A 57,671-nucleotide genomic window follows, 5' to 3' on the forward strand; every position below is an offset into this window, starting at 1 on the left:
CGGCGGTGGAAAGCCTCCACGGCACGGTGCCGCTGATCGTCGGCGTCGGCGCGCTGAGGACCGACGAGGCGAAGGCGCTCGCCCGCGATGCGCAGGAGGCCGGCGCCGACGGGCTGCTGCTCGCCCCCATGTCCTATACGCCGCTGACCGAGGAGGAGGTGTTCCGCCACACGGTGGAGGTCGCGGAGACAAATTCGTCTTCAGCGAGGAACTGATCGCCCGGCTGGCCGGCATCGCCCCCGTCGCGGCGGTGAAGATGCCGCTTCCCGCCGATGGAAACATCCCGGCCGAACTCGCCCGCCTGCGGGCCCGCGTGCCGGACGGCTTCACCATCGGCTATAGCGGCGACTGGGGCGTGGCCGACGCCCTGCTGGCCGGCGCCGACGCCTTCTACAGCGTGGCGGCGGGGCTGCTGCCCGCGCCGATGCTGAAGCTCGCCCGCGCCGCGCAGGCGGGCGACACGGCGGAGGCCCGCCGCCTCGACGACGGCTTCCAGCCGCTCTGGAAGCTGTTCAAGGAATTCGGCAGCTTCCGCGTCATGCATGTCATGGCGGATCTGCTGGGCTTCGGCCCGCTGGAGCCGCCGCGACCGATCCTGCCGCTCGACGCCGCCGCCCGGCAGCGCGTGGCGCTGGCCTTGCGGGGCCTTTGAGCCGGGGACGGTGTACTACTCCCGCGCGGAGCCGCCGCCCGCCTCCCCGGCCGGCACCAGTTGCTGCCATTGGGCGAGCGTCGGCGTCGGCATGTCGAAGCGGTCGCGGATGGTGGCGCAGGTCGAGCCGCCCAGGCGGGCGATGGCATCGAGCCGCGCCGGATCGATGCGCAGCCGCTCGGCGTCGATGACGTCGGCACGGTAATGCGCATAGAGGATCTCGCCGAGGATGATCTGGCGCGATTTGCCGAGCTCCAGCGTGAGATGGCGGCGGCACTCGAAGGCGGCCGGCGCCTCGCCGATCCAGGGCGAGGCGACCTTCACGCCGGGCCTGGCGGTGAAGCCGGCGGCGGCGAGTTCGTCCTGCTCCGGCGGGAAGTTCACGGCGCAGACATGCATCGCCTCGGCGATGGCGTGCGAGACGATGTTCACCGTGAACACCTCGGTCAGCCGGATATTCCGCGCCGTGTCCTTGAACGACATGTCGGCATGGTTCTCCACGCCGAGCGCCAGGATCGGCGGATCCGCGGACAGGCAATTGAAGAAGCTGAACGGCGCCGCGTTGACCCGCCCCTGCGGGTCGACCGTGGTGACGAGCGCGATGGGGCGCGGCACGATGGTGCCGATCATCAGCTTGTAGCGCTCGCGCTCGCCGAGGGCCTGAAAATCGAAGGCGACGGAATCCGTTCCCGCCGGCGGCTGCATGCTCATGACGAAAGTCCCTTGATCCGCGCCGCATAGGGCGCCAGCACATCGCGGATGTCGCGCTCGACCTTTTCCTGAAGCAGCGCGCGGCTGGCGACGGCGGCGAGGTGGCGATCGATCAGATCGGCGGCACCGGACGCGTTGCCGGCGATCAGCGCCTCGACGATCTCGCCATGCTCGCTCACGCCGCAATCGGAGGAATGCGGGCGGCCATACATGGCGAGGATCAGCGAGCAGCGCGACACCACCTCGGTGACGTAGCGGATCAGCACCTGGTTGCCGGTCAGCCGGGCGAGCAGCAGATGGAACTCGCCGGCGAGGCGGATCGATTCCACCTCGCTTTGGCCCGAGGCCGCCTGCTCGCGGGCGAGATGGTCGCGCAACCTCGCGATCTCGTCCGGCTTCAGCCGGCCGGCGAGGCATTCGGTGACGATGCGCTCCAGTCCCCGGCGGACCACGAACACGTCGCGTCCCTCGTCGAGGCTGGGATTGGCGACATAGGCGCCGCGATTGGGCTTCAGCTCCACCAGTCCCTCGACCGCGAGGCGGCCGAGCGCTTCGCGGGCGATGGTGCGGCTGGTGCCGAAGGCATCGCCGATCGCGTCCTCCGGGAGCTTGGCGCCGGGCTGGAGGCGCTGCTCGATGATGGCCTGGCGGAGCGCCTCCTGCACCGCCTCGGTGCGGGAGACCATCGGGGTCTCCGCACCGGCCGACGTCCCTCGCCTACCGGCGGCCGGGGTGGGCGTAGCGGGTGGCGGCCTATTGTTCATGCCGGCGGTCTTCATGCGAACATCTCGTGTTTCGTATGCGATCTTTCAGCCGGCACGCCCGGTCGCAGCCTTGCGCGCCGTCGCCCAGCTTTCGAGGATCGCCACCGCCTCCGCGTCCATCGCCTGCCGCGAGGGCATGGCACGCTCCTCGACAGGCGCTCCGGCGGCGATGCGCAGCGCCTCGGCGTCGATCGGATGGCGCTCGGCCCGGGTCAGCGCGGCGAAGGCGACGCCGGCCTGCCGCATCGAGGCGGCGTAATAGAGCGTCGAGATACCGGCCACTTCCATGGTGGCGACGCACATCGCGCAGGGCTCGCAGGAGGTGTAGAGGTCGCAGCCCGTCAGGTCGACGCATTCCAGCCGCCGGCAGGCGTCGCGGATCGCCTCCACCTCGCCGTGGGAGGTGGGATCGAAATGGGCGAGCGAGTGGTTCAGCCCCTCGCCGACGATCACGCCGTCCTTCACGATCACGCAGCCGAACGGTTCCGTGCCGGGCTTTTCCAGCGCCTCGCGCGAGATTTCGATGGCGCGGCTCATGAAGTCTTCGCGATACATGCTTCTTCTCCTGCAGCGTCTCACCGGCCGCGGCTGCACGCCGGGGCATCGGTGGAGCGCTCTCGCGTCGGGCGGGCATGGCCCGCAAGTGACCCTGCATTATCGAATGCAATTAGTGCATGCAATAGAAAGTACGGGAGAGGCGCATGCGCCGGCGGGGCCGGGCTCACGACTGCGGGAGATAGGCCTCGACGAGCTCCGTCCAGAAGGCGGCGCCGATCGGCAGCAGGTCGTCGTTGAAATTATAGCCGGGATGGTGAAGCGGGCGGTCCGCCTCGGAGCGCCGCGCGCCGAGGAAGAAGTAGCTGCCCGGACGCGCCTTCAGCATATAGGCGAAGTCCTCGCTTCCCATGCTCGGGCGCGGCATCTCGGTCACGAGAGCGCGGCCGGCGAAGCGCACCGCGAGATCCCGCAGGAAATCGGTCTCCGCCTTGTGGTTGATGGTGGCGTCGTAGCTGCGCTCATAGTCCACGCGCGCGCTCATGCCGTAGCTTTCCGCCTGCCGTTCGGCGACCAGCCAGATGCGGCGCTCCAGCTCGTCGCGCACCGCCGGGTCGAAGGAGCGGATGCCGACGACCAGCTCGGCGCGCTCGGGAATGACGTTGCTGGCGGACCCGGCATGGAAGGCCCCCACCGTCACCACCGTCGGGTCGAGCGGGTGGATGTTGCGGGAGACGATGGTCTGCAGCGCCATGACGATGGAGGCCCCGGCGACGACGGGGTCCGCCGTCGATTGCGGCTCGGCGCCATGGCCGCCGACGCCGTGCACGGTGATGCGGCACTCGTCCACCGCCGCCATGATCGGCCCGTCCCGGAAGGCGAAGGTGCCGAAGGGCAAGCCGGGATCATTGTGGAGCGCGAAGACGGCATCGCAGGGAAAGCGGTCGAACAGCCCCTCCTCCACCATGATGCGGGCGCCGCCGACATTTTCCTCGGCGGGCTGGAAGATGAGATGGACGGTGCCGTCGAAATGGCGCCGCTCGGCGATGGCGCGGGCGGCGCCGAGCAGCATGGCGGTGTGACCGTCATGGCCGCAGGCATGCATCAGCCCCGGGGTGCGGCTGGCATAGGCAAGGCCGGTCTCCTCGTGGATCGGCAGCGCATCGATGTCGGCGCGTATGCCGACGGCGCGGTGGCCGGTGCCGTTGGACAGCGTGGCGACCACGCCGGTCCGGGCGAGGCCGCGCGAGACGCTGTAGCCGAGCGCGGCGAGCTCGCGGGCGATCACCTCCGAGGTCCGCACCTCCTCCAGCCCCAGCTCGGGATGGGCGTGCAGGTCCTGGCGCAGGGCGACCAATTCCGGCACGGCATTGGTGAGCAACGCGCGAACGTTCATCTCAGGCACTCCGGGTTGGAATCTTGTTCTCGAAATAGCGGAACGCCAGCACCAGCAGGGCTGTGAGGCAGAGATAGATCAGCGCCAGCAGCAGCAGCGGCTCATAGGTGAGATAGGTGACCTGGCGGATCTTGGAGACCACGGCATAGACGTCGATCACGGTGATGGTGGCGACCAGCGGCGTCGATTTCAGCTGCAGCACCGTCTCGCCATTGAGCGTGGGCAGCGCCCGGTGCACCGCCCGCGGCAGCCAGATGCGCCGGAACACCTTCCACCGGCTCATGCCATAGGCGCGGGCCGCCTCGAGTTCGCCGGCCGGCACGCCGGCGAAGGCCCCGCGCATCACCTCGCCCTCATAGGCGGCGAAGGAGATGGTCAGCGCGGCGACGCCATAAGGCCAGGCCTCGCGCAGCAGCGGCCAGAGGAAGGACTGGCGTATGGCGGGGAATTGCGGGAACAGCGAGCCGAGCCCGTAATAGAGCAGCCAGAGCTGCAGCAGCAGCGGCGTGCCACGGATGACGGTGCAGAAGCCCTTGGCGAGCAGCTTCAGCGGCCACGGGCCGGCCACCTGCACCAGCCCGATGGGCACGGCGAGAAGGAAGCCGAGAAGGCAGGTGCCGACCAGCATCAGCAGGGTGACGCCGACGCCATGGGCGAGGCGGCCGGCATAGTCCGGCAGCCAGTCCCACCGCATGAACCAGATCGCGCAGAACAGGATGGCGGCGGCGACCGCCATCAGCACGAGGCGGTGCGGCTTGAAGAAGCCCCGGCCGCTCGGCAGCTGCGTGAGCGCCGTGGCCTCGATGGTGCTCTCCTCGCTCATCATCGCGTGGAGACCCAGCCCCGCCGGGCCCGGAGCTCGATGAGGCGGATGACGAGGTTCGAGACGAGCGTCAGCGCGAGATAGAGCGCGCCGGCGGCGCAGAAGAACAGCATATAGGCCTTGGTGCTGCCCGCCGCCTGCCGCGTCACCAGCGTCAGCTCGCTGAAGCCGACCACGGCGAGCAGCGCGGTATCCTTGGTGGCGATCAGCCAGAGATTGGACAGGCCCGGCAAGGCGTGCGGCAGCATGGCCGGAAAGGTGACGCGCCACAGGATGAGCAGCGGCGGCATGCCGAAGGCGCGGGCCGCCTCGATCTGCCCGGGCGGCACGGCGCGGATGGCGCCGCGCATCACCTCGGTGGCGTAGGCGCCCTGCACGACGCCGATGACGAAGATGCCCGCCGCCAGCCCGCTGATGTCGACGGTGCCGTAGCCGGCGGCGGCGGCGAGACGGTTCAGAAGATCGGTGCCGGCATAGTAGAGCAGCAGGATCAGCACCAGCTCGGGAACCGCCCGCACCACCGTGGTGTAGACCTCCAGCAGGTCCTTCGTCACCGGCCCGCCATAGAGCTTGCCGAAGGCGCCGCCGGTGCCCAGCACCAGGCCGAGCGAATAGCCGCCGATGGCGATCTTGATCGAGTTCATCAGGCCGGCCAGCAGCACCGCGCCCCAGCCGGGCGGATCGAACGCCAGCAGGCTCCAGTCGATCAGGGATGCGGGATCGGCCGCCATGGCTGCGCCTCGCCTCGAGGAAGGAAGGCCGGCGCGCGGCGCCGGCCCGGCTCGCACGCGATCAGCCGCCGTAGATGTCGAAGTCGAAATACTTCTTCGAGAAGGCGTCGTAGGTGCCGTCGGCACGGATCGCCTTGATCGCGGCGTTCATCTTGTTCTTCAGCTCGGTGTCGCCTTTGCGCAGGCCCACGCCCACGCCGGCGCCGAGCACCTCGGGATCGTCCTTGACGTTGCCCTTCAGCTCGCAGCACTGCTTGCCCTGGTCCGACTTCAGGAAGGCGTCGAGCGCGATGGCGTCGGCCTGCACGGCATCGAGGCGGCCGGCCGCCAGGTCGTTATTGGCCTCGTCCTGCGTCTGGTATTCCTTGACCGTCGCCCCGGCGCTGCCGAAATACTTGTTGGCATAGTCCTGGTGGATGGTGGCGACCTGCACGCCGATGGTCTTGCCCTTCAGGCCGGCCGGCGTCGCGTCGAATTTTTCGCTCTTCGGCCCGATCACCCCGGTCGGGGTGTTGTAGTACTTGTCGGAGAAGTCGATGGTCTTGAGGCGCTCCGGCGTGATCGACATGGAGCCGACGATCATGTCGATCTTCTTGCTGGTCAGCGCGGGAATGATGCCGTCCCAGGCGACCGGGGTGATGACGCAGTCGAGCTTGGCCTGCGCGCAGGCCGCCTTCATGAAATCGACCTCCCAGCCTTCCCATTTGCCGGCGGCGTCGGGCGAGGCGAAGGGCGGGTAGGGTTCGGCGGCGAAGCCGACCTTGATCGGCTCGGCGGCGGCGGACGCGAGGCCGGCAAGGCCGACGGCCGCGGCGAGCGCCATCGCAGTCAGTGCATTCTTCATGATCGGTCCCCTCTGGCTTTTCAGTTTTTCAGTGGCTGGAACGGATGAATTTCTTCAGTCGCTCGGATTGGGGAGCGCCGAAGATCTGGTCCGGCGGTCCCTGCTCCTCGATCACGCCATGGGCGAGAAACACGATGTGGTTGGCGACGTTGCGCGCGAACTTCATCTCGTGCGTCACGAGGAGCATGGTGCGCTTCTCCCGCGCGAGATCGCCGATCACGCCCAGCACCTCGCCGACCAGTTCCGGGTCCAGCGCGGAGGTGGGCTCGTCGAACAGCATGGCGTGCGGCTGGATGGCGAGCGCCCGGGCGATCGCCGCCCGCTGCTGCTGCCCGCCGGAGAGGAAGGCCGGATAGGCGTCGCGCTTCTCGAACAGCCCGACCCGCCGCAGCAATGCCTCGGCCCGCGCGATCGCCTCGGCCCTGGGAACGCCGAGCACCTGCATCGGCGCCTCGATGACGTTCTGGATGATCGTCATGTGCTGCCACAGGTTGAAGCTCTGGAACACCATGCCGAGCCGGGAGCGCAGGCGCTCGACCTGCCGGCGGTCCGAGGGGACGAGGCCGCCATGGCCGTCTCCCCGCATCGCGATCGGCTCGCCCCGGATCGCCACCGATCCCTCGCTCGGCACTTCCAGCATGTTGATGCAGCGCAGGAAGGTGGACTTGCCGGAGCCGGAGCCGCCGATGATGGCGATGACGTCGCCCTCATAGGCCGTGAGCGAAATTCCCTTGAGAACCTCGAGCGCACCGAAGCGCTTGTGCAGGTTCCTGACGGCGATCGCCTCGGCTCGTTCCGTCATCGGAGCGTCGCCCCCGATGCCCGGCATCCAGAAATCCGGCTCATGCCACGCCTTCCCTGCCTGTCGGAACGTCGCATTCCCGCGGCGAGGCCCGCCCCGTCGCCGCTTTACCTCTCGCCCATCGTTGCACTTTATGCGACAGTTACTCAAGCGTATAACAACGGCGTTCGCGCTTTTTTTATGCAGCGTCAAAAAAGCAGCATTTTCAATCGGGGAGCAGGAGATGTCCGCCTTCGGGCTTCAGGAAATGTCGGGGCCGACGCGCCTCGCCTGCCCTCGCCTGCGGCGCGCGGCATGAGCCGGCGCAACTTCCATCGCGGGACGGAAACCGAACGCCGCCACGACCTGATCGAGGCGACGCTGGAGGCCATCTCCGAGGCCGGGCTCCAGGGGGCGACGGTCCGGCAGATCGCGGTCAAGGCGGGCGTGACGCCCGGGTTGATCCGGCACTATTTCGATTCGAAGGAGATGATCCTCCAGGAGGCCTACAGGACCGTGATCGCCCGGCTGACCGAGAAGGCCAAGGCGGTGACGGGTACGCCGGAGGAGCGCCTCGGCGCCTTCATCCTGATCAACCTCACCGAGCCGGTCGCCAATAGCCGCAGCCTGTCGCTCTGGGCGTCGTTCATCAGCCGGGTCGGTGTCGACCCGGCGCTCGCGGCGATCCACCGCGAGGGCTATCTCAGCTTCCGCCACACGCTGGAGGGCCTGCTGGCGGAGTTCTTCGCAGCCGGCGGGCAGGCCGCCGATCCGGCCCGGTGCCGGGCACTGGCCATCGCGATCAACGGCATTCTCGACGGCCTCTGGCTGGAGGGATGCCTCGCGGACGAGCTCTTCGAGGAGCGCGAGCTGGTCTCGATCGCCTTTTCATCGATCGGCGCACTGATCGGTCATCCGATCGGCCCGCCGGTCGCAACCGAGCAGGACAAGGAATCCGATGCGCTACGCCTCCATCACCGATAGGCTCGCCAGCCTCGGCTCCGAGAAATGGGCGGTTCACGTCGAGGCCCGCCGCCGTAGGGAAAGCGGCGAGCCCATCATCGAGCTGACCATCGGCGAGCCGGACCTGCCGCCGCACGAATCGCTGATCGCCGAGGCCACGCGCGCCATGCTCGCCGGTCGCCACCGCTATTCCAACGGTCGCGGCGAGCAGGTGGTGCTGGACGCGCTGGTGCGGAAATATGCCCGGCGCCAGCCCGGCGTGACCGCCGACAACGTGCTGTGCTTCCCCGGCACGCAGACGGCGCTGTTCGCGGTGATGCTCGGCCTTGTCGAGGCGAGCGATGCGGTGCTGGTCGGCGACCCGCTCTATGCCACCTATGAGGGCGTCATCCGCGCCACCGGCGCCGACCAGTTGACCGTGCCGCTGCACCCGGAGCACGGCTTCCACATGCAGGCCGCCGATCTCGAGCGGGCGGTGACGCCGCAATGCCGGGTGCTGCTGCTCAACACCCCGCACAACCCGACCGGCGCCGTGCTGACGGCGGAGGAGATCGCGGCAATCGGCGAGGTCTGCCGGCGGCACGATCTGTGGATCGTCTGCGACGAGGTCTATGAGGACCTGGTGCTGTCCGGCAGCTTCGCCTCGCCTTTCGACGACCCGCGGCTCGCCGAACGCACCATCGTCTGCTCCTCTATCTCCAAGTCGCACGCCGCGCCGGGCTTCCGCAGCGGCTGGGCGGTGGGGCCGACCGAGTTCGCCCGCCGGCTGCTCGCGGTATCGGAGACGATGCTGTTCGGCGGTCAGCCCTTCATCGCCGACATGACCGCCTACGCGCTCGACAACCCGGTCGATACCTCGGCGCGGATGCGCCAGGCCTACCGGCGGCGCGTCGACCTGATCGTCGCGGCGCTGGCCGGATCGCCGGAGCTGGTGCCCTTCCCACCCGAGGCGGGCATGTTCATCCTCGTCGACGTCAGCGGCACCGGCATGAGCAGCGCCGCCTTCGCCCAGGCATTGCTGGACGAGGAGCAGGTCGCGGTGATGCCCGGCTCCTCCTTCGGCACCGGCGCACGCGATTTCATCCGCATCAGCCTCACCGTGCCGGACGCGGCCATCGACGAGGCGTGCCGGCGGATGTCGGCGCTGGCGGCACGTTCGGGCATCAGGAAGGCGAAGCGGGCATGAGCGGGACGAGTATCAGCGGGACGAGCATCAGCGGGACGAGAACGGTCGGAGAGGCGCTGATCGATCTTCTGGAAGCCAACGGCGTGGAGGTGGTGTTCGGCATCCCCGGCGTCCACACGGTCGAGCTCTATCGGGGGCTGGCGGGATCCGCCATCCGCCACATCACCCCCCGCCACGAACAGGGCGCGGGCTTCATGGCCGACGGCTATGCCCGCGTCACCGGCAAGCCGGGCGTGGCGCTGGTGATCACCGGCCCGGGCCTCACCAACACCATCACCGCCATGGCGCAGGCACGGCAGGATTCGGTGCCGATGCTGGTGATCTCCGGCGTCAACCGGCGCAACTCGCTCGGCCAGGGGCGCGGCCTGCTGCACGAATTGCCCGACCAGTCGGCGATGATGAGGAGCTTCGCGCTGGCCTCGCATACGCTGGTCGACCCCGCCGAGCTGCCGGCGGTGATCGCGCAGGCCTTCGCCATCATGGGGTCGAGCCGGCCGGGGCCGGTGCATATCGAGATTCCGACCGACGTCATGCCGCTGCCGGCCGGCGAGATCGTGGCCCGGCCGACGCTCGCGGCACGGCCGGGCGCCGATGGGGCGACGCTGAAGCGTCTCGCCGCGCGGTGCGAAGGGGCGCGGCGCATCGTGTTGATGTGCGGCGGCGGCGCGGTGGCGGCCGGTCCGGCGGTGACGACGCTGGCCGAACGGCTCGACGCGCCGGTGGTTCTCACCACCAATGCGAGGGGCCTGCTGGCGGGCCACAAGCTGCGGGTTCCCGCCAGCCCCAGCCTCGCGGCCACCCGGGCACTCATTGCCGAGGCCGATCTCGTCATCGGCCTCGGCACCGAGATGGGCCAGACCGATTACGACATGTATGCCGATGGCGGCTTCCCGGCGCTGGCGAGCTTCGTTCGGGTCGACATCGACGCGCTGCAACTGGCGCGCGAGCCGCGTGCCGACCTCGCCGTGCTCTCGACGGTGGAGGCGGCGGTCGAGGGCCTGCTGCCGCTAGTTTCACCGCGCGTCGGCGACGGCGCCGCGCGGGCGGCATCAGCGCGGGAGGCGGCGTGGAACGGGCTGTCGGCGAAGATCCGCACCGAGATCGGCGTGATCGAGCGCATCTACCAGGCGCTGCCGGAGGCGATCATCGTCGGCGACTCCACCCAGCCCGTCTATGCCGGCAATCTCTATCTCGACATCAACAGGCCGCTCTCCTGGTTCAACGCCGCCACCGGCTACGGCGCGCTCGGCTACGGACCGCCGGCGGCGATCGGGGCGGCTATCGGCGCGCCGGGGCGCCCGGTCGTGTGCCTGACCGGCGATGGCGGCTTGCAATTCTCGCTGGCCGAGATCGGCTCGGCGGCGGATGCCGGCGCGACGGTGATCTTCCTGGTCTGGAACAATGACGGCTATCAGGAAATCGAGACCTACATGGTGGATTGCGGCATCGTGCCGGAAGGCGTGAAGCCCTCGCCTCCCGACTTCGCGGCCATCGCCGGCGCCTATGGCGTGCCGGCCGCCTGTCTCGACGACGTCGCCGAACTCGGCCCGGCGCTGGCGGCGGCGGCGCAGTGCAACGGGCCGAGCCTGATCGAGATCCACCAGACGCGAACCCGGGGGGTGAGCCCGAGCTAGCGCCCCGGCTCGTTCGCCCGGTTCAGTTCCGGCGGGCGCGGATGTCGCGCATGATCTCGCGGGCGGCGTTGTAGCCGGGAATGCCGGAGACGCCGCCGCCCGGATGCATGGAGGAGCCGCAAATATAGAGGCCCTTCACCGGGGTGCGGTAATCGGCATAGCCGGAGACCGGCCGCTGGAAGAACAGCTGGTCGGTCGACAATTCGCCGTGGAAGATGTGGCCCTGCGGCAGGTTGACGATGTTCTCGATATCGGGAGCCACCAGAAGCTGCGCCTCGATGACGTCGTCGCGGAAGCCGGGGGCGTAGTCCTCGATGGTGTCGAACACCGTCTTGCGGAAATTCTCCTTCTCGGTCGCCCAGTCGCCGCCCTTCAGCGTGTAGGGCGCGTGGCCGCCGAACAGGTTGACCACATGCTTGCCCTCGGGCGCCAGCGTGGTGTCGACCATGGTCGGCACCACCGGGGTGATGAAGGGGCGCGACGAGTACCAGCCATGCTTGGCGTCGTCATAGGCGCGCTCGAGATAATCGATGTCGGGCGCGATGTGCATGTAGGTCGGGTAATCGAAATTGCCGAGCCCGCCCTCGCGGCGCACCCGGTCCAGTATGCGGTATTGCGGCGGGCGCTCGCAGGCGATGTTCATCTTGAAGGCGGTGGAGAAGGTGCGGTAGCCGCGGATTTCGCGCAGCACCTCCTCCGGCAGGTGCTGCTCGCCCACCAGATCGAGATAGAGAATCTTGGCGCTGGCATTGGAAATGATCGTCTTCGCCACATAGGTCTCGCCCGTCGTCGTCAGCACCGACGTCGCACGTCCGCCCTGCACGCGGACTTCCTTGATCGGCGCGCCGGTGACGATGTCGACGCCCTTCTCGCGTGCCGAGGCGGCCAATGCCTGGGTGATGGAGCCCATGCCGCCCTTGATGAAGCCCCAGCCGCCGGCACCCTCATGCTCGCCCATGATGTGGTGCATGATGACATAGGCCGAGCCCGGCGATTTCGGCCCGACGAAGGTGCCGATGGAGGCGTAATAGGCCAGCACCGCCATGACGCGCTCATCGTCGAACCATTCGCGCAGGAAGTCGTAGGCGCTCATCGTCAGCATATCGACGATGCGGTACATCTTGCGGCCGATCTTGCGGTGGCGCCACAGCAGCGAGGCGCCGTCCTTGAAAGTGCGCCAGTCGCGCTTGGTCGGGTCGACCGGCGTCTCCCAGAGCAGCTTGCGCACGATGTTCGCCGCCTCGCTGAGATAGCGGTCGAACTCGGGGTAGATCTCCGCATCATGCTTGGAAAACCGCGCGAAGCTCGCCTGCGACTTGGCGACGTTGTCGGAGAACAGGATGTAATCCTCGCCATCGAGCGGCGAGACCATGTCCGAGCAGGGCAACACTTCGAGGCCGTGCTTCTTCAGCTCCAGTTCGCGGATGATGCGCGGGTGCAGCAGGCTCATGAGATAGGAGAAGATCGAGGCGCGGAAGCCGGGCGCGATCTCCTCCGTCACCGCCGCGCCGCCGACGACATCGCGCCGTTCCAGCACCAGAACCTTCTGCCCGGCCTTTGCGAGGTAGTTCGCGCAGACGAGGCCGTTATGTCCGGCGCCTATGATGATGGCGTCATAGTTCTTGCCCACGGTGACGTCGGCGGCATGCATCGGATGATCCTCGACTGGGGTGATCGCTGCTGGGAGAACGGGCGGCCTATTCGGCCGCGACACCGCGTAGAGGCTCCTTCGGCTCCAGGCCCTCGCGCACCATGTCCTGGAAGGACTTCACCGCGTATTCGTATTTCGGCGACAGCGGGCCGCGCGTGTAGATGCCGGCCTCGAGGTTGCGCTGCACCCCGGTGATGATGTCGAGATCCTCGGTGACGATCTGCGCCGACCATGCCGCCGAGCGGCTGTTTTCCTCCGCCTTCTCCGGCGAGATGTCGGTGAAGAAATACCAGTTGATGTGCCGGATGCGCCCCGGGCCCAGCGGCTCGATGGTGGCGATCGACGAGCCCCAGTCGTAGAGGTTCAGCATCAGGAAGGGGAAGCGGTAGAAATACAGGCCGCGCGTCAGCCCGCCGTCGCGCTTGGGCGCATGGAGATGAAAGAACTTCTCCTTGGCGTAGGTGTCGATCCGGTAGCTGTCGATATCCATGGATTCGCACAGGCCGGGATGCATCGTCCGGCAATGGTAGCATTCGAGATAGTTCTCGCCGTAGGTCTTCCAGTCGACGGCGCAGTCGCGATCCTTCGACGTGAAATAATGCTGCCGGTCGAGCGGATAGTCGGCGGCCATGTCGTGGATGGGACCGAGCCATTCCACGAGGCTCTCGCCACCGCGCTCCAGCCGCAGGAAGATCAGGCCCCGCCATTCCTCGGCGTCGATCGCGTAGAGGCCCCAGGCCTGCGGATCGAAGGAGATGCCCTCGCCGAAATCCACCGCCTTGTTGAGCCGGCCGGAGCGGGTGTAGCTCCAGCTGTGATAGGGACAGACGACGAGCTTGCCGCAATGCCCCTCCTCCTTCTCCAGGAGCTGGGCGCCGCGGTGCCGGCAGACATTGTGGAAGGCGCGCACCACGCCGTCATCGTCGCGGATGGCGAACACGGGATAACCGGCCACGGTGCCCGAGACATAATCGCCCGGCGCCTTTAGCCGCTCCGACCAGGTGAACAGCATCCAGTTGCGGGCGAAGATCTCCTTGCGCTCGCGCTGGTAAAGCGCCGGATCGCAATAATCGCGAGCCGGCAGCGTCCAGTCGAACGAGGCCTTGGTGGTGGCGTTCATGGCGGCGCTCCCGAGTTTGCATCGGCCAGGCCCGCACGGGGCCAGCCGGCAGGATGTCAGTGGCGGTAGGAAGGATCGATCCCGTCCAGCAGGCGCAGATGGGCGGCCCATTCGAGCAGCAGGTCGCCGTCGTCGAAGTTCATCTGGTCATATTGCGCGCCGACCCTCTCGCAGACCTCCGGCGGCGGCAGTACCACCTCGCGGCCCATGGACAGGGTGGCGACCTGCACCTCGCAGGCGCGCTCCAGATAGAACATCAGGTTGAACGCCTCGGCCACGGTGCGCCCGACGGTGAGCAGGCCGTGATTACGCAGCAGCAGGCCGCATTTGGCGCCGAGGTCGGCGATGATGCGCTCGCGCTCGTCGAGGTCGAGCGCGATGCCCTCATAGTCGTGGATGCCGAGCCGCCCGTAGAACTGCAGCGCGATCTGGTTGAGCGGCAGCAGCCCTTCCTTCAGCGAGGCCACCGCCATGCCGGCGCGGGTATGGGTGTGGATGACGCAGGCGGCGTCATGGCGGGACATGTGCACCGCGCTGTGGATGGTGAAGCCGGCCGGGTTCACCCGGTGCGGGCTGTCGCCGACCTTGTTGCCGTCGACATCGATCTTCACCAGCGAGGAGGCGGTGATCTCCTCCCAGCGATGGCCGTAGGGATTGATGAGGAACCGCCCCGGCTCGCCCGGCACCCGCACCGTGCAATGGGTGTAGATGAGGTCGGTCATCTTGAAATGCGCGAGCAGACGGTAGCAGGCGGCGAGCTCGACGCGCTGCTGCCATTCGGCGGGCGAGATGTCCGGGCGCAGGCTGGTGACGGTCATAAGTCGTATCCTCTCTTCAGACGGGATCGGCGACCCGCAGCGCGGCCGCCTGCTGCCAGTCCTCCAGTGCCCAGCGGCGCAGCAGCAGCGCCTCCTCCCACCGATCCGACAGCTCCTCGCCATTGGCGTCGGTGATGGCGTAGTCGCGCGGGCCGAGCTCGCACAGGAAGACGCAGTCGGCCGCCGCGGGGTTGCGCGCCTGCCAGGATGCGAAGCCGCGCCGCCACCAGTCGCGGAACACCTCGATCCATGGCCGGTGCTGCGGGAAATGCAGCGGCAGCTGCACCTGGCAGCGATTGGCGACGCGACCCTGGAAGGAATCCGAGCGCTCCAGCAAGCGCGCGACATGAGCCTGATATTCGGCGCTGATCGGCAGCATCATCTCGCGGTCGACGACATAATGCGAGAGGTCGGCGGCGAGCCGCAGGTCGGGGATGGCGTCGAGCAGCAGCAGCGTCGCGAACATGTCGTTGGTGATGCAGTTGCGGTGCGTCTCGAACTGAAGCGGCACGCCCTCCTCGCGGCCGATCCGCATCCATGCCTCGATCACCGGCACCATCTCGGCCACCGACAGCGGCATCACCTGGCCGATGACGATGACGAAGGGCGAGCCGATGTCCTTGGCGAGATGCAGCGCCGGACGCAGTTCCTCGATCGAGCGCGGAAAGGCGGTGAGCAGCCCGGCGAGCCCGGTGCGGGCGAATTCCGGGACGGTTGCCCGCGCGGCCTCGATGTCCATGGCGCCGAGGTCGATCGCCATGCCGTCGAAGCCGGCTGCCTTCACCCGTTCGAAGTGCTCGGCGACCGGCCGTTCCGGGATGCCGGGACGGCGCAGCTCGGTGGCCCAGAGCGATTGGTAGATCCTGAGCGACATGGTTCAGGCCTGCTTCACGCGGCCCGGACGCGGGGCCACCGGTTCGAGATCGGTATCGTCCATGATCCAGATCTTGTCGTCGGGGTAATCCGCCTCGGTGCGCCCGTTCCAGAATGCCTTGATCACCGCCAGCTGGAAGCCGAGATAGGTCATCGAATGCGGCTTGCGCCCCTTCTCGACGAAGATGGTGCGGTGCAGGTCGGGCAGCCGGTGGAACGGCACGGCGGGAAAGGCGTGGTGGGCGGTGTGGAACTGCATGTTCCAGCACATCCACCGCATGATCGCGTTGGTGCGGGTGGTGCGGGTATTCTCGCTGATCTGGTCGACATGCGGCAGGCCGAGATGCTCGATGGTGTTCTGCAACTGGTGCACCGGCTTCATCACCAGCATCGGCAGCAGCCAGAGCTTCACCGCGATCCAGCTGCCCGCGAGCACCGAAAGCGCGGCGATGAGCGCGTAGCCGGCGAGGTGCCAGCGTGCCTCGCGGATCACCCTGGGGTGCTGGTCGGCGGGGATGTAGGTCTCGCTGACGATGCCCAGCGAGAAGCGGATGACACGGCGGATGCGCGTGTACCAATAGGTCGGGCCGAGCACCCACAGCAGGTAGGAGAGCATGGAGTAGCGCTCGCGGCCCAGCTCGCCGTCGCCTTCCCAATCCTGCGTGTAACGGTGATGGGCGAAGTGCTGGATCTGGTCGAAGTCGCGCGGGTAGATCAGCACGAAGCCGAACAGCCGGCCGAAGATCTCGTTGAGCTTCTTGGTCCTGAAGACCGTCGAGTGGCTCATCTCGTGCTGGCCGGCATAGAGGAAATTGATGAGCACGCCGTGGGCGATGAAGAACGGCACCGCCCACCAGCCGCCCCAGAAATACCAGAGTCCCGCGCCGGTGATCGCCAGCGCGCCGAGATGGCTGCCGAGCTGGACGAAGCCCGACACGTCCGATTTCACGCTCAGCTCCTTGAGCCGCACCGGGCTGATCATGTCCTTGCGGCCGAAAACCTCATCCATCTCATTCCTCCTCGAATTCGGGGCGACGCTGGAGCGCCATGCGGAGCAGCAGGATCAGCGTGGTGACGACGATGAGCACCACGGATATGGCGGCGATCGCCGGGTCCACATTGTCGCGCAGCCCCATCCACATCAGGCGCGGCAGGGTGATCGCGTCGACGCTGGTGATGAACAGCGTGACGCCGATCTCTTCCCAGGACAGGACGAAGACCAGCAGGGCGGCGGTGGCCACGCCGAAGCCGATATTGGGCAGGATGACGTGGACGATGCGCTGCATGACGGTGGCGCCGAGCCCGCGCGCGGCGAGGTCGATGCGCCGGTCCACCTGCGCCAGCGCGACCAGCACCATCACCACCGCGAAGGGCACGGTCATCACGATATGCGCCACGGTGACGCCGACGACGCTGTCGAAGCCGACGGCCTGCGAGAGCTGCGACAGGCCGGTCAGCAGGAAATACAGCGTCATCGCCGAGACCACCGGCGGCACGATCATCGGCAGCAGCACGAAGCCGACCAGCAGCTGCGAGAAGCGCGGCTGCAGCATCCAGATGCCCAGCGCGAAGCTGGTGGCGAGCGTCGTCGAGACGAGGCTGGTGAGGAGGCCGATCTTGGTGCTGAGCACAATGGCACTCAGCCAGTCGGGATCCTCGATCAGCTGCCGGTAATGGGTGAGCGAGAGGCTGCCCTGCGGCATGGAGAGCATACGGCCAGGCGTGAAGGAGATCGGCACCACGGCCAGCAGCGGCAGCAGCAGGAAGAGGCCGACCAGCAGGGCAAGGGCAAGAGCGAGCGGACCGGGGCGCTGGATCTTCATTTCCCGCTCCCTGTCAGCGCGAGGGCGGCGAAGCGCGACAGCAGGGCCATCAGCGCCGCGACGATGAGGACCAGGGCGACGCTGATCGCCGCCCCCAGCCCCCAGTCCGGGCTCTGGAACATTCTGAGATAGACGAGTTCCGCCACCATGATGGAGCGCCCGCCACCGAGAATGGCCGGGGTGACGAAGAAGCCGAGGCTGAACACGAAGACGATCAGCGTCGCGCCGATGACACCGGGCAACGTCAGCGGCAGGAACACAGACCAGAAGATGCGTAGGCGCGAGGCGCCCATGCCGCGCGCAGCGAGCAGCACGCGCTCGTCCACCGCGCGCATCGCCGAGGCCAGCGGTAGCACCGCGAAGGGGATGAGCACATGCACCATGCCGGCGATCACGCTCGGCTCGTTGCGCACCAGCGCCAGCGGGCTGTCGATGAGGCCGAGCGCCTGCATCCAGCTGTTGAACAGGCCCCGATTGGACAACAGCGCCAGCCAGCCGAAGGCACGGGTCAGCAGCGAGATCCAGAACGGCACGAAGATGCAGATCTCGAGGATGCGCCGCTGCAGGCGCGAGCCGCGCACCCAGACATAGGTGATGGCATAGGCGGCGGCGACCGCGACGACGGTGACGACGAGGCAGATGCGGAAGGTGCGCAGGAACACCGAAAGCACCAGCGGATCGCCGACGAGGCGCTGATACTGGCCGGTACCGAGTTCCGGCAGCGTGACGCTCCACAGCGCGACGCCGAGGAACGGCAGGGCATAGGCGCACGCCAGGAACAGCACCAAAGGTGCCGTCAGGGCGAGAGCGGGCCAGAGTGCCGAGCGATTGCGCATCATCATGCCGGTTCGGGTACAGGTTCGGGTGGTCGGTGCTGTGTTCCCGCTCCTGAACTGGGAGCGGGCACTTGCTGTTGCCTCCCCACCGGGGAGGGCTCCTTGCTAATCCCTCTCCCCGTTGGGGAGAGGGAGAAAAAGACGGCCCTCCCTCAACGGGGAAGAGAGACCCTCCGCCACGCCGCTACGCCGAGATCACCTTGGTGAACTCGTCGAGCGCCGCGCCGTAATTGTCGGCGTACCAGGGCATGTCGAGCGCGACCTGGCTCTTCATATTGGCCGGATCGACCGGGTTGTAGCGCTTCTGGTCGGCCGGGATGAGCGCATCGGTGGCCGGATTGGCCGGCCCCTGACCGAGCATCTCGAACATGACCAGCTGACGCTCGGGCACCGAGGTCGAGGCGATGAACTTCATCGCGTTCTCCTTGCCGCCGGGATTGTTCTTGATCACCGCCAGCGCGCCGGGCGAGAGCAGGCCCTGGTTCCAGGTGAACTTCACCTGCCCGCCGGAATCCTTCTCGATCAGCGAGGCGCGGGTCGACCAGATCAGCCCCATCGCGGCGTCGCCGCCCAGCATGAGCTGCTGGCTCTCGGCGCCGCCGCCCCAATAGGCGGCGACATCGGGCTTCAGCGCCGCGATCTTCTCATGGGCGCGCTTGAGATCGAGCGGGTACAGCTTGTCGGGCGCCACGCCGTCCGCCAGCAGCGCCGCCTCCCACATGCCGGCGCCCCATTTGTACATGGTGCGCTTGCCTGGATATTTCTTCACGTCGAAGAAATCGGCCATGCTGGTCGGCGGGTTGGCGCCGAACTTCTGCGCGTCATAGGCGATGACGTAGGAGAAGAAATAGGTCGAGGCGGCGTATTCCCAGTCGAAGCCCGGCCGCATCTTCGACTTGTCGACGACCTTGTAGTCGATCGGCTCGATCATGCCCTGCTTGCCCAGCGAGATCGCCGAGAACGGATCGGCGTCGACGAGGTCCCAGGTCGGCTTGCCGCTCTTGAACTGCGCCGCGATGGCGCCCTCGGTCGGGCCGGTGCCGTCCTCCTTGACGACGATGCCGGTCTCCTTCTCGAAGGGCTGGCCATAGGCCTTGTCATAGGCCTTCAGCGCATCGCCGCCCCAATTGACGAGGACGAGCTGGCGCACCTGCGCCAGCGCCTCGGGCGAGCGCATGAGCAGCGGCGCGCCGCCGAAGACCAGCGCGGCGAGCTGGGCGAAGCGGCGGCGACTGATTTCGCCCCGGGCCGCCCTGGCCGCGAGGATGTCGAGGCAGTCTTTCTGGAATGCATCGTTCACGGCGTGCTCCTGCTGTTTTCAGCTTTGCTCTGGAAGAAGGAAGCCATTGTCGAAGGACCATGTGACCCACACGTCCGGGCCGCGGGCGAGGACGCGGCCGGCGACCTCGCTGGGCAGCGTCACGGTCAGCGGCGTGCCGCTGCGCGTGGCGAAGGCGAGGCGCATGGCCGCGCCGAGATAAGTGGTATTGGCCAGCCGCGCCGCGACGCCGTTGCCCTCCGACGGCGGTTCCGCGCTGACCGACATGTGCTCCGGCCGCACCGCCAGCATGGCGCGGCCGCCGACATGCTCGTGCCGCGGGGCCCGCAGCCGCATGCCCTCGAACAGGCCGCTGGTTCCGAGCGAGCAATGGCCGACCTCGGCCACCGGCAGCAGATTGATCTCGCCGAGGAACTCCGCGACGAAACGGCTCTGCGGCCGCTCGTAGATGTCGCGCGGGGCGCCGGCCTGCAGCAGCCGCCCATTGTTGAAGATGGCAATGCGCGAGGACAGCGACAGCGCCTCGCTCTGGTCGTGGGTGACGAAGACGAAGGTGGTGCCGAACTCGCCGTGCAGGCGCGCCACCTCCTCCTGCATCCGTCCGCGCAAATGCTTGTCGAGCGCCGAGAACGGTTCGTCGAGCAGCAGTACCGGAGGCTCGAACACCAAAGCGCGGGCCAGCGCCACGCGCTGCTGCTGGCCACCGGACAGCATGGCCGGCCGCTTCTTCTCGTGCCCGACCAGCCCGACGCGCGCGATGATCGCGTCGACCCGGCGGGCGATCTCCTCGCGCCCCACGCCGCGCACCTGCAGCGGGAAGGCGATGTTCTGGGCGACGCTCTTGTGGGGAAACAGCGCATAGCCCTGGAAGACCATGCCGAAGGAGCGATCCTCGGCGCGGCTGTTGGTGATGTCGATCCCGTCGCTGAGCAACCGGCCGGTGCTCGCCGCCTGGAAGCCGGCCAGCAGCATGAGGAAGGTGGTCTTTCCCGAGCCGGATGGCCCGAGCAACGTCAGGAACTCGCCGGGCGCGATGTCGAGCGAGATGTCCCTCAGCGCCTCGAAATGGCCGAAGGACTTCCCGATCCCGATCGCCTGTATCCCGACCGCCCGCGTGGTCACGTTCGAATGCGCGCTCCCTCAGACTAGAGGGATGCTAACTTCGCGATTTCCTCACCTCAAATGAAGATTTTTTCTCCTTTCGGAAAAAATCCTTCACCCCAATGTTTCACTGTTGTGCACATTGAGGCGCAGCCTATCGATGCAGCACCGGCGTGGTCTGCGCGACCCGCGATTTGAGCCAGCCGGCGAAGGCCTGTATCGCCGGATTGCCCTCGCGCTCGCGTTCGGTGACGAAGTAATAGGCTCGGGCCGAGCGCACAGCGAGATCGAAGGGACGCACGAGGCGCCCCATGTCGAGCAGGTGCCGGCAGACGAAATTGTCGCCGATCGCAATGCCCTGCCCGGAGATCGCGGCGGCGAGCACGAGGTTCATGTCGGAAAAGACCACGCCGCGGTCGATGCGCGGCCCCACGATGCCGGCGGCCGCGAACCAGTTGAGCCAGTCGCCCAGCCCGTCGAGATGCAGCAGCACGGCCCGGAACATGTCGACCGGCTCGGTGAGCCCGCCAAGCTGGTTGAGCAGGATCGGGCTGCACACCGGCATGAAATCGACGGCGCTGATCAACTCCACCGAGTGGCGCGGCCACTCGCCGTCGCCATAGGCGATGAAGACGTCGACCCCCGGCGTCTCGACATCGTCGAGCCGCTGCGGCGTCACGATGCGCAGGCTGACATCGGGATAGAGGCGCTTGAACTCGGCGACATGCGAGCACAGCCAGAAGGAGGCGAAACCCGGTGTCGAGCTGACGGTGAGCGCGCCCCTCAGCACGCCCCTGTCGACATATTGCACGGCAGCGTCGGCGAGCACCGTCAGGGCCCTGCGGACATCGGCCGCGTAGCGCTTGCCCTGCGGCGTGAGCGCCACGCCCTTGCCGGCTCGCTCCAGCAGCGCGAAGCCGAGGTCCTGTTCCAGGAAGCGCAACTGATGGCTGACGGCGCTGCGGGTGATGTTCAGCTCCGCCGCCGCCTGCCAGACAGTGCCGTGCCGGGCGAAGGCCTCGAGCGCGCGCAGGGCTTGGGTGGATGGCAGCCGCATGGAATACTCGTCTCGGCCTGCGGCGCTGGCGGCCGCATCGGAATCTGGGAAAGGCTCGTGTCATCGGAGCGATCAACCTCGCCGGCGTCAAGGAAGCTCTGCCCCCTGCCCTTCGCTCCCGACAGAGAGGACCGGATCATCGCCGGCCTCGCGCTTTCCGCGACGCATCGGCATGGCCGGCGCCGCCGACACCTTCCTCGCGGGAGATCGAGGAGAGTGATCGGGCCCGTGACCGCCTGCGGGGCACCAGATGAGGGCCGTTTCCCCGGATCGCGCGACCTCGCCCCTCCACGTGGTTCGGGACAAATTCTGACCCAAATTCGAGTGGTATTTGCGGACCTCGATGCCACCACTGCAACGATTTACGATGCGTCAGGCTGATTAAAAAGGCGGAATACGGCTTGAAGGACCATAATGCTTCTTATCGCGAAACCGTCCCCTTCTGGCTGGAAGGCGAAGCGATACAGAATTTCGGCGACTTCCTGACAGTTTATCTGATGAGAAAACTGTTCTTGCGTACGCCGCGCCTGCCGGGAGACATCCGCGTCATCGGAAGCTGTCTCGACGACTATTTCGTGAAACAGGCCAGGGAGCGCATCGCCGACTCCGAACTGCCCCACGGCAAGCCGCTCTCCGTTTGGGGAGCCGGATTGCGCCGGCCCGGCGGGCTCGACAAGGAACGCGGCGATGTCGACATTCGCGCGGTGCGCGGCCCGCTCACCGTGAGCGAGCTCGGCCTCGGGGCGGATTTTCCGATCGGCGATCCCGGGCTGCTGCTCCCTGCCCTCTATTCCCCGAAGACGAGCACACGATTTGCCGGCCGGACGCTGTGCGTCCCGCATTTCCACGACAAGCGCACCGATGCCGATCTGCTGACGGCCTCCGGGGCGGAGCTGATCCTGCGTCCGAACGTGCCGAACTCGATCACCGAAGTCGAGGCCTTCATCGACGCGCTGACCTCGGCGCGCTTCGTCATCTGCGGTTCGCTGCATGCGGCCATCGTCGCCGTCGCCTACAAGGTGCCGTTCGCCTTCTGGGAAAGCGGTTGCGTCGATCTTCCGTTCAAATGGCATGACTTCGCCGCATCCGTCGGCATCGACTGCGTTTTCTGCCCCGATGTCGCGGAAGGCGAGCGCACCTATGCGAACGCGATCAGCCCCCGCCTGCGCATCCCGGAGCTTTGGGACCTGCTCGCCGTCGCACCGTTTCCGATCCGGCCGGAGGCGTTGATAAGCATCCTCGCGCATTTCTCCGCCGACCCCGGCACCAGCACCTTGCCGGAGATCGCCAGGATCTTCGCGCGGCGACGGCATCGGCTGGAGGAAATCGTCGGCGATGCCGAGACGTTGCTGAACGATTTCCACGAGCGCAATCTCGATATCGCCGAGAAGCAGGACGAACAGGCCCGGCACCAGGAAAGACGAAGCCGGGAATTCAGCAAATACAAGACCTTGCTACAGAATTCCGAGACGGCACTCGAGGCGGAGCGACAGGAAAGCCAGCTGCGCATCGCTGTGCTGAAGGAAAAGAGCCGGACGAGGCTGAAGGCGGCGCGCCGGGACAACCAGCAGCGCGTCGCCGCGATGAGAGCGGCCGGCGACCGGCTGGCGCAGGAACTGATGCGCAGCTATTCGAACCCGTTGCGGCCGCTGCGAAAGGGGCTCGAACGGTTCCTGCTACGCTTCGTCCTGCTGTTGAGCCCGATATTGCCGGGGCGCAGCCTCCGCTCGCTCCGGCATGCCGCCGCCAAGCGCAAACCGCTCCGCTTTCGTCAGCAATGGGAAGAGGCCTGCGGCCTCCCCGGCCCGTCGCAGGCGCAAGGCCCTGTCTCCGCGACGGCCTTCGGAGCCACGCCGCCGGCCACCGAGGTGCGGCTTCTGGACGGCGTCACGCTGCCGGTCCATGTGCCGGGTTCAGCCGATCCGATCGTGTCGATCATCATTCCGACCTACGGGCAGGTCGACTACACGATCAACTGCGTGGCGGCGCTGGCCGCCTGCCCGCCCACGGGCGCCTTCGAGGTGATCGTCATGGACGATGCCTATCCCGGCCCCGAGGCCGCGCGGCTCGAGACGGCATTCGAGGGCGTGCGGCTCGTCCGCAACGAGAGCAACAGGGGCTTCCTGCACACCTGCAATGCGGCGGCGGGAATGGCCAGGGGGCGCTATCTGTTCTTCCTGAACAACGACACGCAGCTCCAGCCGGGGGCGATCGACGCGCTGGTCGATCTGCTCGACGCCGACCCGGCCGTGGGAATGACCGGGTCGAAGCTGATCTATCCCGACGGCACCCTTCAGGAGGCCGGCGGCCTCATCTGGCGCGATGGAACCGGCTGGAACCTCGGACGCGGAAGCGATCCCCGCCGTCCCGAATATAATTACCGCCGCGAGGCCGACTACATTTCCGGTGCGGCCATCATGGTGCGGGCGGAGCTCTTCGCGCGGCTCGGCGGTTTCGACAAGGCCTATGAGCCCGCCTATTGCGAGGATTCCGACCTCGCCTTCCGCATCCGCGAAGCCGGCTTCTCCGTGGTCTATGAACCGAGGTCCGAGGTCGTTCATTTCGAGGGAAAATCGCACGGCACCGATGTCGGAACCGGCGTGAAGGCCTACCAGCTCGCCAACAGCAAACGCCTCCACCAGCGCTGGAAGGAGGTGCTGATGCGCGACGGCTTCGACGGGCCGCAGGACCTGCTGCGCGCCCGCGACCGCGCGCGGCATCGGCGGGTCATTCTTGTCATCGATCACTATGTGCCCGAGCCCGATCGCGATGCCGGCTCACGGACCATCATGAGGATTCTCGAAAGCCTGCGCGCCGACGACTGGGTCGTGAAGTTCTGGCCGCAGAACCGTCGCTATTCCCCGACCTACACGCCGCCGCTCCAGGACATGGGCATCGAGGTGCTGGATTCGCGCTGGCCGGGCAGCTTTCAGGACTGGATCGCCGAGAACGGCCATGCCCTCGACCATGTGCTGACGAGCCGCCCGTCGGTGGCGCCGGAATTTCTCGACGACGTCATCCGCAACAGCGATGCCCATCTCAGCTATTACGGGCACGACCTGCACTTCCTCAGAATGCGGCGGCAGGCCGAATCCACCGGAGATGCCGGGCTGCTCAACGATGCCGAAGCCATGGAGGAACTCGAGAAGAGCCTCTGGCACCGCGTCGACACCGTTCTCTATCCCTCGAACATCGAGACAAGCCTCGTCCGGCAGGCGGTTCCCGGCACCAATGCCCACACGATCGTGCCCTATTGCTTCGACGCGTTCGAAGCCCGGACCGAGCCGGTCCGCAACCACACGCTTCTGTTCGTCGGAGGCTTCGCCCATGCGCCGAACATCGATGCGGCCGAGTTTCTGGTGCGGGATGTCATGCCGCTCGTCTGGCTGAAGAACCCCGATGCGCGCCTGCTCCTCGTCGGTTCGCACCCGACGGATGCGGTCAAGGCGCTCGCCGGCGACCGTGTCGAAGTGACCGGCTGGGTGAGCGACGAGGCACTGTGGCAACATTACCGGGCGGCGCGCGCGGCGGTCATTCCGCTGCGCTTCGGCGCCGGCATCAAGAGCAAGGTGGTCGAGGCCCTGAGCCTGGGCGTGCCGCTGGTGACGACGCCCATCGGAACCGAGGGGCTCCCCGGTCTTGAGGATATCGTCAATGTCCGCGAGGACGCAGGCGCACTCGCCGCCAGCCTCGTGCGGCTGCTCGAGGACGATGCGCTGTGGATGGAGATCTCGGCCGGCGAAACCGCCTATGCCGAGCGGCATTTTTCCCGGCGTGCCCTGGCGCACTCGCTGCTCGGAGCCCTGGGCTAGGCCCGGCCGGCCGGAGGGTGGCGTCACGGCCATGACCTCTGGCCCGCCGGAATGGCCCGGCGTCGGATCTCAGCTGCCGGACGGGGGCGAGGTCGGCGTCGGTGTGGCACCCGTCTCCCCCCTTCCGGCCGGGCTCCTTCCCGACAGGTCGCCGGTGATCAATCGTGCCGCCCGCTGGCGCGTCACGTAGTTCCACAGCCAGTTCATCGCCACCGCGAAGCGGTTGCGGGCCCCGACAAGAAAATAGACGTGGACGAGGCCCCAGAACACCCAGCCGAGGAAGCCGGTCAGCTGCAGCCGGCCCAGCTTCACCACCGCGGCGTTGCGGCCGATGGTGGCGAGATCGCCGGCATGGCGATAGCGGAACGGGCCCGGCGCCGGTCGCCCGGCGACACGCGCCGCGATGACCGATGCCACATGATCGCCCATCTGCTTGGCCGCCGGGGCGATGCCGGGGATGGGTCCGAGTTCCGGCGGCGGCGCCGAGGTATCGCCGATCACGAAGATCTCCGGCGCTCCCGGCACGGCGAGATCCGGGCCGACCCGGCAGCGCCCGGCGCGGTCCATCTCCACGCCGAGCCATTGCGCCGCCGCCGAGGCGCGCACGCCCGCCGCCCAGATCTTGGTCGAGGCATCGATGCGCTCCCCGCCCGCGAGCGTGACGTGATCGGCGCCGCAATCCACCACCGCCCGGCCGGTCAGCACCTCGACGCCCATCGCCTCGAGCCGCTGGTGGGTATAGGTGGAGAGCTCGGGCGGAAAGGCCGGCAGCAGCCGTTCGCCGGCCTCGATGAGCAGGATGCGCGCCGTGCGCGGGTCGACATTCTTGAAGTCGGGCGCGAGCGAATGGCGCGCCACCTCGGCGATGGCGCCGGCAAGCTCTACGCCGGTCGGGCCGCCGCCGATGATCACGAAGGTGAGCAGCCGGCGGCGTATCTCCTCGTCGTCCGTCGCCTCCGCCCGCTCGAAGGCGACGAGAATGGAGCGGCGCAAATTCGTCGCGTCCTCGATGTCCTTCAGCCCCGGGGCGTAAGGGGCCCAATCGTCATGGCCGAAATAGGAATGGGTGGCCCCGGTCGCCAGCACCAGGAAATCATAGGGGATGGTGCCGCGGTCGGTGAGCAGGAGGCGCGCCGCGCGGTCCACGCCCTCCACCTGCGCCATCAGCATGGTGATGTTGTCCTGCCGGGACAAGATGTGCCGCACCGGCCAGGCGATGTCCGCCGGCGACAGCACCGCCGTCGCCACCTGATACAGCAACGGCTGGAAGCAATGGTAATTGTGCCTGTCGACCAGGGTGACGTCGACCGGCGCCCCGGCGAGCCCACGCGCCACCTGCAGCCCGCCGAAGCCGGCGCCGGCGATTACGATCCTGGGATGCTCCGATCCTGCCATGTCTGCCTCTGCTATCGGGGACCGAGCGGTTGTCGACCGATCTCGGATCGGCTGTTTCTTCTCCGCGCCGGATTGCTTGTTCCCCAATCAGGATTGCGCCGCCGTGCATGCGCGGCGCTTCAGGGGAGTGCCATGCAACTCGAGGCACATTCTACCCATTTCGAGCGGTGACGTCGCTCATTTGCCGACGGCCGTGCCCGGCTCGACCTGCGCTATTAGCGCGCTCCCACATGCGGTGTGATGGTCGGCGCATCGGCGCGGAATCATCCGCGGCGGATCATTCCTCGGCCGCTGCGGTGCGGATCAGCGAACCGAGCATGCCCTTGCGCTTGGCCTCGTAGTAATAGCCCCGGGCATAGAGCATCACCGCCCGCGTCTCGTCGCGGCCCGCGACCCGATAGGCGTTGGCGAGATAGGCGGCCGCGTAGGCCATGTTGGTGTCGGCGTCGAGAAGGTCCTTCGGCGCGCCACGGAAGCCGAGGGCACGGGCGGTGTCGACGCGGATCTGCATCAATCCCCAATAGGGGCCGTGGCGCCGGCTCGGGTCGAATTTGCTCTCCCGCCAAGCCACGCGGCGTACCAGCCGCGCGGGAACATCGAAGCGCTCGGCGTAGCGCACGATCAACGCCTCGATGCGCGGGGGCGCGCGTTCGGACGAGAGACGGCCCGTGACAGGCTCAGGCGCGTCGTCGATGGGCGCGGCGGCGTCCTCCGCCGGAGCGTTGACGTCCTCGCCGCCGGCGGCGTCGCCCGACAGCGGCGGCTCCTCCGGCATGGCCTCTTCGGGCGGGGCCATGGCCAGCGCGGTGCGCGGCAGCGGCGCGGCGAGCCGCTTGGGCGGCAGCGGCACCAGTGACGCCATGACGACTACGGGCCTTTCGGCGAGGCGCTTGGGCGGCAGGGGGATGGGCGAAGGGATCGCGGCGGAAAGAGCCGCCTCGCCCGATGGATGAGCCGGCGGCGGTACCGCGATCTCCCGCTGGAAGACCCCGACCTCGGAGACGGCCTGCGCCCGGACCACGAACCTTCCGGCAGGCAACGCCCCATGCGGCGGGTCGGTCAGCCATCCGGCGTAGGACGAAGCGACCAGACCCGAGGAATCCCGAACGACCGGTGCCAGCAAGACGACCGGCATGGCGCCATCGAGGAAGGGCGAGACCAGTTGCGGCACATATGCGGATAACGGTTCCGCCAAAGCGGCCGGAACCGGCGCAACCGGCTTCGGCGCATCCGCGGCCCATACCGACGGTGCCGCGAGAAACGGGCTACAGACGACCGCAGCCGCCTGCGCGAACACCGCGGCCGCAAGAGGCCTTCCACCCGTCCATCGCTGTGTTGCTCGCCATTCCACGCCGCTGTCTAGCACAATTCGCCGAGGGTCGAAACGCTGCCCTCACCCGCACCGGCGGTCGGCCGGGAAGCGGCCTGGAAGCAGCTAGGACTCGCCGCGAACGGTGTGGCCATTGGCCCGCTCGTCGCCCAGCAGATTGGCGGCGACACGGGCAAACACCCGCGCGCCGATAGGGATCAGGTCGTCCGGGAAATCATAGTCCGGGTTGTGCAGCGATGGGTGCGCCTCGCCGGCGCCGAGAAAGAACATGGCGGATTTCGCGCCGCGCCCGAACAGGCCGAAATCCTCCGAAGCCCGCATCGGGAGGTCTTCCTCGCTGTGCCGGACACCCTCTTGATCGAGAGCCAGCCGGAGAGGCTCGACCGCCTCGGGCGCGTTCACGCTGGCAACGAAGATCTCGTGATAGGTGATCTCGTGCATGAGACCATGATCACCCGCGATCCTGGTCACAAGAGCCTCGGCGGCCGCGCGCAGGTCGGACATGTTGTCGTCGAGCCTGGTCCGCAGGCAGGCCCATATCTCGGCATGTCCGGGGGCGACGCCGAACACCGCCTCGCCCATGGAGGCGTGCGTGACCGTCACCATGCGGAAGCCGTCGTCGGCGAAAGTGAACTGGCCCAGCCTTGGGAGTTCCGGCATCAGCCGGCTGACCGCCTGCATGGGTGAAATACCGGTCTCGGGCATGGAGGAATGGGCGGTCTTGCCGCCCAGCCTTATGCGCATCCCCCGCGAGGCGCAGTTCACGGTCCCGGCCTTCAGCCTCACCTCGCCGAGCGGCACGCCCGGAAGGTTGTGAAGCGAGAAGGCGAATTCCGGCGCAATCTCGGAAAAGCGCGGGTCGCCCACCACTCCAGCCGCGCCGTCTCCACTTTCCTCGGCCGGCTGAAACATCAGGACGACGCGGCCGCGCGCGGGTCGAGCCCGCCCGAACAGTCGGCCGAGGGCGGCCAGGATGGTCGTGTGGCCGTCATGCCCGCACATATGAGACTTGCCCGGCACGAGCGAGGCGTGCGGAACGCCGGACAGTTCGTGAATCGGCAGCGCATCCAGTTCCGAACGGAACAGCAGGGTCGGGCCCGGCCGGCCGCTGTCATAGACCATGGCGACGCCGTGACCGCCCATCCCGGTAAGCACCCGGTCGGGATTCGTGTCCCGAAGGAACGCCACCACTTCCCTCGCGGTCTCCGCTTCCTCGTTCGAGATTTCCGGCCGCTGGTGCAGCTTCCGTCGCCACGCGGTGAGTTCAACCAGATCGCGATTGGTCAGCGTCAATGCGGAAACTCCCCTCTCCCGGCGCGAGGGCGCCGGAGTGCCGCGGCAGCGAATGCGGGCGGCGGAATTCTGGCATAGGCGGGTGTTCCGCCGAAACCCGTCTCGATCGCCAGAAGAACAGAACGTCGCCTCGCCGCGGCGGGCAGCGGCTTGAGCGAGCCGTTGGCCGGGTGCCTCTCTCAACCAATTATGTCGACAAAAACTATCATATAATCAATTTTCTCGTTCTTAATTGCAAAAAGTGTCGACAAAAAATCTGCGTGCCGTATGTAGGACGGAACATATGGGAGAGGCGGACATGACATCGGATCGGGATGCCCTGCGAACGTTCAACGCGCATGGCCAAGCGTTCGCCTGTCATGCGCTTTCCGCGCTCGAGGAAAAGCACGGCTTCACTCTGGCGACACGCCCCTATTGCCTGAGGGTGCTGCTGGAGAACGTGCTGCGGAATGTCGGCGTCAACGACATTGGCGAGGAGGATGTTCGCCGCCTGATCGCCTGGTCGCCGGCGGCCGACGAGATCATCCCCGTGCCCTTCCACCCGGCGCGCGTGCTGATGCAGGACTATACGGGCATTCCGACCCTCGTGGATCTCGCCGCGATGCGCGACGCCATGGTGGCCCGGGGCCGGGAGGCCGGCGACGTCAATCCGCAGATCCCCGTGGACCTCGTCATCGACCATTCGCTGATCGTCGACGAGGCGGGCCATGCCGGTGCGATGAGCCTCAATCTCGTTCACGAGTTTCGTCGCAACGCCGAGCGCTACCAGCTCGCGAAATGGGCGCAGTCCGCCTTCCAGGGCATCCGCGTCGTTCCGCCCGGCAAGGGAATCCTGCACCAGGTAAACATCGAGCACATCGCCACGCTGGTGCGGACGCAGCAGCAGGCCGACGGCACGGTGCTGGCCTATCCCGACACGATGGTCGGCACCGACAGTCACAGCACGATGGTCAACGGCATCGGCGTGCTGGGCTGGGGCGTCGGCGGCATCGAGGCCGAGGCCGCCATGCTCGGCCTGCCGCTGGTGGTGCCGCTCGGGCGCATCGTCGGCGTGCGGCTGACCGGCATGGTGCGCGAGGGCGTGACGGCGACCGACATCGTGCTCACCTTGACGCAGCGCCTGCGCGCGGTCGGCGTGGTCGATGCCTTCGTCGAATTCTACGGGCCCTCCGCCGGCCGGCTCAGCGTCGCCGACCGCGCGACCCTCGCCAACATGTCGCCGGAGTTCGGCTCGACCTGCGGCTTCTTCCCCATCGACCGCGCGACGATCGACTATCTTAAGCTGACCGGCCGCTCGCCCGAGCAGGTGCAACTGGTCGAAGCCTATGCGAGGCAGCAGCAGCTCTGGCGCGACGACGAGGCGCCCGAGCCCGAATACAGCCACGTGGTCGAGTTCGACCTCGGCACGGTGGAGCCGAGCGTGGCGGGCCCGCGGCGCCCGCAGGACCGGGTGGCGCTGCCGCAGGTGGCGGAGAATTTCCGCTTGCAGATGAAGTCCGAACCCGCGGGCGTTCGTGAAGGAATCGACAATGGCTCGGTCGTGCTCGCGGCGATCACCAGCTGCACCAACACCTCCAATCCGGCGGTGATGATCGGGGCGGGACTGCTGGCGCGCAAGGCGGTGCAGCACGGCCTCACCTCCAAGCCATGGGTCAAGACCTCGCTGACGCCGGGCTCGCGCGTCGTCAGCGGCTATCTGGAGGCCACCGGGCTCCAGGCGGATCTCGACCGCCTCGGCTTTCATGTCGCCGGCTATGGCTGCGCGACCTGCGGCGGCAATTCCGGCCAACTCGATCCGAAGATCGAAGAGGAGATCCTCGCCCGGCAGGCGGTGGCGGTCGCGGTGCTGTCAGGCAACCGCAACTTCGAGGCGCGCATCCACCCTCTCGCCAAGGCGAACTACCTGATGTCGCCGCCGCTGGTCATCGCCTATGCGCTTGCCGGCACGGTCGATATCGATCTCACGCACGACCCCATCGGCACCGGCACGGACGGGCAGCCGGTGTTCCTGAAGGACATCTGGCCCAGTTCGCAGGAGATCCTCGGCGTCCTGTCGCAGGCGGTAACGCCGGAGCTGTTCCGCAAATACTATGCCGACCTCTTCGCCGGGGATGCGGTCTGGAATGCGCTGGAAGCCTCGCGCGGCCAGCTCTTCCCCTGGCAGCCGGCCAGCACCTATATCCGCCGCCCGCCCTATTTCGACGACCATACCGACCGGACGGATGCGGTGTCGGTGATCGAAGGCGCCCGGCCGTTGCTGCTGCTGGGCGACAGCATCACCACCGACCACATCTCGCCGGTCGGCGACATCGCGGCGTCCTCGCCGGCGGGGCAGCTGCTGTCCAGCCATCAGGTGGCGCAGCGCGACTTCAACGCCTATGGCTCACGCCGCGCCAACCATGAGGTGATGGTGCGCGGCACCTTCGCCAATATCCGCCTGCGCAACGAGATCGTGCCCGGCGTGGAGGGAGGCTTTACCCGGCACGTTCCGACCGGCGAGATTCTTCCCGTCTTCGACGCCGCCACCCGCTACGCCGAGGAAGGCGTGCCGCTGGTGATCATCGCCGGCCGTGAATATGGCTGCGGCTCCTCGCGCGACTGGGCGGCGAAGGGCACGCGCTTGCTGGGCGTGCGGGCGGTGATGGCGGAGAGCTTCGAACGCATCCACCGCTCGAACCTCATCGCCATGGGCGTTCTGCCTCTCCAGTTCCCGGAAGGCGTGACCCGCGCCACGCTCGGTCTCGACGGCTCCGAGCGCATCGATCTCCACGGGTTCGAGGGCTGGACGAAGCCCGGCGAGACATTGACGGCTCGCATCACCCGCGCCGACGGCACGGTGTTGTCGGTCGAGATGCGCGGGCGGCTCGATACCGCCAACGAACTCAAGGTCTGGCGCGCCGGAGGCATCCTGCCTTTCGTTTTCCGCCGCCTGCTGGAGGACGGCGCACAGGAAGGGAAAGCCGATGTCGCGTGAGCCGACGCCCCAGATCGCCGTGCCTGCCGTCTATATGCGCGGGGGCACCAGCCGGGCGATCATCTTCCACGCGGCGGACCTTCCCGCGGATCCGGCGGCCCGCGACGCGATCTTCCTCGCCGCGCTCGGCAGCCCGGATCCGAACCGGCGCCAGCTGGACGGGCTGGGCGGCGCGATCTCCTCGCTCTCCAAGATCGCCATCGTCGGCCCGTCGAGCCGGCCGGACGCGGATGTCGACTACACGTTCGGGCAGGTCGCCATCGACGCCCCGCTGGTGCAATACAAGGGCAATTGCGGCAACATCTCCTCCGCGATCGGGCCTTTCGCGCTCGACGAAGGGCTGGTTGCGGCCGACGGCGACAGCGCGACCGTTCGGATCCACAACACCAATACCGGCAAGATCATCGTCTCGCGCTTTCCGGTGAGCGGCGGCCAGGCCGCGGTGGATGGCGATTTCGAGCTGCAGGGCGTCGCCGGCAGGGGCGCGCCCATTCGTCTCTCCTTCCTGGAACCCGGTGGCGCCGCGACCGGCCGGCTGCTGCCGACCGGACGGGTGCGGGACGATCTCCTCGTCGAGGGCCTCGGGACATTGAGCGTGTCCATGGTCGATGCCGCCAACCCGGTGGTGTTCGTGGACGCCCGCTCGCTCGACATGACGGGCACGGAGCTGCCGGACGAGATAGAGGCACGGCCCGGGCTTCTCGCCCGGCTGGAAGCCATCCGTGCCGCCGCCGCCGTGGCCATGGGCATCGCGGCGACCGAGGCCGAGGCCCGCACGCGCATCCGCAACCTGCCGCAGGTTGGTATCCTCGCCGCGCCGGTCGATACGCCGACGCTCAGCGGGAAGGTGCTGTCCGCGTCGTCCTTCCACATTCTGGCGCGCATGATCTCGGCCGGCCAGCCGCACAAGGCGTCGCCACTGACGGGAGCCATGTGCCTCGCCATCGCCATGCGACTGCCGGGCACCATCGCCGCCGAACTGGCACGCCTGCCCTCCGATCCCGACGCGGACCTGATCGTCGCGCATCCGTCCGGCCTGCTGCCGGTCGCCGCACGGCTGCGTGAGGACGGCGCGCCGCATGCCGAGGAGGCGGTCGTCTACCGGACCGCCCGCCGGCTGATGCAGGGCAGCGTGCTGGTGCCGCGCAAGCTGCTGGAGGCCCTGGAAAATGTATCGACAGGGAACTGAGCCCCCGGCAGGCTCCGCCGCACCATGCGAGGAAGGATGCCATGCTGGACGAACTCGATGATTCCACGACGGTTGCGGACAGCGCCCTGGCCCGCCTCACCCAGGTCATACTCGACGGCGAGCTGAAGCCCGGCGCCAAGGTCAGCGAGCCGGAACTGGCACGGCGCTTCGGCATCAGCCGCGCGCCGCTGCGCGAGGCGATCCGCCGCCTGGAGGAGCGCAGCGTGCTCACCCGGGCGCCGCGCCTCGGGGCGCGGGTGGTGGTGCTGTCGCCGGCAAAGGTGGAGCAGATCTTCGTCGTGCGCGAGGCGGTGGAAGGCATGATCGCCCGCGAGGCGGCCAAGCTGATCACCGATGCCGAGGTGGCGCAATTGCGGGAAAGCCTGGCGCGGCAGAAGGCTCGTTCCGAGGAAATCGGCTTTTCCACCTTCCTGACCCGCGAGCTGGACAGCGACTTCCATACCTTCATCGCCCAGTGCAGCCGCAACGAATTCCTGATCAAGTTCCTCTGCGAGGACTATGCGACGCTGATCGGGCTGTGCCGCAAGCACCTGCGCCAGGTGCCCGAGCGCGCCTATCGCGCCTTCGTCGAGCATGGCCGGATCGTGGACGCGCTGGCCGACCGTGATCCCGACATGGCGGAACTGGCGATGCGCCGGCACATCCAGGCCTCCCGGCAGATGATGGTGGCGAGCGTGCAGGATCCCGGCAGCGAAGGCGGCCGTCGTCGGCGACGCGGCACGAACTAGGTTTGTTGCGTCAGTTTTGTCGACATAATCGGCACAACAAACTTAGAATAACTTGACATTGGCCTAATATGGCTAAAAATGTCGACAATAATGCGAGCCGCAGCAAGAGCTCGCACCCTCTGGAAACGTTCATCAGGAGAGTGTCATGACCCGTTCCACGCGCTGGAAGGCGCCGGCGCCTTTCGCTTCGTTCGGACGCGCCATACGGCGCGGCATCGGAGGAGCCGTCCTCGTCGCGGCGGTCGGCTGCGCGGGCATGGCGCAGGCGCAGCAGGTCACCGTGACCATTCCTGCCGCTCCCGGCGGGGGCTGGGACAACACGGCGCGCATGACGATGCAGACCCTGCAGAAGGAGAAGCTGGTCACCGGCGGCATCCAGTTCGTCAACAAGGGCGGCGGCGTGGGCATCATCGGGCTCACCGATTTCGTGCGCAACAACAAGGGCAACGACAACGGCCTGATGTTCATGGGCGTGATCATGCTCTCGAGCATCCTGACCAACCGCTCGGCCATCACCATGGACGACGTGGCGCCGCTGGCGCGGCTGACACGCGAATACAACGCCGTCGCGGTGCCTGCGGATTCGCCGATCAAGACCTCCGCCGATCTCGTAGCCGAGCTCAAGAAGGATCCCGGCGCGTTCGCGGTCGGCGGGTCGGGCGTCGGCACCGTCGATCACCTGACCATGGCGCTGATCGCCAAGACCCAGGGAATTCCCGCCAACAAGTTGAATTTCATCGCTTTTAGCGGCGGCGAGATCGTGCCGGCACTGGTGGGCGGAAAGATCAAGGCGGCGGTCTCCGGCCTGTCCGAGCTCTATCCGCTGGCGAAGGCCGGGCGCATCCGCCTCGTGGCGGTGACGTCGGACAACCGCCTGCCGGGTGTGGATATCCCGACGCTGAAGGAAGCCGGGCTCGACGTTTCCGTGAGCAACTGGCGCGGCGTCGTCGGGGCGCCCGGCATGAGCGAGGCGGCCCGCAAGGAATGGATCGGCCGGTTCGAGACCATGGCCAAGTCGCCGGAATGGGCGGCGGCGCTGGAGAAGCAGGGCATGGAGAATGCCTATCTCGGCGGCGAGGCGTTCTCGGCCTTCATCGCGTCGGAAAACAAGAACTGGCAAGGGCTTCTGAAGGAAGCCGGCCTCGTCAACTGACGACGCGGGAGACAGGGCGATGAACGATCGCGTAGCGCCGCGGCCCTGGTGGGTGCCCGCAGGAGTGATCGGCTTCGGGGCCGTCATGCTCTACGGGGCGACCCAGCTGGGACAGTCCGACGCCCATTCGGGCGTGGGGCCCGGCCTGTTCGTGACAATCATCGGCATCGCCCTCATCCTGCTCGGGACGGCGCTCGGCGTGCAGGTCGCGCGGGGCGTCGCCTTCACCTCGACGGAGGGCGCCGACGCGTATGATGAGGTGGACGATGAGGACAGAACTCATCGCGGGCCGCTGCTCCTCGCCATCGCCTCGCTGGCGGCGCCGCTGGTGCTGATGCAGGCCGCCGGCTTCCCGCTCACCGCCGCTGTGGTGTTCGCGGGCATCGCCCGTGCCTTCGGCTCGCGACGGCCAGTTGTCGACATCCTGACCGGCGCGGTGCTGGGCGGGGTGGCATGGTTCTTCTTCAACTGGCTCGGCGTCAATCTCGGCCCGTTCCTGCCGTGGCTGACGGAGCGCTGACCATGTCGACCCTCGACCTGCTGCTGCACGGCTTCGGCGTCGCCTTCCAGCCGGTCAACCTGCTAATGGCCTTCATCGGCAGCCTGCTCGGCACCGCCATCGGCGTGCTGCCGGGGATAGGGCCGGCGCTGACCATCGCCCTCTTGATGCCGGTGACGACCTCGCTGGAGCCGGCCTCCGCCTTCATCATGTTCGCCGGCATCCTCTACGGGGCGATGTATGGCGGCTCGACCACCTCGATCCTGCTCAACACGCCGGGCGAGAGCGGGTCGATGATGACCGCGCTCGAGGGCAACCAGATGGCCCGGCGCGGGCGCGGTGCCGCCGCGCTGGCCACCGCCGCCATCGGCTCCTTCGTCGCCGGCACCATCGGCACGCTGGCGCTGTCCTTCGTGGCGCCGGCGGTTTCCGAACTCGCCTTCATCTTCGGGCCGGAGGACTATTTCGCGCTGATGGTGTTGTCCTTCACCACCATCTCGGTGGTGCTGGGCAATTCGCCGCTGCGCGGCGCCATCGCGGTGGCGGTCGGGCTCGGCCTCGGCGTGATCGGCATCGACGCCCAGACCGGGCAATCGCGCCTGACCTTCGGCAGCCTCGACCTGCTCGACGGCATTCCCTTCACCATCGTGCTGGTGTCGCTCTTCGCCGTGGGCGAGATCATCTATGTCGCCAGCCGCGGGCCGGAGCGCGATGGCGGCATCAACCCGCTGAGCGGCGGCATCTGGATGACCAGGGAGGACTGGAAGCGCTCCTGGAAGCCGTGGCTGCGTGGCACCGCGCTCGGCTTTCCCATCGGGGTGCTGCCGGCCGGCGGCTCGGAGATTCCGACCTTCCTGTCCTATGCGGTGGAGAAGCGCCTCTCGAAGCACCCGGAGGAGTTCGGCTCCGGCGCCATCGAGGGTGTTGCCGGCCCCGAGGCGGCGAACAATGCGGCGGCGGCCGGCATATTGGTGCCGCTACTCACCCTCGGCCTGCCGACCTCGGCGACCTCGGCCATCCTGCTCAGTGCCTTCCAGGGCTACGGGCTGCAGCCGGGTCCGCTGCTGTTCGTGAACAATGCCGAACTGGTGTGGGGGCTGATCGCCTCGCTCTATATCGGCAATTTCATGCTGATCGTGCTCAACCTGCCGCTCGCCGGCATGTGGGTGCGGCTACTGATGATCCCTCGCCCGCAGCTCTATGCCGGCATCGTGATCTTCGCCCTGGTCGGCGTCTGGGGGCTTTCGACCTCGTGGTTCGACCTGCTCCTGATGTTCGCGATGGGCCTGCTCGGCTATGCGATGCGGCTCTACGACTTCCCGGCGGCGCCGGTGCTGATCGGGCTGATTCTCGGGCCGATGGCCGAGCAGCAGCTGCGCCGGGCGCTCGCCATCAGCCAGGGCGATCCGGTCGCGCTCGTCTCGACGCCGATCTCCGCCACGCTGCTCGGCCTCGCTTTGTGCATCGTGCTGCTGCCGCCGCTGCTGCGCCATCTCGCCCGGCGGCCCGCCGGCGGCGAGCGGCGCGCCGTGTCACGGCCGGCGCCCTGATCCCCATGGCCGACCGGTCCGGCGCGTCGCCCGGGCGGCCGGCTAGTGCGCCGACACGCGCCGTCGCGCCCTCGATGCGGCACCGTTGCGCAGTGCCCAGCGACCGACCGGGGTCGCCGCTCTCATCAGCGTCAAGGCACCGAACGAGCCGGGGCGCTCCTTTCCGGGGATCAGCTCACGCAGGGGATCCGGCATCAGCGCGACGCCGGCGCCCATCACGAAACGGCGAAACAGGCCCAATGCGGGCGACGGGGTCGGCGCGGACGAGATCACCCGCAGCACCTCTCGCGTGCGCGCGTCGAAGCGCAGCTGCGGCGTCATCTGCCGCAGATAGGCGTCCACCGCCGATGCGGTGACAGGCACGTCCGGCGCGCCCAGCATCCGCGCGACGATCGCCATCTCGCGGAAATAGCGGTCCTGCTCGGCCTCGGGCATTCCGGGATCGACGAAGGCGCGATGGGCCGACAGGAAGCCGGACGTCTCGGCGACGTGGATCCAGGTCAGCAGGGCGGGATCGCTGGCGCGGTAGCCCCTCCCCGCCGCATCGACACCTGCCACGCTCATGTGCCGCAGCCGCACGCGCTCGACGAGGGTCTCGGCGGTCGGCCGGGCGGCATAGGTCGTGCCGGCCACGAATTGCGCGGTCCGCGCCAGCCGCCCCATGACATCGGCCCTGAAATTCGAATGGTCCCACACGCCGGCTATGGCGAGGGGGTGCAGCATCTGGGTCATCAGGGCGGAAACGCCGCCGACGATCATCGGCACGAAATCGGCGTGAACCTTCCAGGCTACGGAACCGGGGCCGAACAGGCCGGGATCGCCCGGCGGCCGGTCGAAATCGATCACCCCCGCGCCGGTCACCCGCCGGATGTTGCGCTCGATCGCCTCGCGAATATGGATCACCATTCCCTCACGAATAGTCCTGCGCACCCGCCCGGCCGGGGTCGAGGGGCTCGCGAACGCTCTTCCGGCCCGGCAGCGTCATGGCGATCACGCCGGCGAGGACGCAGCCGAGACCGATCCACGCGGTCGAGGCCAATGTCTCGCCGAGGAAGACGATGCCGATCCCCACGCCGATGGGAACCCTGAGATAGGCTTGCGCCGTGGTTCCCACCGAGCCGAGCGTCTGTACCAGCCGGAAATAGATCACGAAGGCAAGCGCCGTCGAGAAGACCGACAAGGCGAGCAGCGCCAGGAGCGAGCCGGCGGCGGGCGCCAGCGTCCAGGGCCGATCGACCGCCAGGCTCACCGGCAGCAGCAGGGCCGCGCCGCATATGAGCGAGCCGGCCGCGGGCATCATCGGATCGAGGCCCTTGAAGCTCTTCCCGAAGATCGCCGCGCCGGCATAGCAGACGGTGGCGGCGACGACGGCGAGCTGCACCCACAGCGCATGCCCGAGCCCGTTCAACGCTTCGACCCCGATGATGAGGCAGGTTCCGGCGAGGCCCGCCGCCACGCCGAACAGCTTGCGCCCCGTCACCGGCTCGTGCCGGGTGACGAGGCCGGTCAGCAGGAAGGTGAAGATCGGCGTCGTGGAATTGAGGATCGCCGCCAGGCCCGCTTCGGTCGTCTGCTCCGCCCACGCGATCAGGGTGAAGGGCACGACGCTGTTGAGGCAAGCCTGGATCAGGAAGCGCCGCCATGTCGCCCGGTCGCGCGGCAGGCGCAGGCCGCGCCCATGAATCACCGCCGTCAGCAGCGCGCCCGCGATCAGCGTTCGGGCGGCGATCAGCGTGACGGGAGGAATGGTCTCCACGCCGATCTTGATGAATGTGTAGGACGCTCCCCACAGCGTCGACAGCGTCAGCAGCAGCGCCATTTCCCTCGCCATGTTCGTCTTGTCGGTCATGTCCTGCCTCGTCCGCCTTCCGATGATGGCCCGGGCCTTCTCTATCCGCTCGACGGCGCGGGACGTTTCGGCCGGGACCGAAGCATTCGCGGCTGACGGCGGAGCGACGGGCCGCTACCCTTTCCCCATGACGAACATGGCATCGGGCAACACCATAGCGGAGGTCGCAAGCCTGATCGGCGATGCGGCACGGGCGAACATGCTGGCCGCGCTGATGGGCGGCCAGGCGCTGACGGCAGGCGAGCTGGCCCACCATGCCGGCGTGACCGCGCAGACCACCAGCGGGCATCTCGCCAGAATGACCGGGGCGCAGCTGCTCACGGTCGAGAAGCAGGGGCGGCACCGCTATTATCGGCTCGCCTCCCCGGCGGTCGCGCAGGCCATCCACGCCCTGATGGCGGTGGCGGCGGAAGGGCCGAAGCGGCACCATCCCATCGGCCCGAAGGACGAGGCGCTGCGGCTGGCACGGACCTGCTACGATCACATGGCGGGGCGACTGGCGCTGGCGGTCGCCGACAGCCTGGTGCGGCAAGGCCATCTCATCCTCGCGGACGGCGTCGGCCTCGTCACCGAGAGCGGGCAGGGCTTCTTCTGCGACTTCGGCATCGACCTCACCGAGGCGGCGCCGTCCCGGCGCCCCCTGTGCCGCACCTGCCTCGACTGGAGCGAGCGGCGCCCGCACATCGCCGGCCGGCTCGGCGCGGCGCTGTTGGACAGGGCGCTGGATCGGGGATGGGTGGCGCGACGGCCCGACAGCCGGGCCCTGCGCCTGACGCGCCTCGGCGACCAAGGCTTCGCAACGATCTTCGCACTTCCCGCCGATTGGCGGGAGCCGGGCGCGGGACATCGGCCATGAGCGACCTGCCCGGCGCCGGGGCGGAGGCCGGGTGGCGCGGCTTCCGCTACGCCGCCGAGCGCCCCGCCAGCCGCTCGCGAAGGCGCGCCGGCAGTTGCCGCGCCGACTTCACGCGGGGCAGCTCCCGCTCCGGCACGCAGCTGCCGGCGCCGTAGAGGGCTTCATATTCCGCGTGATTGTCGAAGCGCCGCCGGCTGACATTGTCGACGAAGGTCTCCGCCGGCACGCCCTCGGCGAGCACCAGATCATGCCGCTCCGTCTCGATGTGATAGACCGTGAACCGCGCGCCGAGCTCGTCGGGTGATAGGCGCCGGATGGTGGTGCCGTTGACCAGCGCGCCAGCCTGCACCAGCAGGCCATCGATCAGCAGCGCATGATCGCCGGTCACGTCGAGGTCGCGGACCGGCAGGCCGGCGCCCAGCGCACCGGCGCCGATCCGCACCGGCCGGCGCTCCTCCGCCAGGAACAGCGGCGCGGCGCTCTTGCGGCCGATCCATTTCACCGGAACCGCCCGCCCGTCCGCGGTGGACACCAGCTCGCCGATGGACAGGCATTCCACCGCTACCGTGCCGGCCGGGGTGGCGATGCCGGTGCCGGCAAGGAAGCACAGCAGGATGTCGGTGGGCTGGACGGAGAAATCGTCGCCGATGTTCAGCGACGACGCGCCGAAAAGGAATATTTCCCCCGTGCCGCCCACCTGCTGCATCACATAGCTCCCCGGATCCGGCCCTTCGCCGAGATAGACGTAGGAGCCGGAATAAATGGGAGTGAGAGCCGCAACTATGGCCGGACTGATGGGAGAAGAACTTGCGCTGAGAGTGGGCGCGTCGAGAATGTCCCCGACGGCAACAATGTCGTCATTCGTTGTAAAATCGGCGTAAATTTCAATAGTTTCGGCCACGGCTAGAGTTATACCCATCGCTATGAGCGCATCGGCCATGGCATTGGCCGTGACGGTGAAGGTCGTTCCGTCTACCTGATCGACGCTGTAGGTGAATGGAAGGGTGAGTTCCATTGTCGTCCTCTCGGTTTCGGGCCCATCCCCGTGCTGCGGCCGGAAGAACGTAACGGTAATGCAGGATGGATCCAAGTCGATTGCGAAGGGACATCCAATAAATCATCCCGGCATGACGAAGGATTGCAGAAAGGTCGACCGTCGACTTGCGGTGATTTTCCGGCTGCTCCGTAAATTCCGTCGCCCCAGCACGGAAGCGGGGTCGGCGGGCTACCGTGCGATCCGCCTCGACGCCTAGGAGAACGACACCACGAATTCCCGAATGCCGGAGGCGATGAACTGCACGGCGACGCAGGTCAGCAGGAAGCCCATGATCTTCGTCACCGCCTGAATGCCGTGCTCCCCGAGAAACCTCGCCAGCCAGTTGGCCCCGACGAGCGCCGCGAACGCGACCATGGTGCAGAGGAAGACGCCGACGAGAACCACGACATAGCCGAGCAGGCGGTGATCGGCCGGCACCTGCGACCCATAGCTCATCACCACGGCGATGGAGCCCGGGCCCGCCAGGCTCGGCATGGCCAGCGGCGAGAACGAGAAATCGATCTCCGCCTGCTTGATCTCCGCCGGCTCGGCATCCACCGACGCCGCCTCCCCTTCGCCCGAAAACAGCATGCGGAAGGCCAGGACGAGGATGATCAATCCGCCGGCCACCCGGATTCCCGGCATGGAAATGCCGAACAGCGCGATGATTCCGTGACCGAGGAAAAGGAACGCCGCCAGTATCGCGAAAGCATAGAGGGAGGCGCGCAGAGCCTGTTGCCGCTTGTGTTGCGCCGACATCCTCTTGGTGAGCGCCAGAAACAGCGGCACGGTGCTCAGGGGATTCATGATCGGCAGCAGGCCAATTGCCACCAGCGGGATATATTTGAGCGCGGTGAGATACGGTTCCATCCGCCATGACTAACAGCGTCGCGCCTCGCGTGAAACCCGCGTGGCCTGCAGGTTTCAGGAATGCAGCCGGCTCGGCGCCCAGCTGCGCCCCCGCCGTTCCCGGCCACAGGCGGCAATCGTCGAGGACACCCTCCCCCGCTGCCGATGATCATTCCGCGATGTCGGCACCCTCTGCATCGACGATCGGCACCGGCGTCGGAAGCCAGCTGGCCAGGGCGGCGCGGCCGGCCTCGGTCAACGCGTAGACGCCGCGCTCGGAGCGCTCGAACCAGCCATAGACGTTGCGGCGCAGGATCTTCTGGGCATCGGGAAAGGATGGCTTGAGATCGCGCGGCCGCTTCGGCGCCGCGGCCATCGCGGCGGCGCAGGCCAGCGCCTGCTGGCGATACGCGGTCATGATCGGCTTGCGCGTGCCGCCGCCGGCCACGGGATCGCCTTGCCGCCGCTTGTGCTCCTCCACCACCCGCGAGCGCCGGCGCGGATCCTTCCGCGGCACCGGCGCGGTCGGTGAGACGAGGATGTCGACACGGCCGGAAGAGGAGACCCCCAGCAATCCGAAGCCGAGGCGCCGGCAGAGATTGCGATATCTGGGATCGCCCTCGCGCCCCTTGCCGGTGGCCGAGAGCCGGGCGGCCAGCCAGATCTCGTCGGCGATGCTCATGCGATCGACGCCCTGGAGGATGAGCTCGAGATTGAAGGTCAGCTTGAGTTCGCCGATGACCACCACGGCGGGCTCGTCGGGCCGGATGCCGACGAGGTCGCAGGACCCGATCTCCCCCTTCACAGCATAGCCCAACCCCTCGAGGAAGAGCTTGACCGGTTCATAAAGAGCGGTTTCCACATCGCACTCCGCGCCATCGCCGCGCTCCGGGATCGGTGCCCGGAGGAGCGCGGCAAAGGGCTGTCTTCGCCAGGTCGTCGCGAGGCACCGGCAATCGCCGCGAGCGGAGCCGCCGTGTGATCTCACATGTTCCCGCGATACCGGACAATCGCGGCGATTGCCACCGGGCAGATGCCGGCGCCGCGATCTTTGCCGCCCTCCCCGCCCCTGCCCCGCTGACGATGATCGGGTTCCGCCGGTGGATGCGGATAAGGACGGAGTGCAGCGCCACTCGCCCCGCCGCCGCCATTGGCGGGAGAGTTCGCAAGAGGTCGAACTCCGCGTCTACGGTGTCGCCGGGATGTTGCTCGCCTCACGAGGAAGCCGCTCTCGATTGCCGACCGCCTCGATGCGCCTCAGCACCTCGGCGATCTCGGCGTCGGTCACGGTGAGCGGCAGCGACAGGCCGATGGCGTTCGGCCCCTTCGCGGTGGTGGAAAGGCCCCGCGCGAAGCAGGTCGCCACCAGTTGCTCGGCGAAAGCCGGGCCCGGCACCTGCCCATAGGCCGCCGCATCGAACTCCACCGCCAGCAGCAGGCCGAGCCCGCGTACCCCGGAGACACCCGGCGCGCGGGCCGCGATCTCGGCAATACCAGAGCTCAGCCGTCCGCCGGCGTCGCGGGCGCGGGCGACCAGATCGTCGCGGGCGATGATCTCCAGCAGCGTCGCCGCCGCGCGGGTGGTCAGCGGGTTCTTCTCATGAGTGTAGTGGCCGAGCTCCAGTTCCGGCGCGACATTGAGCCGGGCATCGCCGATCACCGCCGCGATCGGCACCATACCGCCGCCCAGCGCCTTGCCAAGCACCACCAGGTCCGGCGTCGCGCCGAAATGTTCGAAGGCGAAGAAGCGCCCGGTCTTGCCGAGCCCGGAGGGTATCTCGTCGAAGACCAGCCGCGTGCCGTAGGCATCGCACAGCGCCCGCACGCGCGGCCACAGATCGGCCGGCGGGACATGGCAGCTGGAGCGCATCGGCTCGGCGATCACCGCCGCGATGCGGCCGGTGGCCAGAAGCCCGGCGATCTCCTCCAGCATCCGCGCCGGGCCGTGCGCGCCGGCCCAATAGGGCGTGACATGGTGGCGCCCCGGCAGGAAAGCACCGAGGCGCGGATCGAGGGCGGCCGAAGACAGGCCGAAGGCGCCGAAGCCGTGGCCGTGATAGGAACCCTCGAGCGAGATCGTCTCCTGCCGGCCGGTGGCGACGCGGGCGAGCTTGAGCGCGATCTCGATGGCATCCGAGCCGCCGGTGGCGAACAGCACCCGCGCCGGCGGGCCCGGCCAGCGCGCCAGCAGCGCCTCCGCCAGCGACAGGGCGGGCGCGTTGGTGAAGCGGCGCGGGGCGAAGGCCAGCTCGTCGAGCTGCCGCTTGAGGGCGGCGGCCACTTCCGGGTGGCCATGGCCGAGATGGTGCACGGTATTGCCGTGCAGATCGATGAAGCGCCGCCCCTCCATGTCTTCCAGCCAGATCCCTCGGGCGGCCCGCAGCGCCCCGATGCAGGGGCTGGAGCCGTGCTGGTGAAAGAAGGCCGCCGCGTCACGCGCGACGAGATCGTCCATTTCCGTCATGGCACCACCGGCGAGGGAGACAGGGAAGGCACGGGCACGCCGCGCCGCAGGCGCAGCTTGCGGGTTTCGACCAGCCAGGCGAGCGCCATGGCGACCAGGGCGAAGGCCAGCAGGACGAGGCTCTTGGCGGCAGCGTAGCCATAATCGCCCGAGGTCGCGTGATTGAAGATCGCCACCGAGGCCAGCTTGTGAGTGCCGGAGACGAGGAAGATGACCGAGGACAGCGTGGTCAATCCGTCGATGAAGACATAGAGCATGCCGAGCAGCACGGCCGGTCGCAGCATCGGCAGCGTCACCCGCACGAACCGCGACACCATTCCCGCGCCGAGACTTTCCGCCGCCTCGTCGACTGAGCGGTCGAGGCGCTGCAGCGCCGCGCGGGCGGCCAGCACGCCGACGAACAGGTTGGAGAACAGGATGTTGATCACCAGGATGGCGGAGGTCCCGGTCAGCGACAGTGCGGGGAAACCGAACGGCACGTTGAACGCGACGATGTAGCCGATGCCGAAGATGATGCCGGGCAGGATCGCCGGCACCAGCGCCAGAAACATGATGAGGCTGGCGCCGGGCGGGCGCAGGCGCTCCACCACATAGGCGATGACGACGGCGAAAAGCCCGCCGATCGGCCCCGCAATGGCGGCGAGGCGGACGCTGTCCCACACGAGGCCCAGCCCGCGCTCGGAGGAACCATAGCCGGAGCCCGCCAGGCCGACATCGACGCCGGCGCCGGTGAAATAGCCCAGCGTCAGGTTCCAGTCGGTGCCCCATACGCGCGTCACCGCGCCGAGCGCCATGGTGCCGTACACGGCGAAGACCAGCGCCGCGACCACGCCCGCGGTCAGGGTGAGCCCGGCACGCACCGAGCGCGGCACCGGCAGTTCGGGACGGGGCCCGGCCGCGACCGTGTAGGACTTGCGCCGGCCGATCGTCTCCAGCGCGAGATACAGCACCAGCGAGGGAATGATCAGCCACATGCACAGCGCGGCGGCCAGCGGCGTATTGCGATAGGCGGTGATCTCGTCATAGACGACGCCCGCCAGCACTGGCGTGTCGCGGCCCAGTACCATCGGATTGCCGAAATCGGTGAGGCTCATGATGAACACCAGCACCACGGCGCGCTTGATCGCCGGCCACGCCATGGGCAGCGTCACCTGCAGGAAGCCGCGCAGCGCCCCGGCGCCGAGCCCGGCGGCAGCCTCGCTCAGCCGGCCGTCCTGCTTGCGCAGGCCGTTGTCGAAGACGATGAGCGCCGCCGGCACGAAGGACAATGTCTGCGCCAGCACGACCCCGAACAGGCCGTAGAGATTGGTCTCGTCGGCATTGATGAGGCCGAGCCCCCGGTCGAGCAGCGTGTGGGTGATCAGCCCGCGCCGGCCGAACAGCATGATGGTCGCGGTGGCGACCAGCACGGGCGGCGCCACGAGCGGCATCAGCAGCACGGCGCGGGCGGCGGAGGGCCAGGGCACCGCGCCGGCATGGATGCCATAGGCGAGCGCGAAGGCGAGCGTGACCGTGAACAGCACCGACAGCCCCGCCAGCGCCAGGCTGTTCAGCGCCGCGCCGCGCAGATAGGGCTCCTCGAACACCTTCAGATAATGATCGAGTCCCCAGCGCTCGTCGGTGCCGTTGCGCAGGGCGTCGAAGGCCTCGGGCCCCAGCGCATCCCGCACCTTGAAGGCCAGCGCGGTGCGCTTGTGCAGCATGATGTGGGCGAGGGCCAGATTGTCCTCGACCAGCGCCCGCCCCGCCTCCGGCAGCGCGCGAAGCGCCGTCGCCATCATCGCCGCTTGGGCCGAATAGGCGGCCTTGCGGTCCCAGTTCACCGGCACCCCGGCCAGCCCGAAGGCGGCGGCGGTGGCTTCCACCGTCTCGGCCTCGGTCGCGCTCTGCGCCCAGCGCTGCGTCAGCGCGGCGCGCTCCCCGGCCGGCACGGCCTCCAGCGCGCGGACGGTGGCCGCCTTCAGCCGCGCCAGCGGCATCGGGCCGGAGATGACGAAGCTCTCCACCAGCACGGCACCGACGGGATAGGCGATGAACAGCGCCAGCAGCAGCGCGACCGTGGCGCTCAGCAGCGCCGCCGGCACCTGACAGAGCGACGGCCTCATCGCGGCTCGTCCGCCACGATCACCGCACGGAGCGGATCGGGCCGCAGCACCACCGCGCCACCGCGCGGCCACAGCCCGCCCGCCTCCACCGAGGGACGGTCGACGATGATGCGGCGCCCCGAGGCCAGCCTTACGCCGAGCCGCATCGTGGCGCCGAGGAAGGTCGCGCTCTCCAGGATGCCGGCGATGCCGGCGCCCTCGCCGGCCAGCCCCAGATGTTCCGGCCGGAAGAGAGCGGTCAGCCGCGCGCCCGGTGCCGTGCGGGGCGGCAGCGCCACCGGCCAGGTGACGCCCTCCGCCTCCACGCCTCCCGCGACCGCGCGTCCCTCGATCAGGTTGGAGATGCCGATGAACGTCGCGACGAAGCGCGTGGCCGGGCGGTGATAGATATCGGCCGGGCTGCCGATCTGCTCGATGCGCCCTTGCCGCATCACCGCCACCCGGTCGGAAAGCGCCAGCGCCTCCTCCTGGTCGTGCGTGACGTAGAGCGTGGTGATGCCGAGCCGGTCGACCAGCGCCCGCAATTCGGCGCGCAGCTTCACCCGGATGCGCGCATCGAGCGCTGACATGGGCTCGTCCAGCAGCAGGAATTCGGGATCGGAGGCCAGCGCCCGGGCCAGCGCCACGCGCTGCTGCTGGCCGCCGGAGAGCTCGTGCGGGTAGCGCCCGACGAGCGGATCGATCTCGACCAGCCGTGCCAGCTCCTCGATGCGCCGTTCGCGCGCCGCCCGCGGGCCGGTGAGCGCGAAGCCGATGTTCTGCGCCACCGTCTTGGTGGGGAACAGCGCGTAGGACTGGAACACGAAGCCCATGCGCCGCCGCGCCGGGGCGAGCCCGGTCACGTCCTCGCCGTCGCGCAGCACCGTGCCGCTGTCGGGACGGGCAAAGCCGGCGACGAGGCGCAGCAGGGTGGTCTTGCCGCAGCCGGAATCGCCGAGCAGCGTCACGAACTCGCCGCGCGCCAGCTCGAAGGAGACCGCATCCACCGCCACCGCGCGGTCATAGGCCTTGCGCACCCCGCACACGGCGAGATGCGGCCGGCCCGGAGCGAGGGCCGGCCGCTCTCGCGACCGCGTGAAGGACGTGTCGTTCACTGCTTCAGGATGCGGCTGGCGAAATCGCGCCGGAAGGCGGCGATGTCGACCGGGCGGCGCATCTGCCACAGCGTGATCTGCGAGAGGTCTACCAGTCCGTGGCCCGGCACCGCGGTGGCGCCGACCACCTTGCCGAGAACCTGCGCCGCTTCCTCGCTCGCCATGAAGTCGAGGAAAACCTTGCCTTCGGCCGGGTTCGGCCCGCCGGCGACCAGGCCGCCGCCTTCCGACACGTTCGGGGTAATGCGGCCATAGACGATCTCCACCGGCTTGCCGGAGGACCTGGTCTCGAAGCAGGTCGTGTCGAAGGTGAGCCCGATGGCGACCTCGCCCGCGCCGGCCAGCGCCGCCCCGCCCGAGCCGCCGTCGGAATACTGGTAGACGTTCTCGTTGAGATTCTCGACGAACGGCCAGCCGAAGGCATCGACGAAGGTGGTGAGGATGGCGCCGCCCGTGCCCGACTTCAGCGGGGACGGCAGCGCGATCTCCTTGGCATAGACCGGCTTGATCAGGTCCTCCCAGGTCACCGGCATGGGCAGCTTCTTCTGCGCCAGCCGCTCCTTGTTCACGACCATGCACATCGTGGTGGCGAAGTACTTGTTGTAGAAATCGTCGGGGTCGCGGAAGGCCGGGACGATCTTCGAGTCCTTCGGCGCGTAGGGCTCGAACACGCCGGCCTGCTTGAGCTGCTCCAGCGCGACGTTGTTGACGAGATAGACCACATCCGCCTGCGGCTTGCCCTTCTCGGCAATGGCGCGCTCGGTGATCGGCCCGGTGGAACCGGACACGAACTTCACCTCGATTTCCGGGTGCGCCTTCCTGAAGGCGGCGACCAGCGCCGTGTTGACGCTGTCCGAGGCGTTGTAGAGCACCACTTCGCGGGCGAGCGAGGGCGCCGCGCCGAGCGCGGCGAAGGCAGCGGCAAGCCCGAGGGCTTTCAGCGAATTGACGAGCATGAGGACCTCCGGCGTCGTGGAGAAGCGAGAACGTGATATAAGTGTCGTTAAAATGTGTGACGCCTAAATGAAGCAATACTTATGACGTGAGACCCGTCTTCCATGAACCTCGCCCAGCTTCGTGCCTTCCACGCCATCGCCACCCACCGCACCTTCTCGGAGGCCGCGCAGGCGCTGGGCGTCAGCCAACCCGCCATCACCCAGCATGTGAAAGCACTGGAAGAGGCGGTCGGCGGGCGGCTTTTCCTGCGTAGCGGCGCGGGGATCGAGCTGACCCCGCACGCGCGCGAATTGCTGCCCCGCATAAGGCAGGTCGCGCTGATGCTCGACGATATCGACGCGCGCATGGAGGAAGGCCGGACGCTCAATGCCGGCTACCTCGCCCTCGGCCTGTGCGCCCCCTATGTGGCGATGCCGATCCTGGAGCGGTTCGGCACCCTCCACCCCGGCATAAGGCTGGATGTGAGGCTGGAGAATTCGAGCGTCCTGCTCGACCTCGTGGCCCAGAACCGCGTCGATGTCGCCATCGCCACGCTGGAAGCACCGCACCCGGATTTCGCCTGCGAGCGGCTGATCGACCAGCAGGTGATGGTGATGGTGCCCGAGGGGCATTCCTGGTGGGGACGCAGGACGGTGGCGCTGCACGAGCTGGCGGAGCAGCGCATCGTGCTGCGCGAGGCCGGCTCGATGACGCGACAGCTGTTCGAAGCGGCGCTGGCGCGACATGCCATCGCACTCGCGCCGTATCTGGTGCTCGGCAGCCGGGAGGCGGTGAAGGAAGCGGTGGCGGCGAAGATCGGCCTCGGCATCGTGCTCAGCCGCGAGCTCGGCTGCGACCCGCGCCTCCATGCGGTCGCGATCGAGGGCGCACCCGCGCGGGCGGACGAATACCTCGTCGCCCGGCGCGAAACCCGCCATCTCGGCGCGGTGGCCGCCTTTGCCGCCATCGCCGCGACGCTGTTCGGCAGCGCGGACCGCAACGATGAACCGGCGGCGTGACGGCGCGTCACAGGCGGCTCGTTCAGAAGCGATAGGCGAGCCGGGCGCTGGCGGTCTGGCTGAGATAGGCATCGCCGAAATCGGCCGCATAGCCGACCCGCATCTCGAAGCCGGCGGCCCGGTAGAGCTGCATGCCGAGATCGACCCGTCCGAGCACCTCGGGCGTCTCGACATAGGTGAGGAAGGAGCCGTTGTCGGCGGTGGCGTTGACGAAGCTGGCCTCGAAGCTGCGCGTGTTCTGCGGCAGATAGCTCAGCCCCACGGTGGCGTAGGGGCGCAGCGTCATGCCGGATTCGAGATCGATGCGCCCGCCGACCTCCACCATGGCGGACAGCCCGAGGCCGGTCTTGCTGTTGCCCTCGACGTCGAGCGCATAGATGGAGCTGCCCGCTTCCGTGACGCCGGGCTGGTTGGTGTAGACCAGATCGAGATCGGCATAGGGGCGTATATACCAGGCGTCGAAGGTGACCTCGTAGCCGGCGCGCAGGCGGGCGCCCGCGAGGAAGATGCTGGGATCGCTCTCCAGCGTCTCCGTCGCGAAAGGCAGGCCGACCTGGCGATAGGAATCGAAGGAGCCATAGGCCATGGCGAGCGAGCCGGCGACGAACCACGGCCCTTTCACATGCTTCAGCGCCACCGAGCCGTCGAGCGTGTAGCCCTCGCCCCAGGAGCCGTCATCCGTCGAGGACGAGGTGTCGCCATAGGCGATCGAGCCGCCGAGATACCAGTCGGAGGCGATCTCGTGCTGGACGCCGATGCGGTAGCTGGTGGTGTCCACCTCGTAGCCCTGCACGGTGCCGGTGGTGTCCTGATCGGTCCAGCGGCCGGAGATGGTCGCCCAGCTGCAATTGTCCTCGCCGAGCAGCACGCCGGTGCCGACGAAGACCGGGCAGCTCATCGAGGCGCCGAGGATCGATCCGGCGGAATTCGCCAGCGCCAGCGACTGGGCCTGGATGTCCTGGCCAGACAGCTGGTTCAGCATCGTCCGGTATCCCGTCGCGGTGTCGATCGTCGACATGCCGGCGAACAGCGTGGCGAAGGCGGCGTCGGCATGGTCCCAGGCGCGGGTGAAGTAATCGGCGAGCGAGAGCTGGCTGCGGTTCAGCGACACGCCGGCCGGGGTGAAATCCGAATGCGGCGTCAGCGTCAGCGTGTTGCCGGACTGCGCCGCATCCCAGTCGAACAGCAGCGAATCCTGCGCCTGCGCCGTCGAGACCAGATCGGTGGCGGTGACCACCGGCACGGTGCCCGGCAGCAGGCTGATCGCGGTGGGCACGACGAGGCCGGCGATGGAAGCCGAGCCGTCGATCTCCAGCTTGTCGGCGGAACCGGCGAGCGAATGGATGGTCACGCCGAGCTGGCCATTCGCGGTCTGGGTGAAGTCGCCGGTGACGTGCGTGGCGCGAACCTCGTGCGAGAAGCCGATGTTCAGCACGCCGTCATTGGCGACGTCGCCGTCATTGACGCCGCCGGTGTTGTGGGTGCCGCCATTGACGTTGTTGAACGTGCCGCCGTTGAGATAGGCGGCGCCGTCGACCGTGCCGGAATTGGTGACGGTGGTGACGCCGCCTCCCGTCTGCAGGATCGCCGTCCCGCTGGTGCCGAGCACGGTGGAGACGGTGGCGCCGGAATTGACGGTGACGGCGTTGCCGGAATTGTCGCCGTCGATCCAGATGCCGGCGGCACCGGACTGCGAGGCCGTGGCGGCGGTGCCGCTGCCGCCGGTCACGTTCGAGATGGCGGTGACCGCGACCGTCCCGTTATAGCCGGGCGCGCCCTGGCTCTGGGCGAAGATACCGACGCCGTTGGTGCCGGTGGCCGAGACATTGCCATTGGCGATGACGGTGACATCGCCACCGCCGGTGCAGGAATCCACGCAAATGCCCGAGGTCGCTGCCGCCGAGCCGGCGAAGATCGAGCCGTCGCTCACCAGAATGCCGCCGCCGCCGCCGAGCGACTGGGCGAGGATGCCGACCGCCCCCGCGCCGGTGACGGTGACGCTGCCGCCGATCTGCGTGACGGTCACGGCGCCGCCGCTTCCCGTCCCCTGGTTGAGGCTGTTCGAATCGGAGGCATCCCACGTCGTGGTCAGCGAGGGCGCCGCCGTGGTGGTGCTGGTGTCGTTGATGCGGATATAGCCACCGCCGCCGCCGACCGATTGCGCGACGATGCCGTGCGCGGCCACGCCCTGCGTGCTGAGATTGACGTTGCTGGTATTGATCGTGACCGCCTCGCCATTGCCGCTCGACAGCTGGCCGCCGAGATTGGCGGTCACGGTCTCGGCGGTCGGCTGGACGCTGATCAGGCCGCCGCCGCCGCCGATCGACTGCGCCAGCAGGCCGATCGAATAGGCGCCGGTGGTGGAGACGTTCAATATGCCGTTCGGCGCGCCCTGCTGCACCAGTACCGTGCCGCCGTCGCCGCCCGACCCCGAATTGCCGCCGGCCGTCAGCGTCCAAGAGGTGGATTGCTGCGTCACGCCGCCGAACAGGCTGCTGCCGGCGCCGCCGATGCCGCCGCCGCCGCCGATTGATTGCAGGATGATGGCATCGGCCGCGACGCCGGCGGTGGCGACCGTCGAGCCGTTGACGGCATCGCCATATTCGAACTGCACCGGGCCGCCGGTGCCGCCGCTGCCGGCGTTGCCGCCCTCGTCCTGGCCGAGCGTCACGATGCCCGTCGCGCTGTCCGAGCCGTCGGCGCCCATGCCGCCGCCGCCGCCGATGCTCTGCGCGACGATGCCGCTCGCGGCATAGCCGGCGGTCTGGATGACGGCGTCGCCCTGCAGCAGGTTGATGGCCACCTCGCCGGCATTGTTGCCGGAGCCCCCGTTGCCGCCAAGCGCGACGGCCGTATTGATGGTGATCTCGGGAACGCCGCCGGTGCCGGCCGCCGCCGCCGTGCCGCCCTTGCCGCCGCCGCCGCCGATCGACTGCGCGACCACGCCGCTCGCCCAGTCGCCGGACGTGGTGATCGGCGCCGATATGACGAGCCCTACATTCCCGCCCGTGCCGCCCTGCGCGCCCGTGCCGCCGATGGACAGCGTGAAGCTGGTATCGATGGAGGGAATGTTGCTGCCGTCATTGTCGCCCTGGAAGACGTTTTGCAGGAAGCCGGACACCTCGCTGGCGAATTCGCGCTCGGCGAGGCCGTCATTGGTGGCGACGATCGGGTTGTCCGCCGAACCGTCCGAGCCGGCCGAGCCGCCGAGGCCGCCGCCGCCGCCGAGCGACTGCGCGAGCACCCCCACCGCGTCGCCGCCATGGGTGGTGATCGGCGCCGCGACGTCGATGTTCAGATTGCCGCCCTTGCCGCCGGTGGCGTCGGAGCCGAGGCCCACATTCACCGTCACGCTCGGCTTCAATACCGGGTTGTTTTCGCCGGTGCCGATGGTTTGCGCCAGGCTGAACGAACCGCCCTGCGAGGTGCCGCCGCCGCCGCCGATCGACTGCGCCAGCAGGCCGACCGAGCCGGAGCCCCAGGTGGTGATGCCGTCGCCGGGACCGATAAAGGCGTAGACCTGGCCGCCATCGCCGCCCGCGCCGCCCTGCGCGCCCAGCGTCGCGGTGATCGAGGTGCTGCTTCCGGTGCCGAAGGACTGGGTGTTGCCGGCGCCGAAGCCGGCATTGCCGCCGCCACCGCCGATCGACTGCGCCGTGATGGCATTGGCATAGTCGCCATAGGTGGTGATGGAGGTCGCCGCGCTGCCGGCCGGGTCAGCGGTGAAATTGCCGGAGCCGTCGAGCGTGCCGCCGAGCGCCACCAGCACCTCGCCGCCCGTACCGCCGTTGCCACCCGTGCCGCCGACGGTGATCGCCGTGGTGATGGCAAGCGACGTGACATCCCCTGGCGTATCGTAGCCAAGCGCCGAGGCATTGGCGGAGGAATCGCCGCCCGCGCCGCCGCCGCCGCCGATCGACTGCACCAGCGCGCCACCGGAGCCCTGGCCATAGGTGGTGATGGTGCTGCCCTGCGTCTGGAAGAACTGCGCCGTGTCGCCATTGCCGCCATCGCCGCCCGAACCGCCCACCCCGAGGCTCACGGACAGCGCGACCTGGTCGCCGCTCGGCGTCGGAATCGCCAGCACCAGCGACTGCGCCATCGCGGAACCACCCATGCCGCCGCCGCCGCCGATGCTCTGCACGACGACGCCGTAGCTGTCGACCGGCAGCATGTTGCAGGTCGTGTCCGTGCAGTGTGACTGCTCCAGCACGATGCCCTCGCCCAGCAGCGCGATCTGCAGGCCGGTCAGCACCGAGGTGCCCGCCAGCGTGACGGTCGAGGTCGAGGCGTCTCCGCCGGTTCCACCGCCACCGCCCACCGCCGAGGATACGCCGAGGCCCGCCGACGCCGTTTGCGCGATGGCCCAGCCGCCATTGCCGCCGCCGCCGCCGATCGATTGCGTGAGAATGCCGGGCGCCTTGGTGCCGGCGGTGGTGATGGAGCTGTCATAGGCATTGACGGTGACCGCGCCGCCATCGCCGCCGCCGCCGGCATTGCCACCGACCGCGGTCGTCAGGAAGATGCTGTCGGCGCTGGCATTGCCGCCATTGCCGCCGCCGCCGCCGATCGACTGCATGACCACGCCGGCCGAGCCGTCGTCCAGGGTGAGGATCTCGGTGCCGGCATTGAGATGGGCGATGACCGGGCCGCCGGTACCGCCCGCGCCGCCATTGCCGCCGACGACGACATTGCCGCCGGCCGCGCCGCCGCCATCGCCGCCGCCGCCGCCGATCGACTGGCCGAGCACGCCGAAGGCCCCGAAGCCGTCCGTCACGATGCTGCCGCCGTCCGAGGTGAACAGCACGCTGCCGCCATCGGATTGGTGGGGCGTGTCGCTGGCGTTGCCGCCGATGGTGTCGAAGGAACCGCCGGCCTGGCCGCCGGCGCCGCCGCCGCCGCCGATGGATTGCAGCAGCGCGCCATGCGCGTTCGATCCATAGGTGGTGATGCTGCCGCTATTGGTCACGGACACGCTGCCGGTGGTGCCGGCCGCCGCGCCGGTGCCGCCCCTGCTCTTGAAAACGCCGTAGGAATAGCCGCCGCCACCGCCCGACCCGGCCATTGACTGCGCGACGATGCCGCGTGCCGACGCGCCGGTGGTGGTGATGGTGCCGGCATTGTCGACCGTCACATTGCCGGCATTGCCGCCGCTGCCGCCGGTGCCGGCATGCGCATGCGCGCCGCTCGCGTCGCCGCCATCGCCGCCGCCGCCGCTGAGGCTGGTGGCCACGATGGCCGAGGAGGACAGCCCATGGGTGGTGATGGCCGAGCCGGGATCGAGCGTGACCGTCAGGTTCCCCGCCGAGCCGCCATCGCCACCGGCGCCGCCATGCTGTTCGATGGAGCCGCCATCGGCCAGGCCGCCGGCTCCCCCGCTGCCGCCTTGCGAGAGAACATAGATGCCGACGGACTGATCCTGCAGCGTGGTCACGGAAGCGTTCATCAGCTGCACATTGACGGCGCCGCCATTGCCGCCATTGCCGCCGGCGCCAGCGGTGATGCTGTCGAGGCTGTCGGCCGCCTCGGCGCCGGCGGTGCCGTCGGCGCCGAGGCTGGACGCGGAGATGCCCGGAGAATTGGTGCCCTGCGTCACCACGGCCACCGACTGACCTGCCCCGGTGAGGCCGATGTCGAGCGTGGCGGAGACGCTGCCGCCCGCTCCGCCCGCGCCGGCGGTGCCGGCGGCCGGGATGACGCCGCCGCTGCCGCCCGTGCCACCCTGCAGCAGCGCCAGAATGCCGGCGGAGTTGTCGCCATTGGTGGAAATGATGACCGGAACGGTCTGCGCGGCGATCTGGATGCCGCTATCGGCGTTGGCGTAGACGTCGCCGCCCGCGCCGCCATTGCTTTCGTAGCTGTAGTTGTTGAACTCCCAGAACGAGCAGTCATTGAAGTTCTGGCAGCCGGAATACCCGCCGCTCCCGGCCTGCACCAGCAGCGCGAGGGCGGGCAGCCCGCTGCCGGTGGTGGTGACACTCGCATCGACGATCTCGATGCCGGCCCGCGCGCCCTCCGCGCCGTCGCCGCCGTTCTGCTGGTTGCCGTAGCCCGCCCCGCCATTGCCGCCGAAGGTCGCCGCGAACAGGCCGGCGCCCTGCAACGGGGTGCCGGGGGAGACGGCGTTGAGCATCGAAAGGCCGGGAACCGCGACATCCCGGGGAGTTCCGTTCGCCGTGACCGTCACGTCGCCGCCAGCGTTCAGGACGATCTGCGACGACCCGGCCCAGATGCCGTCGCCGCCGCCTGCAATCGTGTACGCGGCGACGTTCGCCCCGCCGCTGCCGGTCGAGATCGCCTGGATGCCGAAGACGCCGCTATTGTTGCCGACATTCTGCCACGTCCAGTCGACGGTGACCGGCGCCGCGTTGACCACGGAGACGATGCCTCCGAATCCCGAATCGGTGCCGGCGGTGCCCTGATAGGCGCCGGTGGAGAAGGCGTCGATGCCGGCCGCGCCCTGCTGGCCGATGGCGGTCAGGGTGATCGCGCCGTCATTATAGACCGAGGCGCCGTAGGCGTTGCCGAAGGTCGCCCCGCCCTGGTCGCTCACCCAGATGCCGAACGCTTCCTCCACCTGGATGGCCGACGAGGGCGCGACGGTGATGGCGCCATAGTTGAACACCGCGGCGGCGGCGGTGGTATTGCCGAGCCCGCTCGCCGCCTGCTGCGCCCAGATGCCGAAGATGTCGTAATTATAATAGGCGGACGCGCCGTCCCCGAGCGAAAGCGCACCCGTATTGACGACCGTCAGGCCGGAGGCGTTGCCGTTATCGACCGAATTGTCGCCGGCGATCGACGCGCCCAGCGCATAGACGCCGGCCGGGGATGTCGGGGCGGTGCCGACGCCGATGCCGATGCTGCCGGCATTGTTCACGGTGAGCGCCGTGCCGGAGGGAGCGTCGCCCGGCTCGGTGACCGTCACCGGCGACGAATAGCTGCCGTCAGGGATCGAGCAGCTATAGCCGCTGCCCGACCCCGACGCGGCGCAATTCGCCTGCGCCAGCGCCCGGCCCGGAACGACGAACCAGGCGACGCTCACCAGAAGCGCCGTCAGCAGGCTGCCCCGCACCGCCGCGGGACGACCCGGAACGGCCGGACCGAGACCGTTCGACATCATGGGTCCGCCCGGGAGCATGCCGGACGCAGGGTTCCGGGCCAGCATGTCGAGCGGAGGCAACTCCCGCGCTTCCCGCCGCCGCGATACAGGGCTCGAACGGCCAGCGACGGCAACGCTCCCGGCTCTTCCGTCCCGCCCCCGCATGGCTGCCATCTTCACCATTGCCGCCCCAAGCAAACAACCTGCTCTTCAGGTTCCAACCGGCGGCACGAGACAGGTCTCGCGTGGCGTCCATGTCATCACCTGCCGGTCCCCGACGTTCGGGCAGGTGATGATGAAATATATTCGATGGAAGAAGCCATTACCCGAAGGAGTAGGCCAGGTCGCGTCGAGGGCGCCCGCGACGTCGTGCGCGCCGGATCAGCCGCGGCGGAAACCACCCGCTCCGTACGTCACGGTTGCGGCGCGGGCTGCTTGCGCACGCTCTCGAGGAGAGAGGTGCGCATGAGGAAGGCGCGGTGCGATTGCGGGTTGGCCGCCGTCGCCTTCAGCGTCGCGAAATTCGCCTCGCGGGTCGCCGTATCCTTTTCTTCCAGGCGCTTCTTGTTGGCGATGGTCTGCTGCTGGACATATTCCACGTTCATCGGCCGCCGGATCTCGTCATAGCGATCGAGAATGCTGTGCGGGAACTCGCCGTTCAGCACGCCGCCGAGCACCTCGGCGAGGTACATGGCGTCGTGGATGCCGCAATTGAGGCCGAGGCCGCCAATGGGGTTGTTCACATGCGCCGCGTCGCCGGCGAGGAAGACCCGGCCGTCACGGAAGCGGGCCGCCACGCGCTGGTGAACATTGTAGATGTTCTTGTGCGCGATCTCGTAGCGGCCCGCTTTCGGAAAGAGCTTCTGGAGCCGGCGCTCCGCC

At 68.3% G+C, this 57,671-nt stretch carries 44 protein-coding genes and 1 pseudogene (2 of these 45 only partly in view); 13 read left to right on the forward strand and 32 right to left on the reverse strand.

The genetic code is table 11. From position 1 onward, the window contains the following. A pseudogene (locus KHC19_RS06540) lies at positions 1-652 on the forward strand (dihydrodipicolinate synthase family protein) (it extends 190 nt beyond the left edge of the window). A 15-nt stretch (positions 653-667) separates the two neighbouring features. Here KHC19_RS06540 and KHC19_RS06545 read toward each other — a convergent pair. The 8 genes from KHC19_RS06545 to KHC19_RS06580 form a co-directional block, all read right to left on the reverse strand. Then, positions 668-1,357, reverse strand: a complete 690-nt coding sequence (locus tag KHC19_RS06545) for a flavin reductase family protein (RefSeq protein WP_213351753.1) — start codon at positions 1,355-1,357, stop codon at positions 668-670. Between the two features lie 2 nt (positions 1,358-1,359). Beyond that, positions 1,360-2,049: a GntR family transcriptional regulator gene (locus KHC19_RS06550; RefSeq protein WP_213351546.1), complete on the reverse strand. Its 690-nt coding sequence runs from the start codon at positions 2,047-2,049 to the stop codon at positions 1,360-1,362. A gap of 123 nt (positions 2,050-2,172) precedes the next feature. Beyond that, the gene (locus tag KHC19_RS06555) at positions 2,173-2,682 is read right to left on the reverse strand and encodes a nucleoside deaminase (RefSeq protein ID WP_213351547.1); all 510 of its coding nucleotides are present in this window, start codon (positions 2,680-2,682) and stop codon (positions 2,173-2,175) included. A 166-nt stretch (positions 2,683-2,848) separates the two neighbouring features. Then, the gene (locus KHC19_RS06560) at positions 2,849-4,018 is read right to left on the reverse strand and encodes a M20 aminoacylase family protein (protein WP_213351548.1); all 1,170 of its coding nucleotides are present in this window, start codon (positions 4,016-4,018) and stop codon (positions 2,849-2,851) included. A 1-nt stretch (position 4,019) separates the two neighbouring features. Continuing rightward, complete coding sequence (locus KHC19_RS06565) at positions 4,020-4,841, reverse strand: ABC transporter permease (RefSeq protein ID WP_213351754.1); 822 nt, start codon at positions 4,839-4,841, stop codon at positions 4,020-4,022. Next, positions 4,841-5,572, reverse strand: coding sequence for an ABC transporter permease (locus tag KHC19_RS06570; RefSeq protein WP_213351549.1), 732 nt, complete (start codon positions 5,570-5,572; stop codon positions 4,841-4,843). Before KHC19_RS06570 ends, KHC19_RS06565 begins: the two co-directional genes overlap by 1 nt. A 61-nt stretch (positions 5,573-5,633) precedes the next feature. Beyond that, positions 5,634-6,416 carry a transporter substrate-binding domain-containing protein gene (locus KHC19_RS06575; RefSeq protein WP_378296591.1) on the reverse strand — a complete coding sequence of 261 codons (783 nt, stop codon included), beginning with the start codon at positions 6,414-6,416 and terminating at the stop codon, positions 5,634-5,636. A 28-nt stretch (positions 6,417-6,444) separates the two neighbouring features. Next, a complete protein-coding gene (locus tag KHC19_RS06580) occupies positions 6,445-7,218 on the reverse strand; it encodes an ABC transporter ATP-binding protein (protein ID WP_213351550.1) in 774 nt (257 codons plus the stop codon). A gap of 294 nt (positions 7,219-7,512) precedes the next feature. Between KHC19_RS06580 and KHC19_RS06585 the strand changes: the two genes are divergently transcribed. Genes KHC19_RS06585 through KHC19_RS06595 form a run of 3 tightly spaced genes read left to right on the forward strand, consistent with a single transcriptional unit; the run spans position 7,513 to position 10,980 of the window. Then, positions 7,513-8,181 (forward strand): TetR family transcriptional regulator C-terminal domain-containing protein, encoded by a 669-nt coding sequence (locus KHC19_RS06585; protein ID WP_213351756.1) that lies wholly within the window; start codon positions 7,513-7,515, stop codon positions 8,179-8,181. Beyond that, complete coding sequence (locus KHC19_RS06590) at positions 8,156-9,346, forward strand: pyridoxal phosphate-dependent aminotransferase (RefSeq protein ID WP_213351551.1); 1,191 nt, start codon at positions 8,156-8,158, stop codon at positions 9,344-9,346. Before KHC19_RS06585 ends, KHC19_RS06590 begins: the two co-directional genes overlap by 26 nt. Continuing rightward, complete coding sequence (locus KHC19_RS06595) at positions 9,343-10,980, forward strand: 5-guanidino-2-oxopentanoate decarboxylase (RefSeq protein WP_213351552.1); 1,638 nt, start codon at positions 9,343-9,345, stop codon at positions 10,978-10,980. The genes KHC19_RS06590 and KHC19_RS06595 overlap by 4 nt, the downstream gene beginning before the upstream one ends. A gap of 22 nt (positions 10,981-11,002) precedes the next feature. Here KHC19_RS06595 and KHC19_RS06600 read toward each other — a convergent pair whose 3' ends face one another. The 10 genes from KHC19_RS06600 to KHC19_RS06645 all read right to left on the reverse strand — a co-directional run bounded on the left by KHC19_RS06600 (position 11,003) and on the right by KHC19_RS06645 (position 21,538). Next, on the reverse strand, positions 11,003-12,631 hold the full coding sequence (locus tag KHC19_RS06600) for a phytoene desaturase family protein (RefSeq protein ID WP_213351553.1): 1,629 nt from the start codon (positions 12,629-12,631) through the stop codon (positions 11,003-11,005). Between the two features lie 46 nt (positions 12,632-12,677). After that, positions 12,678-13,751 carry an aromatic ring-hydroxylating oxygenase subunit alpha gene (locus KHC19_RS06605; RefSeq protein WP_213351554.1) on the reverse strand — a complete coding sequence of 358 codons (1,074 nt, stop codon included), beginning with the start codon at positions 13,749-13,751 and terminating at the stop codon, positions 12,678-12,680. 56 nt (positions 13,752-13,807) lie between these two features. Further along, positions 13,808-14,569: a class II aldolase/adducin family protein gene (locus KHC19_RS06610; RefSeq protein ID WP_213351555.1), complete on the reverse strand. Its 762-nt coding sequence runs from the start codon at positions 14,567-14,569 to the stop codon at positions 13,808-13,810. Between the two features lie 16 nt (positions 14,570-14,585). Then, positions 14,586-15,443 (reverse strand): sugar phosphate isomerase/epimerase family protein, encoded by an 858-nt coding sequence (locus tag KHC19_RS06615; RefSeq protein WP_213351556.1) that lies wholly within the window; start codon positions 15,441-15,443, stop codon positions 14,586-14,588. A gap of 3 nt (positions 15,444-15,446) precedes the next feature. Continuing rightward, positions 15,447-16,451, reverse strand: coding sequence for a fatty acid desaturase (locus tag KHC19_RS06620; RefSeq protein WP_213351557.1), 1,005 nt, complete (start codon positions 16,449-16,451; stop codon positions 15,447-15,449). Between the two features lies 1 nt (position 16,452). Beyond that, on the reverse strand, positions 16,453-17,265 hold the full coding sequence (locus KHC19_RS06625) for an ABC transporter permease (protein WP_213351558.1): 813 nt from the start codon (positions 17,263-17,265) through the stop codon (positions 16,453-16,455). Next, positions 17,262-18,101, reverse strand: coding sequence for an ABC transporter permease (locus KHC19_RS06630; protein ID WP_213351757.1), 840 nt, complete (start codon positions 18,099-18,101; stop codon positions 17,262-17,264). Before KHC19_RS06630 ends, KHC19_RS06625 begins: the two co-directional genes overlap by 4 nt. 184 nt (positions 18,102-18,285) lie before the next feature. Then, on the reverse strand, positions 18,286-19,401 hold the full coding sequence (locus tag KHC19_RS06635) for an ABC transporter substrate-binding protein (protein WP_213351559.1): 1,116 nt from the start codon (positions 19,399-19,401) through the stop codon (positions 18,286-18,288). 18 nt (positions 19,402-19,419) lie between these two features. Then, a complete protein-coding gene (locus tag KHC19_RS06640) occupies positions 19,420-20,502 on the reverse strand; it encodes an ABC transporter ATP-binding protein (protein WP_213351560.1) in 1,083 nt (360 codons plus the stop codon). Positions 20,503-20,635: 133 nt separating this feature from the next. Beyond that, positions 20,636-21,538, reverse strand: coding sequence for a LysR substrate-binding domain-containing protein (locus tag KHC19_RS06645; protein ID WP_213351561.1), 903 nt, complete (start codon positions 21,536-21,538; stop codon positions 20,636-20,638). A gap of 497 nt (positions 21,539-22,035) precedes the next feature. Here KHC19_RS06645 and KHC19_RS06650 point away from each other — a divergent pair, with 497 nt between their 5' ends. Beyond that, on the forward strand, positions 22,036-25,350 hold the full coding sequence (locus tag KHC19_RS06650) for a glycosyltransferase (RefSeq protein ID WP_213351562.1): 3,315 nt from the start codon (positions 22,036-22,038) through the stop codon (positions 25,348-25,350). Between the two features lie 69 nt (positions 25,351-25,419). On the opposite strand, the gene KHC19_RS06655 is transcribed toward KHC19_RS06650, so the two are convergent. The 3 genes from KHC19_RS06655 to KHC19_RS06665 form a co-directional block, all read right to left on the reverse strand. Further along, positions 25,420-26,745 carry an NAD(P)/FAD-dependent oxidoreductase gene (locus KHC19_RS06655; protein ID WP_213351563.1) on the reverse strand — a complete coding sequence of 442 codons (1,326 nt, stop codon included), beginning with the start codon at positions 26,743-26,745 and terminating at the stop codon, positions 25,420-25,422. 277 nt (positions 26,746-27,022) lie between these two features. Beyond that, on the reverse strand, positions 27,023-28,042 hold the full coding sequence (locus KHC19_RS06660; RefSeq protein ID WP_343207666.1) for a transglycosylase SLT domain-containing protein: 1,020 nt from the start codon (positions 28,040-28,042) through the stop codon (positions 27,023-27,025). Positions 28,043-28,180: 138 nt separating this feature from the next. Then, positions 28,181-29,368 carry an amidohydrolase gene (locus tag KHC19_RS06665; RefSeq protein ID WP_213351564.1) on the reverse strand — a complete coding sequence of 396 codons (1,188 nt, stop codon included), beginning with the start codon at positions 29,366-29,368 and terminating at the stop codon, positions 28,181-28,183. A 298-nt stretch (positions 29,369-29,666) separates the two neighbouring features. On the opposite strand from KHC19_RS06665, the gene acnA reads away from it, so the two are divergent. From acnA to KHC19_RS06695, 6 genes are all read left to right on the forward strand, one after another. Beyond that, a complete protein-coding gene (gene acnA / locus KHC19_RS06670) occupies positions 29,667-32,342 on the forward strand; it encodes an aconitate hydratase AcnA (protein WP_213351565.1) in 2,676 nt (891 codons plus the stop codon). After that, positions 32,332-33,531, forward strand: coding sequence for a 2-methylaconitate cis-trans isomerase PrpF family protein (locus KHC19_RS06675; protein ID WP_213351566.1), 1,200 nt, complete (start codon positions 32,332-32,334; stop codon positions 33,529-33,531). Before acnA ends, KHC19_RS06675 begins: the two co-directional genes overlap by 11 nt. Positions 33,532-33,572: 41 nt before the next feature. Then, the gene (locus KHC19_RS06680; RefSeq protein ID WP_213351567.1) at positions 33,573-34,280 is read left to right on the forward strand and encodes a GntR family transcriptional regulator; all 708 of its coding nucleotides are present in this window, start codon (positions 33,573-33,575) and stop codon (positions 34,278-34,280) included. 145 nt (positions 34,281-34,425) lie between these two features. Further along, the gene (locus KHC19_RS06685; RefSeq protein ID WP_213351568.1) at positions 34,426-35,433 is read left to right on the forward strand and encodes a Bug family tripartite tricarboxylate transporter substrate binding protein; all 1,008 of its coding nucleotides are present in this window, start codon (positions 34,426-34,428) and stop codon (positions 35,431-35,433) included. A gap of 19 nt (positions 35,434-35,452) precedes the next feature. Continuing rightward, positions 35,453-35,953: a tripartite tricarboxylate transporter TctB family protein gene (locus tag KHC19_RS06690; RefSeq protein WP_213351569.1), complete on the forward strand. Its 501-nt coding sequence runs from the start codon at positions 35,453-35,455 to the stop codon at positions 35,951-35,953. Between the two features lie 2 nt (positions 35,954-35,955). Beyond that, entirely contained in the window at positions 35,956-37,482 is a 1,527-nt protein-coding gene (locus tag KHC19_RS06695; protein WP_213351570.1) for a tripartite tricarboxylate transporter permease, read from the forward strand. Positions 37,483-37,524: 42 nt separating this feature from the next. Here the strand turns inward: KHC19_RS06695 and KHC19_RS06700 are convergent, their stop codons facing one another. Together KHC19_RS06700 and KHC19_RS06705 are read right to left on the reverse strand one after the other, a co-directional pair. Continuing rightward, a complete protein-coding gene (locus KHC19_RS06700; RefSeq protein WP_213351571.1) occupies positions 37,525-38,388 on the reverse strand; it encodes an oxygenase MpaB family protein in 864 nt (287 codons plus the stop codon). Between the two features lie 4 nt (positions 38,389-38,392). After that, positions 38,393-39,331: a DMT family transporter gene (locus KHC19_RS06705; protein WP_213351572.1), complete on the reverse strand. Its 939-nt coding sequence runs from the start codon at positions 39,329-39,331 to the stop codon at positions 38,393-38,395. 127 nt (positions 39,332-39,458) lie between these two features. Here KHC19_RS06705 and KHC19_RS06710 point away from each other — a divergent pair, with 127 nt between their 5' ends. Further along, positions 39,459-40,187, forward strand: coding sequence for an ArsR/SmtB family transcription factor (locus KHC19_RS06710; RefSeq protein ID WP_213351573.1), 729 nt, complete (start codon positions 39,459-39,461; stop codon positions 40,185-40,187). Positions 40,188-40,233: 46 nt separating this feature from the next. Here the strand turns inward: KHC19_RS06710 and KHC19_RS06715 are convergent, their stop codons facing one another. From KHC19_RS06715 to KHC19_RS06745, 7 genes are all read right to left on the reverse strand, one after another. After that, a complete protein-coding gene (locus tag KHC19_RS06715) occupies positions 40,234-41,202 on the reverse strand; it encodes a Hint domain-containing protein (protein WP_213351574.1) in 969 nt (322 codons plus the stop codon). 234 nt (positions 41,203-41,436) lie between these two features. Then, positions 41,437-42,093 (reverse strand): MarC family NAAT transporter, encoded by a 657-nt coding sequence (locus KHC19_RS06720; protein WP_213351575.1) that lies wholly within the window; start codon positions 42,091-42,093, stop codon positions 41,437-41,439. A gap of 148 nt (positions 42,094-42,241) precedes the next feature. Beyond that, complete coding sequence (locus KHC19_RS06725) at positions 42,242-42,934, reverse strand: DUF2161 domain-containing phosphodiesterase (RefSeq protein ID WP_213351576.1); 693 nt, start codon at positions 42,932-42,934, stop codon at positions 42,242-42,244. A 324-nt stretch (positions 42,935-43,258) separates the two neighbouring features. Then, positions 43,259-44,536, reverse strand: coding sequence for an aminotransferase class III-fold pyridoxal phosphate-dependent enzyme (locus KHC19_RS06730; RefSeq protein ID WP_213351577.1), 1,278 nt, complete (start codon positions 44,534-44,536; stop codon positions 43,259-43,261). Further along, positions 44,533-46,641, reverse strand: a complete 2,109-nt coding sequence (locus KHC19_RS06735) for an ABC transporter permease (protein WP_213351578.1) — start codon at positions 46,639-46,641, stop codon at positions 44,533-44,535. The genes KHC19_RS06730 and KHC19_RS06735 overlap by 4 nt, the downstream gene beginning before the upstream one ends. After that, positions 46,638-47,735 (reverse strand): ABC transporter ATP-binding protein, encoded by a 1,098-nt coding sequence (locus KHC19_RS26305; protein WP_213351579.1) that lies wholly within the window; start codon positions 47,733-47,735, stop codon positions 46,638-46,640. Before KHC19_RS26305 ends, KHC19_RS06735 begins: the two co-directional genes overlap by 4 nt. Next, the gene (locus tag KHC19_RS06745; protein WP_213351580.1) at positions 47,732-48,691 is read right to left on the reverse strand and encodes an extracellular solute-binding protein; all 960 of its coding nucleotides are present in this window, start codon (positions 48,689-48,691) and stop codon (positions 47,732-47,734) included. Before KHC19_RS06745 ends, KHC19_RS26305 begins: the two co-directional genes overlap by 4 nt. Before the next feature lie 102 nt (positions 48,692-48,793). Between KHC19_RS06745 and KHC19_RS06750 the strand changes: the two genes are divergently transcribed. After that, the gene (locus tag KHC19_RS06750) at positions 48,794-49,690 is read left to right on the forward strand and encodes a LysR substrate-binding domain-containing protein (RefSeq protein WP_213351581.1); all 897 of its coding nucleotides are present in this window, start codon (positions 48,794-48,796) and stop codon (positions 49,688-49,690) included. A 22-nt stretch (positions 49,691-49,712) separates the two neighbouring features. Here KHC19_RS06750 and KHC19_RS06755 read toward each other — a convergent pair whose 3' ends face one another. After that, positions 49,713-56,810, reverse strand: a complete 7,098-nt coding sequence (locus KHC19_RS06755; protein WP_213351582.1) for a hypothetical protein — start codon at positions 56,808-56,810, stop codon at positions 49,713-49,715. A 392-nt stretch (positions 56,811-57,202) separates the two neighbouring features. Further along, positions 57,203-57,671: the 3' end of an FAD-dependent oxidoreductase gene (locus KHC19_RS06760; protein WP_213351583.1), read on the reverse strand. 755 nt of this gene lie beyond the right edge of the window; 469 of the gene's 1,224 nt are visible here — the last part of the coding sequence; its start codon lies off the right edge, out of view; its stop codon occupies positions 57,203-57,205.

Source organism: Ancylobacter oerskovii, from assembly GCF_018390555.1.
Taxonomy (GTDB): Bacteria; Pseudomonadota; Alphaproteobacteria; order Rhizobiales; family Xanthobacteraceae; genus Ancylobacter; species Ancylobacter oerskovii.

What these genes read in the sequence shown, in the direction of transcription:
- KHC19_RS06545 (WP_213351753.1), bottom strand. Translation starts at nt 1,357, where the DNA reads ATGCAGCCGCCGGCGGGAACGGATTCCGTCGCCTTCGATTTTCAGGCC.
- KHC19_RS06550 (WP_213351546.1), bottom strand. Translation starts at nt 2,049, where the DNA reads ATGGTCTCCCGCACCGAGGCGGTGCAGGAGGCGCTCCGCCAGGCCATC.
- KHC19_RS06555 (WP_213351547.1), bottom strand. Translation starts at nt 2,682, where the DNA reads ATGTATCGCGAAGACTTCATGAGCCGCGCCATCGAAATCTCGCGCGAG.
- KHC19_RS06560 (WP_213351548.1), bottom strand. Translation starts at nt 4,018, where the DNA reads ATGAACGTTCGCGCGTTGCTCACCAATGCCGTGCCGGAATTGGTCGCC.
- KHC19_RS06565 (WP_213351754.1), bottom strand. Translation starts at nt 4,841, where the DNA reads ATGAGCGAGGAGAGCACCATCGAGGCCACGGCGCTCACGCAGCTGCCG.
- KHC19_RS06570 (WP_213351549.1), bottom strand. Translation starts at nt 5,572, where the DNA reads ATGGCGGCCGATCCCGCATCCCTGATCGACTGGAGCCTGCTGGCGTTC.
- KHC19_RS06575 (WP_378296591.1), bottom strand. Translation starts at nt 6,416, where the DNA reads ATGAAGAATGCACTGACTGCGATGGCGCTCGCCGCGGCCGTCGGCCTT.
- KHC19_RS06580 (WP_213351550.1), bottom strand. Translation starts at nt 7,218, where the DNA reads ATGACGGAACGAGCCGAGGCGATCGCCGTCAGGAACCTGCACAAGCGC.
- KHC19_RS06585 (WP_213351756.1), top strand. Translation starts at nt 7,513, where the DNA reads ATGAGCCGGCGCAACTTCCATCGCGGGACGGAAACCGAACGCCGCCAC.
- KHC19_RS06590 (WP_213351551.1), top strand. Translation starts at nt 8,156, where the DNA reads ATGCGCTACGCCTCCATCACCGATAGGCTCGCCAGCCTCGGCTCCGAG.
- KHC19_RS06595 (WP_213351552.1), top strand. Translation starts at nt 9,343, where the DNA reads ATGAGCGGGACGAGTATCAGCGGGACGAGCATCAGCGGGACGAGAACG.
- KHC19_RS06600 (WP_213351553.1), bottom strand. Translation starts at nt 12,631, where the DNA reads ATGCATGCCGCCGACGTCACCGTGGGCAAGAACTATGACGCCATCATC.
- KHC19_RS06605 (WP_213351554.1), bottom strand. Translation starts at nt 13,751, where the DNA reads ATGAACGCCACCACCAAGGCCTCGTTCGACTGGACGCTGCCGGCTCGC.
- KHC19_RS06610 (WP_213351555.1), bottom strand. Translation starts at nt 14,569, where the DNA reads ATGACCGTCACCAGCCTGCGCCCGGACATCTCGCCCGCCGAATGGCAG.
- KHC19_RS06615 (WP_213351556.1), bottom strand. Translation starts at nt 15,443, where the DNA reads ATGTCGCTCAGGATCTACCAATCGCTCTGGGCCACCGAGCTGCGCCGT.
- KHC19_RS06620 (WP_213351557.1), bottom strand. Translation starts at nt 16,451, where the DNA reads ATGGATGAGGTTTTCGGCCGCAAGGACATGATCAGCCCGGTGCGGCTC.
- KHC19_RS06625 (WP_213351558.1), bottom strand. Translation starts at nt 17,265, where the DNA reads ATGAAGATCCAGCGCCCCGGTCCGCTCGCTCTTGCCCTTGCCCTGCTG.
- KHC19_RS06630 (WP_213351757.1), bottom strand. Translation starts at nt 18,101, where the DNA reads ATGCGCAATCGCTCGGCACTCTGGCCCGCTCTCGCCCTGACGGCACCT.
- KHC19_RS06645 (WP_213351561.1), bottom strand. Translation starts at nt 21,538, where the DNA reads ATGCGGCTGCCATCCACCCAAGCCCTGCGCGCGCTCGAGGCCTTCGCC.
- KHC19_RS06650 (WP_213351562.1), top strand. Translation starts at nt 22,036, where the DNA reads ATGAGAAAACTGTTCTTGCGTACGCCGCGCCTGCCGGGAGACATCCGC.
- KHC19_RS06655 (WP_213351563.1), bottom strand. Translation starts at nt 26,745, where the DNA reads ATGGCAGGATCGGAGCATCCCAGGATCGTAATCGCCGGCGCCGGCTTC.
- acnA (WP_213351565.1), top strand. Translation starts at nt 29,667, where the DNA reads ATGACATCGGATCGGGATGCCCTGCGAACGTTCAACGCGCATGGCCAA.
- KHC19_RS06675 (WP_213351566.1), top strand. Translation starts at nt 32,332, where the DNA reads ATGTCGCGTGAGCCGACGCCCCAGATCGCCGTGCCTGCCGTCTATATG.
- KHC19_RS06680 (WP_213351567.1), top strand. Translation starts at nt 33,573, where the DNA reads ATGCTGGACGAACTCGATGATTCCACGACGGTTGCGGACAGCGCCCTG.
- KHC19_RS06685 (WP_213351568.1), top strand. Translation starts at nt 34,426, where the DNA reads ATGACCCGTTCCACGCGCTGGAAGGCGCCGGCGCCTTTCGCTTCGTTC.
- KHC19_RS06690 (WP_213351569.1), top strand. Translation starts at nt 35,453, where the DNA reads ATGAACGATCGCGTAGCGCCGCGGCCCTGGTGGGTGCCCGCAGGAGTG.
- KHC19_RS06695 (WP_213351570.1), top strand. Translation starts at nt 35,956, where the DNA reads ATGTCGACCCTCGACCTGCTGCTGCACGGCTTCGGCGTCGCCTTCCAG.
- KHC19_RS06700 (WP_213351571.1), bottom strand. Translation starts at nt 38,388, where the DNA reads ATGGTGATCCATATTCGCGAGGCGATCGAGCGCAACATCCGGCGGGTG.
- KHC19_RS06705 (WP_213351572.1), bottom strand. Translation starts at nt 39,331, where the DNA reads ATGACCGACAAGACGAACATGGCGAGGGAAATGGCGCTGCTGCTGACG.
- KHC19_RS06710 (WP_213351573.1), top strand. Translation starts at nt 39,459, where the DNA reads ATGACGAACATGGCATCGGGCAACACCATAGCGGAGGTCGCAAGCCTG.
- KHC19_RS06715 (WP_213351574.1), bottom strand. Translation starts at nt 41,202, where the DNA reads ATGGAACTCACCCTTCCATTCACCTACAGCGTCGATCAGGTAGACGGA.
- KHC19_RS06720 (WP_213351575.1), bottom strand. Translation starts at nt 42,093, where the DNA reads ATGGAACCGTATCTCACCGCGCTCAAATATATCCCGCTGGTGGCAATT.
- KHC19_RS06730 (WP_213351577.1), bottom strand. Translation starts at nt 44,536, where the DNA reads ATGACGGAAATGGACGATCTCGTCGCGCGTGACGCGGCGGCCTTCTTT.
- KHC19_RS06735 (WP_213351578.1), bottom strand. Translation starts at nt 46,641, where the DNA reads ATGAGGCCGTCGCTCTGTCAGGTGCCGGCGGCGCTGCTGAGCGCCACG.
- KHC19_RS06745 (WP_213351580.1), bottom strand. Translation starts at nt 48,691, where the DNA reads ATGCTCGTCAATTCGCTGAAAGCCCTCGGGCTTGCCGCTGCCTTCGCC.
- KHC19_RS06750 (WP_213351581.1), top strand. Translation starts at nt 48,794, where the DNA reads ATGAACCTCGCCCAGCTTCGTGCCTTCCACGCCATCGCCACCCACCGC.
- KHC19_RS06755 (WP_213351582.1), bottom strand. Translation starts at nt 56,810, where the DNA reads ATGATGTCGAACGGTCTCGGTCCGGCCGTTCCGGGTCGTCCCGCGGCG.